The 57,671-nt window shown below is 58.4% G+C and carries 45 protein-coding genes, 1 other RNA gene and 2 pseudogenes; 27 read left to right on the top strand and 21 right to left on the bottom strand.

Features of this window, described 5'->3' with window-relative positions:
• Positions 1 to 530: 530 nt before the first annotated feature.
• The 19 genes from F8N62_RS26120 (at position 531) to recD (ending at position 31,430) form a co-directional block, all read left to right on the top strand.
• Complete coding sequence (locus F8N62_RS26120; protein ID WP_150713372.1) at positions 531 to 1,463, top strand: NAD-dependent epimerase/dehydratase family protein; 933 nt, start codon at positions 531 to 533, stop codon at positions 1,461 to 1,463.
• 62 nt (positions 1,464 to 1,525) lie between these two features.
• Positions 1,526 to 4,336 carry a bifunctional glycoside hydrolase 114/ polysaccharide deacetylase family protein gene (locus F8N62_RS26115; protein WP_150713371.1) on the top strand — a complete coding sequence of 937 codons (2,811 nt, stop codon included), beginning with the start codon at positions 1,526 to 1,528 and terminating at the stop codon, positions 4,334 to 4,336.
• Positions 4,314 to 7,955, top strand: a complete 3,642-nt coding sequence (locus F8N62_RS26110; RefSeq protein ID WP_150713370.1) for a tetratricopeptide repeat protein — start codon at positions 4,314 to 4,316, stop codon at positions 7,953 to 7,955. Before F8N62_RS26115 ends, F8N62_RS26110 begins: the two co-directional genes overlap by 23 nt.
• Positions 7,956 to 7,981: 26 nt before the next feature.
• Positions 7,982 to 8,500 carry a penicillin-binding protein activator LpoB gene (locus F8N62_RS26105; RefSeq protein ID WP_150713369.1) on the top strand — a complete coding sequence of 173 codons (519 nt, stop codon included), beginning with the start codon at positions 7,982 to 7,984 and terminating at the stop codon, positions 8,498 to 8,500.
• A gap of 5 nt (positions 8,501 to 8,505) precedes the next feature.
• Positions 8,506 to 9,873 carry a PelD GGDEF domain-containing protein gene (locus tag F8N62_RS26100; RefSeq protein WP_224791416.1) on the top strand — a complete coding sequence of 456 codons (1,368 nt, stop codon included), beginning with the start codon at positions 8,506 to 8,508 and terminating at the stop codon, positions 9,871 to 9,873.
• Entirely contained in the window at positions 9,851 to 10,840 is a 990-nt protein-coding gene (locus F8N62_RS26095) for a HEAT repeat domain-containing protein (protein WP_150713368.1), read from the top strand. The genes F8N62_RS26100 and F8N62_RS26095 overlap by 23 nt, the downstream gene beginning before the upstream one ends.
• A complete protein-coding gene (gene pelF, locus F8N62_RS26090) occupies positions 10,837 to 12,351 on the top strand; it encodes a GT4 family glycosyltransferase PelF (RefSeq protein WP_150713367.1) in 1,515 nt (504 codons plus the stop codon). Before F8N62_RS26095 ends, pelF begins: the two co-directional genes overlap by 4 nt.
• Positions 12,352 to 13,725 carry an exopolysaccharide Pel transporter PelG gene (gene pelG, locus F8N62_RS26085; protein ID WP_150713366.1) on the top strand — a complete coding sequence of 458 codons (1,374 nt, stop codon included), beginning with the start codon at positions 12,352 to 12,354 and terminating at the stop codon, positions 13,723 to 13,725.
• A gap of 266 nt (positions 13,726 to 13,991) precedes the next feature.
• Positions 13,992 to 14,930 (top strand): enoyl-CoA hydratase/isomerase family protein, encoded by a 939-nt coding sequence (locus F8N62_RS26080; protein WP_191632445.1) that lies wholly within the window; start codon positions 13,992 to 13,994, stop codon positions 14,928 to 14,930.
• A 33-nt stretch (positions 14,931 to 14,963) separates the two neighbouring features.
• Entirely contained in the window at positions 14,964 to 15,386 is a 423-nt protein-coding gene (locus tag F8N62_RS26075) for an organic hydroperoxide resistance protein (RefSeq protein ID WP_150713365.1), read from the top strand.
• 191 nt (positions 15,387 to 15,577) lie between these two features.
• Positions 15,578 to 16,195, top strand: coding sequence for a tetratricopeptide repeat protein (locus F8N62_RS26070; RefSeq protein ID WP_150713364.1), 618 nt, complete (start codon positions 15,578 to 15,580; stop codon positions 16,193 to 16,195).
• Positions 16,185 to 16,442, top strand: a complete 258-nt coding sequence (locus tag F8N62_RS26065; protein ID WP_150713363.1) for a hypothetical protein — start codon at positions 16,185 to 16,187, stop codon at positions 16,440 to 16,442. Before F8N62_RS26070 ends, F8N62_RS26065 begins: the two co-directional genes overlap by 11 nt.
• Positions 16,443 to 16,541: 99 nt before the next feature.
• On the top strand, positions 16,542 to 16,742 hold the full coding sequence (locus F8N62_RS26060; RefSeq protein WP_150713362.1) for a hypothetical protein: 201 nt from the start codon (positions 16,542 to 16,544) through the stop codon (positions 16,740 to 16,742).
• A gap of 266 nt (positions 16,743 to 17,008) precedes the next feature.
• Positions 17,009 to 17,278: a hypothetical protein gene (locus F8N62_RS26055; protein ID WP_150713361.1), complete on the top strand. Its 270-nt coding sequence runs from the start codon at positions 17,009 to 17,011 to the stop codon at positions 17,276 to 17,278.
• Positions 17,279 to 17,300: 22 nt separating this feature from the next.
• Entirely contained in the window at positions 17,301 to 20,336 is a 3,036-nt protein-coding gene (locus tag F8N62_RS26050) for a DUF726 domain-containing protein (RefSeq protein WP_150713360.1), read from the top strand.
• Positions 20,336 to 22,039: a LeoA/HP0731 family dynamin-like GTPase gene (locus tag F8N62_RS26045; RefSeq protein WP_150713359.1), complete on the top strand. Its 1,704-nt coding sequence runs from the start codon at positions 20,336 to 20,338 to the stop codon at positions 22,037 to 22,039. The genes F8N62_RS26050 and F8N62_RS26045 overlap by 1 nt, the downstream gene beginning before the upstream one ends.
• Before the next feature lie 147 nt (positions 22,040 to 22,186).
• Entirely contained in the window at positions 22,187 to 25,672 is a 3,486-nt protein-coding gene (recC, locus tag F8N62_RS26040) for an exodeoxyribonuclease V subunit gamma (RefSeq protein WP_150713358.1), read from the top strand.
• Positions 25,660 to 29,340 carry an exodeoxyribonuclease V subunit beta gene (gene recB, locus F8N62_RS26035; RefSeq protein WP_150713357.1) on the top strand — a complete coding sequence of 1,227 codons (3,681 nt, stop codon included), beginning with the start codon at positions 25,660 to 25,662 and terminating at the stop codon, positions 29,338 to 29,340. Before recC ends, recB begins: the two co-directional genes overlap by 13 nt.
• Positions 29,337 to 31,430, top strand: a complete 2,094-nt coding sequence (gene recD / locus F8N62_RS26030) for an exodeoxyribonuclease V subunit alpha (protein ID WP_150713356.1) — start codon at positions 29,337 to 29,339, stop codon at positions 31,428 to 31,430. Before recB ends, recD begins: the two co-directional genes overlap by 4 nt.
• Here recD and F8N62_RS31595 read toward each other — a convergent pair.
• The 3 genes from F8N62_RS31595 to F8N62_RS26020 all read right to left on the bottom strand — a co-directional run bounded on the left by F8N62_RS31595 (position 31,418) and on the right by F8N62_RS26020 (position 33,308).
• Positions 31,418 to 31,582, bottom strand: coding sequence for a hypothetical protein (locus tag F8N62_RS31595; protein ID WP_191632444.1), 165 nt, complete (start codon positions 31,580 to 31,582; stop codon positions 31,418 to 31,420). The two genes, recD and F8N62_RS31595, sit on opposite strands and share 13 nt — an antisense overlap.
• 25 nt (positions 31,583 to 31,607) lie before the next feature.
• Positions 31,608 to 32,285 (bottom strand): hypothetical protein, encoded by a 678-nt coding sequence (locus F8N62_RS26025; protein WP_150713355.1) that lies wholly within the window; start codon positions 32,283 to 32,285, stop codon positions 31,608 to 31,610.
• Positions 32,286 to 32,432: 147 nt separating this feature from the next.
• Positions 32,433 to 33,308 (bottom strand): helix-turn-helix transcriptional regulator, encoded by an 876-nt coding sequence (locus F8N62_RS26020; protein ID WP_150713354.1) that lies wholly within the window; start codon positions 33,306 to 33,308, stop codon positions 32,433 to 32,435.
• Between the two features lie 102 nt (positions 33,309 to 33,410).
• Here F8N62_RS26020 and F8N62_RS26015 point away from each other — a divergent pair, with 102 nt between their 5' ends.
• Positions 33,411 to 33,686, top strand: coding sequence for a hypothetical protein (locus F8N62_RS26015; RefSeq protein WP_150713353.1), 276 nt, complete (start codon positions 33,411 to 33,413; stop codon positions 33,684 to 33,686).
• 194 nt (positions 33,687 to 33,880) lie between these two features.
• On the opposite strand, the gene F8N62_RS31590 is transcribed toward F8N62_RS26015, so the two are convergent.
• The 3 genes from F8N62_RS31590 to F8N62_RS26000 form a co-directional block, all read right to left on the bottom strand.
• Positions 33,881 to 34,081: a hypothetical protein gene (locus F8N62_RS31590; protein ID WP_191632443.1), complete on the bottom strand. Its 201-nt coding sequence runs from the start codon at positions 34,079 to 34,081 to the stop codon at positions 33,881 to 33,883.
• Between the two features lie 86 nt (positions 34,082 to 34,167).
• Positions 34,168 to 34,818 carry a HEPN domain-containing protein gene (locus F8N62_RS26005; RefSeq protein ID WP_150713352.1) on the bottom strand — a complete coding sequence of 217 codons (651 nt, stop codon included), beginning with the start codon at positions 34,816 to 34,818 and terminating at the stop codon, positions 34,168 to 34,170.
• Positions 34,819 to 34,855: 37 nt separating this feature from the next.
• Positions 34,856 to 35,869: a helix-turn-helix transcriptional regulator gene (locus tag F8N62_RS26000; RefSeq protein ID WP_150713351.1), complete on the bottom strand. Its 1,014-nt coding sequence runs from the start codon at positions 35,867 to 35,869 to the stop codon at positions 34,856 to 34,858.
• 301 nt (positions 35,870 to 36,170) lie between these two features.
• On the opposite strand from F8N62_RS26000, the gene F8N62_RS32195 reads away from it, so the two are divergent.
• The gene (locus tag F8N62_RS32195) at positions 36,171 to 36,695 is read left to right on the top strand and encodes a dynamin family protein (protein ID WP_150713350.1); all 525 of its coding nucleotides are present in this window, start codon (positions 36,171 to 36,173) and stop codon (positions 36,693 to 36,695) included.
• On the opposite strand, the pseudogene F8N62_RS31985 reads toward F8N62_RS32195, so the two are convergent.
• The 12 genes and pseudogenes from F8N62_RS31985 to F8N62_RS25930 all read right to left on the bottom strand — a co-directional run.
• A pseudogene (locus F8N62_RS31985) lies at positions 36,648 to 36,854 on the bottom strand (integrase); the annotation flags it as partial. The gene F8N62_RS32195 and the pseudogene F8N62_RS31985 overlap by 48 nt on opposite strands.
• A gap of 257 nt (positions 36,855 to 37,111) precedes the next feature.
• A complete protein-coding gene (locus F8N62_RS25980) occupies positions 37,112 to 37,651 on the bottom strand; it encodes a hypothetical protein (protein WP_150713349.1) in 540 nt (179 codons plus the stop codon).
• A 122-nt stretch (positions 37,652 to 37,773) separates the two neighbouring features.
• The gene (locus tag F8N62_RS25975) at positions 37,774 to 39,468 is read right to left on the bottom strand and encodes a DUF262 domain-containing protein (protein ID WP_224791415.1); all 1,695 of its coding nucleotides are present in this window, start codon (positions 39,466 to 39,468) and stop codon (positions 37,774 to 37,776) included.
• 122 nt (positions 39,469 to 39,590) lie between these two features.
• Positions 39,591 to 40,088 (bottom strand): nucleotidyl transferase AbiEii/AbiGii toxin family protein, encoded by a 498-nt coding sequence (locus tag F8N62_RS25970; protein ID WP_224791417.1) that lies wholly within the window; start codon positions 40,086 to 40,088, stop codon positions 39,591 to 39,593.
• A gap of 41 nt (positions 40,089 to 40,129) precedes the next feature.
• Positions 40,130 to 41,383 (bottom strand): annotated as a pseudogene (locus F8N62_RS25965) (integrase domain-containing protein).
• 186 nt (positions 41,384 to 41,569) lie between these two features.
• Positions 41,570 to 41,967, bottom strand: a transfer-messenger RNA (tmRNA) gene (gene ssrA, locus F8N62_RS25960).
• A gap of 98 nt (positions 41,968 to 42,065) precedes the next feature.
• Positions 42,066 to 42,353 (bottom strand): hypothetical protein, encoded by a 288-nt coding sequence (locus F8N62_RS25955; protein WP_150713347.1) that lies wholly within the window; start codon positions 42,351 to 42,353, stop codon positions 42,066 to 42,068.
• 130 nt (positions 42,354 to 42,483) lie between these two features.
• Positions 42,484 to 45,294 carry an FAD-binding and (Fe-S)-binding domain-containing protein gene (locus F8N62_RS25950; RefSeq protein WP_150713346.1) on the bottom strand — a complete coding sequence of 937 codons (2,811 nt, stop codon included), beginning with the start codon at positions 45,292 to 45,294 and terminating at the stop codon, positions 42,484 to 42,486.
• Positions 45,291 to 45,962, bottom strand: coding sequence for a LutC/YkgG family protein (locus tag F8N62_RS25945; protein ID WP_150713345.1), 672 nt, complete (start codon positions 45,960 to 45,962; stop codon positions 45,291 to 45,293). The genes F8N62_RS25950 and F8N62_RS25945 overlap by 4 nt, the downstream gene beginning before the upstream one ends.
• Positions 45,962 to 47,416 carry a LutB/LldF family L-lactate oxidation iron-sulfur protein gene (locus F8N62_RS25940; RefSeq protein ID WP_150713344.1) on the bottom strand — a complete coding sequence of 485 codons (1,455 nt, stop codon included), beginning with the start codon at positions 47,414 to 47,416 and terminating at the stop codon, positions 45,962 to 45,964. The genes F8N62_RS25945 and F8N62_RS25940 overlap by 1 nt, the downstream gene beginning before the upstream one ends.
• Positions 47,413 to 48,237 (bottom strand): (Fe-S)-binding protein, encoded by an 825-nt coding sequence (locus F8N62_RS25935; RefSeq protein ID WP_150713343.1) that lies wholly within the window; start codon positions 48,235 to 48,237, stop codon positions 47,413 to 47,415. Before F8N62_RS25935 ends, F8N62_RS25940 begins: the two co-directional genes overlap by 4 nt.
• A 146-nt stretch (positions 48,238 to 48,383) precedes the next feature.
• Positions 48,384 to 50,078 carry a lactate permease LctP family transporter gene (locus F8N62_RS25930; RefSeq protein ID WP_150713342.1) on the bottom strand — a complete coding sequence of 565 codons (1,695 nt, stop codon included), beginning with the start codon at positions 50,076 to 50,078 and terminating at the stop codon, positions 48,384 to 48,386.
• Positions 50,079 to 50,339: 261 nt separating this feature from the next.
• On the opposite strand from F8N62_RS25930, the gene F8N62_RS25925 reads away from it, so the two are divergent.
• A complete protein-coding gene (locus F8N62_RS25925; protein ID WP_150713341.1) occupies positions 50,340 to 51,107 on the top strand; it encodes a GntR family transcriptional regulator in 768 nt (255 codons plus the stop codon).
• Positions 51,108 to 51,225: 118 nt separating this feature from the next.
• Here F8N62_RS25925 and smpB read toward each other — a convergent pair whose 3' ends face one another.
• Entirely contained in the window at positions 51,226 to 51,708 is a 483-nt protein-coding gene (gene smpB, locus F8N62_RS25920; RefSeq protein WP_131060797.1) for an SsrA-binding protein SmpB, read from the bottom strand.
• Between the two features lie 118 nt (positions 51,709 to 51,826).
• On the opposite strand from smpB, the gene F8N62_RS25915 reads away from it, so the two are divergent.
• Genes F8N62_RS25915 through F8N62_RS25905 form a run of 3 tightly spaced genes read left to right on the top strand, consistent with a single transcriptional unit; the run spans position 51,827 to position 53,967 of the window.
• Positions 51,827 to 53,230, top strand: a complete 1,404-nt coding sequence (locus F8N62_RS25915) for a sodium-dependent transporter (protein ID WP_150713340.1) — start codon at positions 51,827 to 51,829, stop codon at positions 53,228 to 53,230.
• Positions 53,231 to 53,237: 7 nt separating this feature from the next.
• On the top strand, positions 53,238 to 53,672 hold the full coding sequence (locus tag F8N62_RS25910) for a type II toxin-antitoxin system RatA family toxin (RefSeq protein ID WP_150713339.1): 435 nt from the start codon (positions 53,238 to 53,240) through the stop codon (positions 53,670 to 53,672).
• Complete coding sequence (locus F8N62_RS25905; protein ID WP_150713338.1) at positions 53,665 to 53,967, top strand: RnfH family protein; 303 nt, start codon at positions 53,665 to 53,667, stop codon at positions 53,965 to 53,967. Before F8N62_RS25910 ends, F8N62_RS25905 begins: the two co-directional genes overlap by 8 nt.
• 60 nt (positions 53,968 to 54,027) lie before the next feature.
• Here F8N62_RS25905 and F8N62_RS25900 read toward each other — a convergent pair whose 3' ends face one another.
• The gene (locus F8N62_RS25900; RefSeq protein ID WP_150713337.1) at positions 54,028 to 54,555 is read right to left on the bottom strand and encodes an outer membrane protein assembly factor BamE; all 528 of its coding nucleotides are present in this window, start codon (positions 54,553 to 54,555) and stop codon (positions 54,028 to 54,030) included.
• Between the two features lie 97 nt (positions 54,556 to 54,652).
• On the opposite strand from F8N62_RS25900, the gene fur reads away from it, so the two are divergent.
• Positions 54,653 to 55,057 carry a ferric iron uptake transcriptional regulator gene (fur, locus tag F8N62_RS25895; protein WP_003197684.1) on the top strand — a complete coding sequence of 135 codons (405 nt, stop codon included), beginning with the start codon at positions 54,653 to 54,655 and terminating at the stop codon, positions 55,055 to 55,057.
• A 76-nt stretch (positions 55,058 to 55,133) separates the two neighbouring features.
• On the opposite strand, the gene recN is transcribed toward fur, so the two are convergent.
• Complete coding sequence (recN, locus tag F8N62_RS25890; RefSeq protein ID WP_150713336.1) at positions 55,134 to 56,807, bottom strand: DNA repair protein RecN; 1,674 nt, start codon at positions 56,805 to 56,807, stop codon at positions 55,134 to 55,136.
• Positions 56,808 to 57,048: 241 nt separating this feature from the next.
• Between recN and grpE the strand changes: the two genes are divergently transcribed.
• Positions 57,049 to 57,606: a nucleotide exchange factor GrpE gene (gene grpE / locus F8N62_RS25880; protein WP_150713334.1), complete on the top strand. Its 558-nt coding sequence runs from the start codon at positions 57,049 to 57,051 to the stop codon at positions 57,604 to 57,606.
• The last annotated feature ends 65 nt before the right edge of the window (positions 57,607 to 57,671 follow it).

Genomic DNA, 57,671 nt, shown 5'->3' with positions numbered 1-57,671 from the left:
CTGACTTTTGGATAGTGCCAGTAGAAAGGTCCTAAATTTTCTGATTGGCTCAACAGTAAGTTACACAAAGCGAAACTTTCTGTAGAGCTGTGTGCACCTGAAGTCTCAAGCTGTCCTTCCCGAATCGGTCCAACCAAGACCTCATTCCACCCCGCTATCAACGTCTGATTGCCATCGTTGGACCTTTTTCGGTGGTCCGCAGATGAACAAAATTCGATCGATTGCTGATATCGGTCGTCAAATAAATGGCGATTTTGTATCCGCGACCGATCAGTCGCGACAATCAAGACAAACTATTGACAGTTTCCCATCGATCTCCCATCATCGCCGCCGCTCTGATGGCTTACCGCCATAAAAACGACATATCGATAGCGTGAGTTCGGCCCGTCATTTTCAACCTTCGGGGATTTGGGGCGATGTCGTGCCCTCGGCTCGTGGCATGAACCTCCAATCAGGTTCATGTCTGCAGAGCCACTGTTTAGCGGATTTCCACACGCAGTATCCGCATGAATCTTCAGGAAGAATCTTCAATGTTTGATGGGCGAATACTGGTTACCGGCGGGGCAGGTTTCATTGGTTCACACCTTGTAGAAGCGCTGTTGGGCAAAGGCTACAAAGTGCGTGTGCTGGACAATTTGTCGACCGGTAAGGTCGGTAATCTGCCGGTTGCAAATGCCAACCTGAACCTGGTGGTTGGCGATGTCGCCGACAGTGCTGTCGTCGAGCAGGCCATGCGTGATTGCAGCGCGGTTGTGCATTTGGCGGCCGTGGCATCGGTGCAAGCGTCGGTGGATGATCCGGTCGGCACCCATCAAAGTAATTTCGTCGGCACGCTCAACGTGTGCGAGCAAATGTTGAAGGCCGGGATCAAGCGTGTGGTTTTTGCTTCCAGCGCGGCCATCTACGGTAACAACGGCGAAGGTTCGGCAATCGATGAGGACACCCCCAAGTCGCCCTTGACGCCGTATGCCAGCGACAAGTTGTCCAGTGAGCATTACCTGGATTTCTATCGCCGCGAGCACGCTCTGGAACCGGTGATCCTGCGCTTTTTCAATATCTTCGGCCCGCGTCAGGATCCGTCCTCGCCGTACTCCGGCGTGATCAGCATCTTCACCGAACGGGCGATGGCGCAACAGCCGGTGGCGATTTTCGGCGACGGCGAACAGACCCGCGACTTCGTTTACGTGCAAGACCTGGTGAGCATTCTGGTCCAGGCCGTGGAAGCGCGTGAGCCCACACCCGGTGCGGTGAATGTCGGGCTCAGTCGTTCCACCAGCCTCAACGACCTGATCACTGAACTGGGGAACGCCACCGGCAGCCCTTTGACGGTGACTTATCAGGCGCAGCGCCAGGGCGATATTCGCCATTCGCGCGCCAACAATACTCGCCTGCTCGAGCGTTTCACGCTCCCGGCACCGACCTCCATTGGCGACGGTCTCGCAGCGCTTTTGCGCAGTTTGTAATCCGCCGGTTTCACCCTTCGGTGTTCAGGCAGCTCCGGTTCAGTTCCTTTCAAGAGTGAGTTATGGAAATTGTTTTTCGCAGGACGCGTGTCCGCTCGGTCGCCAAGCGACTGATTGCTGCGTTGGCGCTGTGTGTCAGCGGGCCAGCCGTGCAGGCAGCCGCATTGCCAGCCCCTACCAGCGTGACCTTTTGGTATGCCGACGAGCCACCTCTTTCCGAACTGTCGCAGTTCGACTGGGCCGTGGTCGAGCCCGGCCACATGACACCCGGCGATGTCAAAACCCTGCGCAAGCTGGGCAGCCAGCCGTTTGCGTATGTGTCGGTGGGGGAGTTCGACGGCAACAAGGCTGACATCGCCAAGGCCGGGCTGAGTAAAGCGGTTTCTCCGGTGCGAAACGACTCGTGGAACAGCCAGGTGATGGACCTCACGGCACCGGCCTGGCGCGAACATCTGCTCGAGCGCGCCAAGGCGTTGCAGGCCGAAGGGTATGCCGGTCTGTTTCTCGACACCCTCGACAGTTTTCAGCTGTTGCCGGAAGGCGCGCAGGAGGCTCAGCGCGTGGCCCTCGCCAGTTTCCTGCGCGAACTGCACAGTCGCCAGCCAACGCTGAAACTGTTTTTCAATCGTGGTTTTGAAGTGTTGCCCGAACTGGAGGGCGTGGCGGCCGCGGTGGCTTTCGAATCCCTTTACGCCGGCTGGGACCCAGCCTCCAAGCGTTATCGGCCGGTCCCGGAAACGGATCGCCAGTGGTTGCTGGGCGAGCTGCAACCGGTGCGTGCCAAAGGCATTCCGTTGGTGGCCATCGACTACCTGCCGCCAGAGCGCCGTGAAGAAGCGCGGACGCTGGCCAAGCGTCTGCGCGATGAAGGTTTCATTCCCTTCATTGGCACGCCGGAACTGGACTCGATGGGTATCAGCAACGTCGAAATCCAGCCGCGCCGCATCGCGATGATCTACGACCCGCGTGAAGATGAACTGACCAGCAACGCCGGTCACACCATGCTCGGCGGCCTGCTGGAATACCTCGGCTACCGGGTTGATTACCTGGCCGTGGACAGCTTGCCGGAGCATCGTTTCAGCGGTTTGTACGCGGGCATCATTACCTGGATGGCCAGCGGCACTCCGCAGGACAGTGCGCGGTTTAACCGTTGGCTCAACAAGCGCCTCGACGAAAAAGTGCCGCTGGTGTTTTTCGCCAGTTTACCGACTGAAGACAAAGTGTTGCTCAAGCGTTTGGGGCTGAATCTGTCTACGGCTTCGGGCACTCAAGCCTTGACCATCACTCACCAGGACAAGGCGTTGATCGGCGCGTTTGAAGCGCCGGTGCAGCCGCGGTCCCGTGACCTGAGCGCGATTTCCGTGCTGCCCGAAGGCCCTAAGGCCGCACTGTTGTTGACCGGCAAAAACGGCCAGACCTTCGCCCCGGTAGCGGTTGGCGAGTGGGGCGGCCTGGCCCTTTCGCCTTACGTGCTCGAGACCAACAGCGAGCGCAGCCGCTGGATCATCGACCCGTTCGCGTTCCTTCAAGCGGCCTTGCACTTGCCGGCGCAGCCACGTCCGGACACCACCACCGAAAACGGTCGGCGAATCGCGACGGTGCATATCGACGGCGATGGTTTCCCTTCGCGCGCCGAAGTGCGGGGTTCGCCGTACGCCGGCAAGCAGGTGCTCGACGACTTCATTCGGCCCAACCCGTTTCTGACCTCGGTATCGGTGATCGAGGGGGAGATTTCGCCGCGTGGCATGTTCCCGCACCTGGCTCGCGAACTGGAGCCTATCGCCCGTGATTTGTTCGCCAACCCTAAAGTCGAAGTCGCCACGCACACCTTCAGCCATCCGTTTTTCATGCAGCCGGAACAAGCGCAGAAAAGGGAAGACTTCAACCCGGAGTACGGCTTGAAAATGGCTATTCCGGGTTACGACACCATTGATTTTCGCCGCGAGATCTTCGGCTCGCGCGACTACATCAACCAACGTCTGACCACCCCGGAAAAACCGGTGAAGATGGTCTTCTGGCCGGGTGATGCCTTGCCGTCGGCGGCCACGATCAAACTGGCCTACGACGCGGGCCTGAAAAACGTCAACGGCGCGTCGACCATGCTGACCAAGGCCAAGCCATCGCTGACCGGGCTGTATCCATTGTTGCGTCCCACTGAAGGTGGCTTGCAGTACTACGCGCCGATCATCAACGAGAACGTCTACACCAATCTCTGGAAAGGCCCGTACTACGGTTTTCGCGAAGTGATCGAAACCTTTGAACTGACCGACAGCCCGCGTCGCCTGCGCGGTTTGCACCTCTACTACCACTTCTATTCGGGAACCAAGCAGGCCTCGATCAAAGCCATGAACGACATCTACGCGTTCATGAAAGATCAGCAGCCGATGTCGTTGTGGATGAGCGATTACCTCGACCGTTTGCACGGGCTGTATCAATCAAGTCTGGCGCGCACCGCCGACGGCAACTGGCAGGTTCGCGGCATGGATGCGTTGCGCACCGTGCGGCTTGACCCACAAATGGGCTGGCCGGACCTGCGGCGTTCGCAAGGTGTCGCCGGGGTGCGTGACTTGCCCCAGGGACGCTATGTGCATCTGAGCAGTGACCGTGCGCTGCTGGTGTTGCGTGCGGACCGCGATGACCGCCCTGCGCTGGAAGAGGCCAATCTGCCGTTGGTGGACTGGCAGTATCTGGATGATCGGCGCGTGAGTTTTTCGTTTGCCGGCGAGTTCGACCTGAGCTTCTCGGTTCGTTCCTCGAGCGCTTGTCGCGTGGAAGTGGACGGGCAGCGTTTTGCCGGCAAAGCCTCCGCCGGTTTGTGGACTTTTCAATTGCCAATGAAGCAGGTGAGTAATGCCCAACTCCTCTGCAACTAAATCCCCTGCTGCCAAAAACAGCCGGTTGCTCAATCCCTGGGCTTTAGCGGCGGTCGCGGTCGCGGTCGGCGGGCTGCTCTGGGCCACTTTCCAGCGTGAAGAAGTGTTCCAGCCTGATGGTCGCGAGCCGGATGCCGTGTCGGCCAACTATGCCGAGTTGTTGCTGGCGGCGCATCCGGCTGACGATCACTTGCGTCTGCAATTGGTCGATCTGTTGATTCGTCTCGGCGACTACACCAAGGCGCGTCAGTATCTGGAGAGCTGGCCCGATCCGGCGCTGGCCGTGCAGGCGTATTACCGGCTTGAGCTGGATGCATTAGCGGCGATCAACAACGAAGATCCTGCCGTGCGACTGGCCTTGGTGGCACGTCTGAACAGCTTCGATCACCGCCAATTGACGCTGCCGCAGTTGCAGAATCTGGCACGCCTTGCGCTGTCGTTGCAGGCCCCGGCGATTGCGGCCAGCGTTTACGAAGAAATCGCTGACCGTGACCCGAAGCTGCGCACCGAGGCGCTGAAGTCTGCCGCTCAATGGCATCTGGCGGCCGAGCAGCCGGGGCAGGCGGCGGATATCTATCTGCGCCTGAAAAGAGAGAGCGTGCAACCGGCTGAACGTCGCGAGTTCGCCCAGTTGGCCTTCAACAGCCTGCTGGCTGACGGGCGCGGAGAACAGGCGACGCAAGTGCTGGTCGATGAACTGGATCAGCTCAACAATCCAGAAGCCGACTCGGCCTGGCTGGAGCAAGGCGTTGACGTCGCGGTCGGGAACAAACGCTTCGACCTCGCTGAGTTGTTCCTCAAGCAGTGGCGCGTTTTGCAGCCGGACAACACGCAACTCCTGAGGAAGGAATTGAGCCTGCGTCTGGCGTTGAGCGACCTCAACGGTGCCTGGGAGAGCGGTCAACAATTGCTCGTCAGTTTCCCTGAAGAGCAGCCGTTGCTGGAACAAATGGCCCACTTGGGCGAATGGCGGGGCGACAACCGCGCGGCACTGGACTACTGGATTCGTTTGCTCAAACTCAACGAAACCGCCCCAGTCCGTGAGCACGCCTGGCGGCTGGCGAGCCAGGAATTCGATTTTGATCGCTCGATTCCCTTGCTCGAAGAAATCATGGATCAGCGGGCGCTGACCGACATCGAGCTTGATGCGCTGATCTATGGCCATGAGTCACGGGGCACTCCGCAGCAGGCCGAAACCTGGTTGCGCACGTACTTGCGCAAATACCCGGCCCATCATCTGGCGTGGACGCGGTTGCTGCAAAACCTGGAGAACACCGGGCAGTTTGCAAAAAAGACCGAGGTTTACCAGGACATGTCGAAGCGTTTTACGCTGACCAGCGCGGAACGGGTCGAGTGGGCGCATACCTACCTGTTGCTGTTTGAGAATCAGGCGGCGTGGGACGTGGTGAAGGTCAATGACCCGGGCATTTCCGATGAGGGTTACTGGCGTGTGCGCGCGTTTCTGGCCTGGGAGTTGGAGCTCGACGAAGAGCTGCAAGTTTCCATGGAAAAACTGCTGACCCTCAAAGGGGCGCTGGACAGTAACGAAGAGACGCAGTTGATCTCCAGTTATCGCCTCGGCAATCCGCGGCGTGCCATGCAGTTGACCATCGCCAGTTGGGAACGCACCCGCAGTCCGCTGCGTCTGGTCGACGCACTGTTGATGGCTCAGGAACTGGAAGACTGGCCACAAGTGGAGGCGCTGCTCAAGGACGCCGGGCAAAACCCGGAGATCGACGAGCAGGCCCAGGTGCTGGCAGTCCGTGCCGCGTTGGCGGTGCAGCAGGGGCAATACGCCGAGGCCGAGCGCTTGTATTTGTTGGGGCTGTCGCACTACCCCAATGACAATCTGTTCCGCGAGCGCCTGATGTGGCTTTACGTCGATCAAGGCAACACGGCGGCCCTCAAACCACTGCTGACCCAGTGGCGTGGTCAGGCGCGCAACGATCAGGTGTTGTGGCTGCCGTTCGCCAGTGCCAGCCAGCTGTTCGGTCGCGACACCGAAGCGTTGGCCTGGTATCGCCTGTACCTCAAGAACAACCCGCAGGATTGGCTGGTACAGGCCGCTTACGCCGATGCGCTGTACAGCGCCGGCTATCAGGACGCGGCCCAGCGCCTGCGATTGAAACTGTTGCGCAGCCCTGAGGGTGAAAACTTGCAGCCCTCGTCACAGCGCTACGCGACCTGGTTGCGCCTGATGGCCAGCAGTTACTCGCCACGTGCAGCGCAGCGTGAAGTGTTGAAGTGGAAGGACGGCTCGCCGGCCATGTTGCAGTTGTGGTTCGAACGGTTGCTGGCGCGTCTCGACGCGACCAACCAGGAATCGCAGAAAGACGAGTGGCTGGCGTGGGCGCGCAGTCAGGGCCTGAAGGTCGAGCGTTACGAGCAGATTCAGCAGGCCTTGCGCAGCCGTAATAAAGCCCAGGTCGAAACGCTTTTGGCGAGTAGCGACCTGAACCCGGCGCAACGTGCGCAAGCGCTGAATCGACTGGGCCGCATCGGTGAAGCGCTCGACGTCAGCCTGTCGGCGCTGGGTGACGATCAGCCCTCGGAGGTGCGCGAACAGCTGCGCACCCAAGCGGTAGAAATCCACGAACGCACGCCGCAAGGTGCGCAGTTGTCCTGGCAGGAGCAGGGCTTCGGCGGAGTTGATTTCAATGCCCCGCGGTTGCAGATCGCGCACAACCTGGGCGATCACTGGTACGCCGACCTTGAGCTGGAACAGGGCTCGTACAGCGGCGACGAAATCGTCTCATCGAAACTCGGCGAGGAGCGTAACGCGGCCCTGACTTTGCAACGGTCGGTAGAAAACGGCAGCTACAAATTGTTTGCCGACACCAGTCAGCGCAAGGACGACAACCGCAACGGCCTGGGCCTTTCGCGCACCTGGCAACTGGGCGTCAGTGATGAACTGGAAACCGGCGTCGACTGGCATCGCAAGAGCGAAGACAGCGGCTTGATGCGCGCCTTCGGTCAGCAGGACAGCGTCTGGCTGGGTGGCCGTCACAGCCTGACCGCCCGTGATCAGTTCAGCTGGGAAGTCGCGCAACGGTCATTCTCTACGCGCGGTGGCGACAGCCTCGGCGATGGTCACGCGCTGAAAATGGAGCTTAACCACACCCTGGAATTCGCCGGTCCCAACTGGACCGTGCGCAGCGGTGTCGATTACCAGAAAAACCAGGTGAAGAATCGGACGCTGGATTCCTTGTCCAGCAACAACGGTGGCGCAATTAAACGGTTGGCCCCGCCTGAGCCGGAGATAGACGAAGACACTGGTCTGCCTCTGCCGATTGACCCTCTGGACATCGAGACGGTCACGGCCGCTGACCTGCTGCAAAGCCGCTACGGCCAACTGTATGTCGGCAGTTCCTGGCGGCGTGGCCTGCCGGGCGCACTGGTGCGCACGCACCCGCAATACACCTGGCTGGTGGACGTGACGGCGGGCTGGCAGTGGACCGATCAAACGTTCAACTACGGCATCAACACCGGGATCGGTATTGAACTGCTGGGTGACGACGAACTGGCCCTGACTCTCGGCTACCAATCTGCGCCACAAGGCGGGGACGGTAAGTCCGGCGGAACACTGGGTGTGAGCTACGGCGTGCGGTTTGGGCGCTGATCATGGAATGTCTACGGAGAAAAACTATGCAAGCAATTCGTAATCTGGGCCTGGCGCTCACCGTCCTGTTCGTCGCCGGGTGCGCCAGCTTCACCGATGAAACCAGCCCGAACCTGCCGCGCAATGCGCAGTGGGGCATCGTGCCGATGGTCAACTATTCGCAAACCCCGCAGGCCGGTGAACGCAGCGAGCAGATTCTGCTCAGCGTCCTCAGCAGCCACGGTCTGCAACCTCAGGTTTACCCGGCCAGCATGCAGGGCGAGCAAGCGCTGATGGATGACAACGAGCGTCTGGCCGGTGCCCTCGATTGGGCGCGCGCGCAAAAACTCGATTACGTGATTTCCGGCAGCGTCGAAGAGTGGCAGTACAAGAACGGTCTGGACGGCGAACCCGCTGTCGGCATCAGCCTGCGTGTACTGGAAGCCAACAGCGGTCGTGTGCTCTGGAGCAAAAGTGGCGCGCGCGCCGGCTGGTCCCGTGAAAGCCTGGCGGGCACTGCGCAAACGGTGCTCGACAAACTTGTTGGCGCCCTTCGGTTCGAGTGATCGCGATGAATTCTCCCCACATGGATTACAGCCTGGCGCCACGCGCCAGCGGCCCGGTGTCTTGGCTGGAAACCTTACTGGTGACGGGCTTGGCCATCGGCCTCGGCTTGTGGCTGACCCCCGAAGACCCGTTGCAGATGCACGGGGGTTTCCCGTGGCCGATTCTGGCGCCGTTGCTGTTGGGCGTGCGTTACGGTTTTGTTCGCGGCCTGGCCAGTGCCGCGTTGCTGGTGCTGGCGCTGTTTGCCCTGCGTCAGAGCGGCCTTGAAAGTTATGCCGAGCTTGAGCCGTCGTTCATCGTCGGCGTGTTGGTGTGCGGGATGCTGGTGGGCGAGGTTCGCGATCTGTGGGTGCGGCGCCTGGAGCGTCTGCAAATGGCCAACGAGTATCGCCAGTACCGTCTCGACGAGTTCACGCGCGCGCACCAGATCCTGCGGGTTTCCCATGATCTGCTGGAACAGCGTGTGGCCGGCAGCGACCAGAGCCTGCGCAGTTCCTTGCTGGGTCTGCGGGAAAAACTGCGGGTGATGCCAGACGCTGGCGATGCGCTGAGCGCATTGGCCGAGCCGATCGTGGCGATGCTCGGCCAGTACGGCGCCTTGCGCGTGGCCGGGTTGTACCGCGTCGACGCACGTGAAGAAAACGTGCTGCCCGAGGCCTTGTCGATGATCGGCGTGATGGGGCCACTGGACACCGAGGACGGACTGATCAAGCTGTGCCTGGAGCGTGGCGAACTGGTCAGTGTGCGTCAGGAGTTGATTGATGCCGGCACCTCGGCACAGTTTTCGTCGTTGCAGGCGTGCATTCCGCTGATCGATGCCGAGGGTCGTCTGCTGGCGATTCTGGCCGTGCGGCAGATGCCTTTCTTCGCTTTTCAGGATCGCACCCTGAGCCTGTTGGCGTTGCTCGCCGGACACATCGCCGACCTGTTGCGCCGCGATCCGCAAGTGCTGCAACTGCCGGACGCCGATGCCCAGCAGTTCACCCTGCAACTCAAGCGTTCGCTGCTGGATGTCGAGCAGCACACGCTGCCGGCCGGGTTGTTCGCGTTTGAAATGACCCGCCCCAACGAAGAGCTGACGCGCCTGCTGGAACGCAGCCAGCGCGGTCTCGATTTGCACTTGCCGCTGCGCAACAACCGCGATCATCGTTTGTTGCTGGTGCTGTTGCCGTTGACCAGCCCGCAAGGCACTGAAGGTTATCTGGCGCGCATCAGCCTGTTGTTGCATGAGCACTTTGGCCATGAAAGCGACTTGGCGAGTCTGGGCGTGCGGGTCATGCCTTTCAATCTGGAGCCTGGCTGTGACCGCAACGGGCTGCGTAACTTCCTGTTCAACGAGTGTGGCCTGAATGATCAGCAAGTGGCTGTTTAGCGGAGCCTTGTTGTTAGAGGCGGGCAGCTGGGCCAGCTTGTGGCTCCCTGCACCCGAGTTACAACAATTGCTGGTGTTCACCCTCAGCCATTTCCTCGCGTGCGCGCTGCTCTGCGCCGCTGTGTGGCTGTTGCTGCCAGCGCGCTACCGTGCGCCGTTGCCGTGGAGCCCGCTGTTCATTTTCAGCCTGGCGTTCTTTGTGCCGGTGATCGGCACGGTCGGTGTGGTGGCGGCGATTTTCCCGGCGCTGTACCTGCCGCGCAAACGCGACAAGCAGGCGTGGAAAGCCGTCGGTATTCCGGGCCTGCCGTACCGTGCGCAAACGCAGCATCATTCACCGATTTTCGCCGACGGCGGTTTGCAGGACGTGTTGCGTCATGCGCCCGATCCGGATCAGCGTCTGGCCGCCTTGCTGGCGACGCGGCGCATGCGCGGCAAGGAAGCGGTGCCGATCCTCAAACTGGCGCTGGGTGATCCCAGCGATGACGTGCGCCTGCTGGCGTACTCGATGCTCGACAAGCAGGAAAGCGACATCAACCTGCACATTCAGATCGCCCTTGGGCAACTGGTCGGCGCCGATGCGAAAACCGCGGGTGCGCTGCACGCCACGCTGGCGCGTTGGTATTGGGAGCTGGCGTACCTCGGCCTGGCGCAAGGCAGTGTGCTTGAGCACGTGCTGGATCAGGCCAGTGAACATGCCGCGCAGGGGCTTGAAGCGGGCGAGGGTGGCGAGCTGTTTTTGCTGGCCGGGCGCATCGCCCTGGAGCGCGGCGATATCGAACGCGCCGAAGTGCTCTTGCATCAGGCCGAGGACAACGGCATGGGTGCCGCTCAGGTCTTGCCGTTTCACGCGGAACTGGCGTTCGAAGCCGGCCGTTATCATGAAATTCCCGAGCTACTGGCAAAACTTCCCGAGAAAACCCGTCAGCGCCCGCCGTTTGCTGAACTGGTGAGGAGCTGGACATGAATCACAAGGAAACCGCACCGGTCGCCGACATCTGCCTGCTGCTCGAAGGCACCTGGCCTTACGTGCGCGGCGGTGTGTCGAGCTGGATCCACCAGATGATCCTTGGATTGCCGGAATTGAGCTTCTCGGTGATGTTCATCGGCGGCCAGCGTTCGGCGTATGCGGCGCGGCGCTATGAAGTGCCGTCGAACGTGGTGCACATCGAAGAGGTGTTCCTCGAAGATGCAATCCATCCGACCCACACCTTGGGTGCACCGCGCGAGGCCGATCATCAGCAGTTGGCGGATTTGTATCGCTTCCTGCATCACCCGGAGGCGCCCGAGCCCGAACTCGGCGAGCGCTTGCTCGACTGCATCGCCCAAGGCCGCATGACCCTCGACGACGTGTTGCGCAGCCGCGCCAGTTGGGAGGCGTTGAGCGAAGGGTATCGACTGCATTGCGCCGACCCCTCGTTCGTCAATTATTTCTGGACCCTGCGCTCGATGCAGTCGCCGTTGCTGATGCTCGCCGAAGCGGCTCGCAAAATGCCGCGAGCGCGGGTGCTGCATTCGATTTCCACCGGTTATGCCGGGCTGTTGGGGTGCATCCTCAAACAGCGCTGGAACTGCACCTACCTGCTCAGCGAGCACGGGATTTACACCAAGGAACGCAAGATCGACCTGGCCCAGGCTTCGTGGATCGCCGAGAGTTCCGGGCAGGCGCTTAACCGCAGCCTCGACGCCGGCTCGGGTTACATCCGCACCTTGTGGGTACGCTTCTTCGAACGCATCGGCCAGCTCACCTACAACAGCGCCGACAACATCATCGCGCTGTATGACGGCAACCGTCAGCGGCAGATCAAGGATGGCGCCGACGCCGCCCGCACGCAGGTGATTCCCAACGGCATCGACCTGCCGCAATGGACCGCAGCCCTGCAATCGCGTGCGCCGGGCATCGCGCCGGTGGTGGGGTTGATCGGGCGTGTGGTGCCGATCAAGGACGTGAAGACGTTCCTGCGAGCCATGCGCGGAGTAATCAGCGCCATGCCGGAGGCCGAAGGCTGGATCGTCGGCCCCGAAGAAGAAGACCCGGAATACGTCAGCGAATGCCGCAGCCTGATGGCCAGTCTGGGGCTGGAGGGCAAGGTGCATTTCCTTGGTTTCCAGCGCATCCAGGACATCTTGCCGAAACTCGGCTTGATGGTGCTGACCTCGATCAGTGAAGCGCAGCCGCTGGTGATTCTCGAAGCCTGGGCCGCCGGTACGCCGGTGGTGTCCAGCGACGTTGGTTCGTGCCGTGAATTGATCGAAGGCGGCAGCGCCGAAGACCGCGACCTCGGTCTTGCCGGCAAAGTGGTAGCGATTGCCGATCCGCAGGCCACCAGTGCGGCGATCCTCGAACTGCTGCGCAACCCGCAACGCTGGCAAGCCGCACAGGCCAGTGGCTTGCTGCGGGTCACCCGTTACTACACCGAAGCCTTGATGCTGCAGCGTTATCGCGACTTGTATAAAGCCGCCATGGAGAACAGTTAAATGGCCGGTATTGGCTTCGAACTGCGAAAAATTCTTTCCCGCGACTCCTACACCGCGACCTTGCACGCCTATGTGTATGCCGGTCTGATCAGCTCCGGGCCCTGGGTGTTGTCGATCATCAGCGTGATGCTGGTGGGGATCATCAGCCTCGGCTTGCTGTTGCCCAACGCACTGGTCGGGCAGTTTCTGGTGACCGTGACCTACCTGATGGCCACCTCGCTGATCCTCACGGGTGGCCTGCAACTGTTCTTCACCCGGTTCGTCTCCGACCGTTTGTTCGAGCACAAGTACGAGCAGATCCTGCCCAACCTGCTGGGCATCCTGTTGCTGGTGACCCTCGCTGCCGGCGTGCTGGGCATCGTCGTGCTCGGGTTGCTGTTCGACCAGCCGCTGATCTACCGGGTGCTGGTGCTGGCGAATTTCGTGGTGCTGTGCAACCTGTGGCTGGTGATCATTTTCCTGTCGGGGATGAAGGCCTATAACCGCATTCTGCTGGTGATGCTGGTGGGCTACACGCTGATGGTGGCGAGCGCTTACGTGCTCAGCTTTCTGCAGATGCCGGGCCTGCTGCTGGCGTTGTTGATCGGGCACAGCACGCTGCTGTTCCTGTTCCTCTACGACATCCTGCGCGAGTACCGGGCGGAGAAACTGATCGCCTTCGACTTCCTCGATCGTCGTCAGGTGTTTGTCAGCCTGCTCGCCACCGGTTTCTTCTACAACTTCGGCATCTGGATCGACAAGTTCCTGTTCTGGTTCAACCCCGGCACCTCCAATGCGGTCGTCGGTCCGTTGCGCGCCTCGATCCTTTACGACCTGCCGATTTTCCTCGCGTACCTGGCGATCATTCCGGGCATGGCGGTGTTTCTGGTGCGCATCGAAACCGATTTCGCCGAATGGTACGACCGCCTGTTCCGGGCGATCCGCGATGGCGAAACCTTGCAGCACATCGGTCAGCTGAAAACCGAGATGACGTTGTCGATCCGCCAGGGCCTGCTGGAAATCTGCAAAGTGCAGGGGCTGACAGTCGTCCTGTTGTTCCTGTTCGCTCCGCAATTATTGAATTGGCTGGGCATCTCCAGTTACTACCTGCCGCTGTTCTACATCGACCTGATCGGCGTCAGTATCCAGGTGGTATTCATGGCGCTGCTCAACGTGTTTTTCTACCTCGACAAACGCACTGTTGTGCTCGAACTGTGTGTGCTGTTTGCGGTGTTGAACGGCTTGCTGACGCTGCTGAGCATGCACCTGGGCCCAAGCTTCTTCGGTTACGGCTTCACCTTGTCGTTGCTGATTTGCGTGTTGCTGGGGTTGCATCGGCTGAGCACCGCGCTGGAAGACCTGGAGTACGACACCTTCATGTTGTCCTCGCGCTAACGGTTCTTGCGGGCAGAAAAAAAGGCACTGGCGATCATCGTCCAGTGCCTTTTTTTTGTTCGAAGACTTCCGACTGACGTCACTTGAAAGGCCAAGGGTCGCTGCTAACCTTCATGACTCGGAGCTGCCGACGAAAGACGATTCGTTCCGGGCCACCTCTTGACGCGAGTGACTCTCGACCGATCAAGCCGTCCCCGCCCCCATAGCCAGTCGACTCTGGCGATATCTCCGAGCTGTGTCTTTCTATAGCGCTCTGGAGGTTTCACATGAAACTACAGTTGTTGAGTGCTGCGCTCATGATCGCCGCGATGGCGACAGCCAGTCCGGCATTCGCCGGTGAGGCCGCGACAGCCGCCACCCCGAAATCCGCCACCCAAGCCGTCAAGCAGGAGATCAAACTCACCCGCGTCACGCCCGAATACTGGCGTGTCACCTTCCACAATCCGCCGTTCAACATCTACGGCCCGGAGACCATGCCGCAATTGAACGAGGTCATCACGGCGCTCGAGACCGATCCCAAGGTCAAAGTCGTGGTGTTCGACAGCGACGTTCCGGATTTCTTTCTGACCCACTACGACTTTGTGCCGCCGCTGACTGACACCACCAACCTGGCCAACGGCCCCACCGGACTACCGCCGCTGCCGGACATGCTGGTTCGCCTGAGCAAGGCGCCGGTGGTCTCGATTGTGTCGATTCGCGGTCGCGCCACCGGTGTCGGCAGTGAGCTGTCACTGGCCAGCGACATGCGTTTTGCCAGTCGCGAGAAGGCCATTCTCTCGCAATGGGAAATCGGCGCCGCACTCGTCCCCGGTGGCGGCCCGATGGCCCGCCTGCCACGGCTGATGGGGCGTGGTCGCGCACTGGAAGTGCTGCTCACCGGCAACGACATCGATGGCGAACTCGCCGAACGCTATGGCTACGTCAACCGGGCGTTGCCGGACGCCGAACTCGACGCGTTTGTCGACACCATGGCCCGGCGCATCGCCCGGTTCGACAAACAATCGATTGCCGACATCAAGCGTCTCGTCGACGCCTCAAGCCTGCCACCGAACGACGCCATCGCTGCCGAATGGGACGGCTTCATCGGCTCGGTGAAACGCCCGGCGGCGCAGCAACGAATCAAAGAGTTGATGGAGCTTGGCTTGCAGAAGAATGCGGACGTGGAAAAACGCCTGGCGCATCACACCGGCACCCTTGGCGACTGATCAAAAAACCCCCACCTATCAGGAGTTACTGTCATGCGCACCCACATTGAAACCGTTCTCTACACCGCAAAAACCCACACCGTCGGCGGCCGCACCGGCACCGGCAAATCCAGCGACGGCGAGCTGGACGTGAAATTCAGCTCCCCGGGCTCGGGCAAGCCGGGGACCAATCCGGAGCAACTGTTCGCGTTGGGTTATTCCGCCTGCTTCATCGGCGCGATACAGGTCGCCGCCGGACAATTGAAAGTCAAATTACCGGAAGATACCTCGGTGGATGCGGAGGTGGATCTGGGTAAAACCGGCGGCGGCGAGTTTCAGTTGGCGGTCAGGTTGAACGTCAACATTCCCGGGCTGGAAGACAGCGTGAAACGCCAGTTGGCCGAGAAGGCGCATCAACTGTGCCCGTACTCGCGGATGACGCGTGACGGTGTAGAGGTTGAGTTGAACGTCGTCTAAACACCCCGGCCCGCGCAGGCGCGAAGCTTGCGCGCCTGCGCGGGTGGGCTCGTTCGGACTCGGGTGCAGGGTGCGCCTTCACTGCAGTGATCAGCCAAGACATTTTTGTGCCGGGATTCGTCCACGACACAACATGTCGCGGGTATTTCGATAATGGGACCTATCGAATGATCAACCAGAAGGCTGTCCGAATGAGCCCAGACGAAAAAGTATTCCAGTTGCTGGATGCGCTGTTGCCTGCTGCCGAGCATTTGCAGATTGTCGAATCCCGGGCGCCCTGTGCGGCGGATGCAGACATCGGCATGCCGTCCCTGAGAGTGTTGAAAGCGCCCGTCGACGGGAAACTGGCCGACATCACCCTCAAAGCCGCCAACCCTCTGGCCACGATGGCCGATCCCGCTCTGCTGCGCTTCCTGTATCGATCGCTACGCGATGACGCCCTCGCGGCGGACCCCGATGCACTCAATGATCTCGGCTGGTTATGGATCAATGGCAGCCGCGTCCCTTTCGACAGCGTGCTGGCTCGTCGGTTGTTCAAACTCGCGTACGCGCTGGGTTCGGGCGAGGCGGCATTCAACCTGGCCGAACAAGCCTGGTACGGCCGCGGCATGTGCGTTAACCACGATCTCGCGGCCTGCTACTACGAGCAGGCCTATGAACGCGGTATCACGGTTGCGGCGGGGGCGCTGGGGCTGTTGCATGAGAAAGGCGTGGGCGGTCAGGGGCCGGACTTTGGCATGGCGACGCACTGGTATCGGCTGGCTTTCGGCGCGGCGTCTGCCTCGGGAGAAAAATCCTATGGCCGCTGAGAGCCTGGTGTCGATGGTGATGCTGATGCTGATCCTTTCAGTGTTGGCTGCGCTGTATGTGCGCTGCACTAAAACCTGGCGCTTGCTCAGTCAATGGCACCTCACTACGCGCGAGCGTCAGCAGCGCGCAAGTGGGCAGGCCGAGGAAAATCGCGAGCTCCGGTCGGCGCTGCGAGCGGAAAAGGCCCATGTGCAACAGTTGCAGCGCAAACTGGAAATTCTCCAGGCCTTGTTGCCTGTGGTGTAAAGGCGTTCGGTCGAATTCAGGTTTATAGCGATAGATCGCACCGGCGTTCGTCAGGGCGGCAGATCGAATTTAGCGAAAGCGCAACACAGGAGTCATGACATGCCAGTAAGACCAAGACCCTTCACCTTTGCCTGTGGCAAATGTGGCTGGAAGAAGACGGTGGCGCCGCTCAGCGATGCCCTTGGGCCGGGGGATTGGTGTGATCGGTGCGAGCGCTGTGGCAGCGAAGCGTTGACCTGGCAACCGGCCACGATGATCGACCGTACGCTGGCAGAGTGGTTTGCCCGGTTACGCAGATAGCCGTCTTGCTCGAACGCCAGGAGCAACGCCTGCCTGATGCGCGCTGTGGGTGCTGGCGTGGAATCGCCTTGCTCAGTGGGAAAGGTATCGGCGCCCACCTGCCGGCTTTATCCCTCAAGATTGCCGGGGGGCCGTCGATAAGCCTTAATCAGGGAGGGCATGACGTGTCTAGCACGTGCTATGCATGCCTATTTTCATTAAGTCAGGGCGGTGACTGAACGCGCTGCTGATTAGAAGTGAGTGCGTTGTATGGCAGGGGGTGATTTATGGGCGTTCTAGTGGGCGTTGTGGTGTTTTTTATCGTGCTTGGAGCGCTCTCCAGTCTGATTGAGCGCGGTGGCACTTCGCGGCTGCTGCGTCCCTATATAGGCCTGTTGCTTATCACGGCACTGATTGCTGGCATGGGGCTGTTACTGGGCTTTTTGTCCAGGGACGTGCAGGAGTTTTTCTTCATGGCAGCCAAAGTGGTGGCGGTGTTAGTCGGTGTAGCGCTGTGCCTGCACTTGATCGTCACCATCGCCAGGCGTTGGCTGTAATAACAGGGATACACATAATTCCATGAGCAAATTGTTTACATTCAGCAGCCTTCCAAACGAAAGTCGCGGATCGAACGAAGCGAACATCTTCATCCACGGTTACAGCGCCGGCCACAACGTTGAAGACCGGCAAACTTTACTGGCGAGCATTCCTGAATCTATCCGCCACCATACGAATATTTTCGCCTTCTGGCCGTCTAGCCACTTTGCCCGTTTCAATCAAACGTCAAAAACCCTACTCAAAGCGTCAAGTGGCGTGTCCTTGCCGATCACTGCCGCAGTGGCTGCTGTGGATCGTGGCGCGCATTTCTGGCAAATACGCTCGCGCGCCGAAGAGATGGGCGAATCGCTGCTCGAACAACTCAGCGAACACCTGCGCAATAATCACCTGGGCATCAATACCATCAACCTGATCGGCCACTCGCTCGGTGGGCGTCTTGTTATCAGCTGCCTGAAAAAATTGTGCGCCGGGCCGGGTCATCGGCTTGTGGTCAACGATGTGTTGCTGATGGCGGCTGCAGCAACGGTCGAGCCGCAGGAGGCGCAACGCCTGCGCAGTGTGCTCAAAGGTCGGCTGATCAACGCCTACTCCAAATCAGATTGGACCCTGCTGATGAATGCCGGCGAGACTTGCCTGGGTCGCAATCAGGTCGAGCACTTCGAGAACATCGAAATCACCGACTTCGGCCACGGGGATTACTGGAAAAAGCTACCCCAGGTGCTGACCCATGTGCGGTTCCAGGCGGCCCGGCAAGAAAAGGATGTCGAGGTTCTGGAGGAGGTGTTCGACACTTCCGCCCCTGAGCCTTCACCGACACCGCTCCAGGAAGTAGACACCGTGACGCTCGAACTCAGAACGCCAGACGACATTTACCAACGAATCAATGATGAGCTGGCGCGTATCGCCCTGTCACTGAACACCCCGTCGACCGACCCTGCACTGGATCTGGCGCAACAAGACGCGCGTGGGCTGCTGAACGAACAGCAAGCAACGTTGCGGACGCAACTTAAGGAACTGCAAGAAAACGCCGAGTGGAAAACTTTCACCATTGCGGTGTATGGCGAAACCGGTGCCGGCAAGTCGACGCTGATTGAAACTCTGCGCATTCTGTTGCAAGAGCCCACCAAGATGGCGCATCAACAGGCGTTCCGCGACTTGCACAACAAATACGGGCTTGGCGAAGCGAATCTGCAGCGCCTGCAACAGGCCATTGAACAGACCGACGTCAAGCTTGGCGAACTTGCGCAACAGCTCCATGCCACGACTGAGCACCATGACCAATTGCACAGCGATGCCTTGAACGCCATTACCGGCCTCAGAGCCTTGATTGCCGAGCGCAAAGAAACCGCCTCGCTGTGGCAGAAGCTGATCCGTGTATTCAAAAAGATGCCAGAGGAAGCGCAACTGGTCCTCGCCGAGCAGCAGTTGCCCCACGTTGTTACTGCGCGCGATAGCGCCATCGGACCCTTGCGCGTGCAACACAGCGAGGCGGAGCAGGGCAGGCACGCGCTTGCGCAACAACAGGCAGACCAACTGCTTGTTAGTGACAGTGACCTTGAGAAGCTGCAATCCCTGGCCGATGGGGAAATCATTGGCGATGGTCGTCCCGATTTCACCCGCAAAACCCAGCGCTACGACCTCACACTGAACGGCCAGCCGTTCGCCTTGCTGGATGTACCCGGTATCGAAGGTAGCGAAGGGTTAGTCGTCAGCCAGATCGAGAGAGCCGTGCAAACCGCTCATGCTGTGCTTTACGTAACCAACCAGGCGGCACCCCCGCAAACAGGTGACGAGCAACGTAAGGGCACGCTGGAAAAAATCAAGGAACACTTGGGCGCGCAAACCGAGGTCTGGACGATTTTCAACAAGAAAATCCAAAACCCAAAACACTCGCTTATAGACCGTCCATTAATTTCCGAAGATGAAGCCCTGAGCCTGGAAGGGCTGAACGAGAAGATGCGCATGCAGCTTGGAGACCACTACCGCAACGTGTTCTCGCTCTCAGCGCTACCTGCGTTTTTGGCCGCCACCGAACACTTTGCGCCGAACTCGCAGAACGCCACCAAGCGCAGCAAAATACTTGCAGACTTCCAACCCGAAGAACTGCTGGAAAAAACCCGGTTGCGCGGATTCTTGTACCTGCTCAACGCCAATCTGCTCGCTGGCAGCGAAGCCAAGATCACCCGGGCCAACTTCCATAAGGCCAAGGATGCGCTGGACCACACGGTCAGCGCTCTGGACGCTCTGAAAGCGAGGTTCAGCCAGTTGCTGGAAAATCTGCGCCTGGACGGCCAGAGTGCCCAGGTGCAACTGAAGGGTAGTTTCACATCCTTGAAAAAACGTGTGGAAACAGCCGGTGAAACCGAGATCGATCAGTTTGTCAGTGACGTGCGAAGCGTCATGTACGAACGCATTGATGCCGACATCAGCAACGATGAATTCAAGCAAGCGTTCAGGAATGCCATCGAGGCCCAGCAAAAGCAATTGAGCGATCAGCTACCGGTCGCCATTGCCAAAGAAGTCGAGCGCTTCCAGAAGGAAGCCGAAGATATTCTTATCCGCTTTGAGGCGCAGGCCCGCGAACTGACTGGCATCTACGCCACACTCGGCAAAACCAGTCTGCACACCAGGTTTGATCTCAAGATAGAAATCGACAACGGTATCAAGGTCGGCAGTTTGCTGCTTGGCGTGGCCGGCACTATTGCCGCCGCGATTTTTACTGGCGGAGCCACCTTATTGGTACTTGCCCCCGCACTCGCCGGGCTTGTTATATCCACGTACAAGGCCGTAAGAGGCGCGTTCAGTTCCGACTACAAGAAGTCCCAGCAACGCGAGGCCGTCGATAGCAACCTGCGCGAAGTCACCGGTCAATTACGCACCTTGCTGCACGATGGTTTGAAAACGGCCTTGGCGGACATGGAGAAAAAAATCCGTGTGCTGGACCAGGCACTCGAGGCCCCGATCAAACAGACTGCCGGCCTGGTACAACTGCTGGGCCAGTCGACCGATCAGCTTAGTACCCTCTCCCGCCAAATCGACAATGCAGGAACCCTTTGATGGAACATACCCTCGATACATTCAAGGCTCAGCAAGCGCGCTCGGTAGAGCTGCTCGGCAAACTGCTCAGGTTTCTTGATCAAGGCGAAGCAGCCGGGGTACTGGTAGACCCTGCGTTGAAAAGCAAACTGCAAACCGCTATCGATAGCGTGGCCGGCGAAAAACTCAAAGTGGCGCTGATTGGCGGGTTCTCCGAAGGCAAGACGTCTATCGCTGCAGCCTGGATGGAAAAGCTGGATACATCCAGCATGAAAATCAGCCACCAGGAGTCGTCTAATGAGGTGAAGGTGTACGAAGTGGGTGACGACTTTGTATTGATCGACACCCCGGGGTTGTTCGGCTTCAAGGAACAGGTGAATGCCGAAACCAACGCCGTCGAAAAGTACAAAGACATCACCAGGAAATACGTCAGCGAAGCCCATCTGGTGCTCTACGTAATGAACTCCACCAACCCGATCAAGGAGAGCCACCAAGGTGATCTGGTGTGGTTGTTCCGTACTTTGGACCTGCTGCCGCGCACGGTATTCGTCCTCAGCCGTTTCGATGAAGTGGCCGACGTCGAAGACGAGCAGGACTACCAGACCAACCTGGCGGTGAAATGTACTAACGTCACTGGTCGCCTGCGCGAGTTGGTCGGGCTGAGCGAAGCGGAAGTTGCCCAGCTGTCCATCGTGGCTGTGGCGGCCAATCCATTTGATCTGGGTTTTGATCATTGGCTGGCCAATATCGGCCAGTTCAAAACGCTATCCCATATCGCCAGCCTGCAATCGGCAACCACCAGCAAAATCCAGAACAACGGCGGAAGTGCCGCGCTGGCAGGCGAAGTGCACAATAGCGTGATTCGTGATGTGCTAAATAAACAGCTGCCGGTGGCCATCGAAAACGATCAGAAAATCTCGCAGGAAGTGAGCAAATTGCGCGAGCTGAAAAGCCGCTCTGAAGGCCAGTTGGAAAAGACCGGACTTGAAATTGAAGCGGTGCGCAGAAGTTTGAGTTCCTTCGTAGTGCGCTATTTCACTGATCTGATCATGCAAGCCAAGGGCAGCAGCCTGGAGACGTTCGGCGACTTTTTCGAGCGCGAAATCGGCGCCGAAGGCATCGTTCTGACCAGGCGTTTACAGAACGAGTTCAGCCGCCAGACCGAGTCCATCACCCTTGACGTGGCGAAGATGCAGCTTGGCTTCGATACCGAAATCAACCATTTCAACACCAACGTCCGTGCATTCGGCAAGCAGGGTGTCAATCACCTGCTTAAAGGCAACGTGATCAACAACACCACCGTATTGGCCGCCCGCGACACCCTCGTCAGCGCTGGCAAGATGGTAGGCATGGAGCTTGGCTCACTGCTGAAATTCAAACCCTGGGGCGCGGTGAATTTCGCCAAAGGTGCCAACGGTGCGCTGGCCTTCGTTGGCGTCGCCATTGAAGCCTGGGACAGCTGGGAGCAATACAAGCGGGAAGAGGCGTTCCGTCTCTCAATCGCGAAGATGGTTGAAGATTTCGAGAAGCAGCGTAAGGAGCTAATCGGTTTGATCGACGCCGAAGAATTCAAAGAGCAGTTCTTCGGCAAGTATCTGGAACTGAAAGACAGCGTCGCCACGCTCCAGAACAGCCTGAAAGAGAGCAACGAACGCCAGCAACGTTTTCAGGCGTGGCGTATTGAGGCAGAAACCATCGATGCGGAATTCAAGGTGCTGAATTGAATGCCGTGAGGCTCTGAAACAGGTGCTGGGAAGGGGGGGCGCCGAAGGTGCTTCGTGCTGGCGGCGCATATCCCTATCGTTTTAAAGTGATGGCCTTTTGCTGCTCTGTACCGCGGAGCTGCCCGTTCAAACCTGAGGGAAGCGTTTATGCAGGATGCGGATTCGTTGAAGCCTGGCTTCATGATCATTCATGGCAATCGTCTGGATGATTTGCGTGAGCTGGCGGTGAACTGGATGCAGCGCTACCCGTTGGCCCCGCTGGAAAATGAAGTGGTGCTGGTGCACAGCAACGGCATTGCTCAATGGTTGAAGCTGGCGCTGGCCGAAGATCCTCATAACGGTGGCTGCGGAATTGCAGCAGCGTTGGATGTGCAACTACCTGCGCGGTTTCTGTGGCAGGCGTATCGGTCTGTATTGGGGGCTGAGACGACACCTGAGTCCTCGCCACTGGACAAGACCGCACTGAGCTGGCGCCTCATGCGCTTGCTGCCTCAATTGCTGGGCAAACCCGATTTCAGCAGCTTGCAGCGTTTCCTTCAGGACGACGATGATCAGCGCAAGCTCTACCAGCTTTGTGAGCGGCTGGCGGACCTGTTCGATCAATACCAGGTCTATCGTGCCGATTGGCTGGAAGACTGGGCGGCCGGGCGGGATCAGCTCAAACACATCAAGGGCGGTGTGAAGCCACTCGAGCCCGACAACCTCTGGCAGGCGCAGCTATGGCGTGAAGTGTTGGCGGACGTTGGCGAGGGTGCGCTTGAACAGAGTCGCGCCGGTGTTCACAAGCGCTTTGTCGCACACCTGCGTGAAGCAGGGCAGGCCCCGGCCGGGTTGCCTCGGCGTGTGGTGGTATTTGGCATTTCATCCATGCCGGCACAGGTTTTGGAAGCTTTGGCCATACTCTCGCGCTACAGTCAGGTGTTGCTGTGCGTGCACAACCCTTGTCGTCACCATTGGGGCGATATCGTCGCTGACAAGGACTTGCTCGGCCATGCCTATCGCCGTCAGCCAAACAGAAGTGCTTCGATGACGGCGAGCCAACATGGCCAGCCGTTACTCGCCGCGTGGGGCAAGCAAGGTCGCGACTACATCAATCTGCTCGACCACTATGACGAGCCGGCGAGTTATCGACACCTGTTCGAAGGCCTGAACGGCGGGCGTATCGATCTGTTCAATGACGAGCCACCTTCAAGCCTGCTGGGCCAATTGCAAAGCGACATTCTTGAATTGCGTCCTTTGGCTGAAACCCGCGAGGTATGGGCCCCTGTCGATGTGGCACAGGATCGTTCGGTACGGTTTCACGTGGTCCACAGTGCGCAGCGTGAAGTGGAAGTGCTGCACGACCAGTTGCTCGCTCGCTTCAGTGCCAATCCGCAGCTAAGCCCGCGTGATGTGATTGTGATGGTGCCGGACATCAATGCCTACGCACCCCACATCGAAGCCGTGTTCGGTCAGGTGCCGCGTCATGATCCCCGTTATCTTCCCTTTACCCTGGCCGACCAGGGGCAGCGCGGGCGCCAGCCATTGCTGATCGCGCTCGAACACCTGCTCAAACTGCCCCATAGCCGCTTCGCCGTCAGCGACATTCTCGACCTGCTGGATGTACCGGCGCTGCGTGCGCGCTTCGGTATCGCCGAAGCCGATGTGCCGATCTTGCAGCGCTGGATTGATGGTGCCGGTGTGCGGTGGGGGCTCGATGCCGGGCAGCGCGAGAGCCTGGATATGCCCGCGGGCCTGGAGCAAAACACCTGGCGCTTCGGTATGCGCCGCATGCTGCTGGGCTACGCTGCCGGCCAGGGTCCTGAGTTCAATGGCATCGAGCCCTACGATGAGGTGTCCGGACTGGAAGCGGCACTGGCAGGGCCTTTGTTGACCTTGCTTGACCACCTGGACATTGCCCGCAGGGACCTGCAACAACCGGCCACACCTGTGCTGTGGGCCGAGCGCCTGCAATCGCTGTTGAAGGTGTTCTTCCGCCCGGTGGGTGATGCCGAAGAATTGCTGGTCAACCAATTACTCAAGCTGCTCGATGACTGGTTGCGCACCTGCGAGGCCGCACAGTTCAGTGAACCACTGCCGTTGAGCGTGATGCATGAAGCCTGGCTTTCGGGGATTGAAGAGGGCGGGTTGTCGCAGCGGTTTCTGGCGGGGGCGGTGAACTTCTGCACGCTGATGCCGATGCGGGCGATTCCATTCAAGGTGGTGTGCCTGCTGGGGATGAACGATGGCGACTATCCACGCCAACAATCGCCTGTCGATTTTGACCTGATGCGCAACGATTATCGTCCGGGCGATCGCTCGCGACGCGAAGATGACCGCTACTTGTTGCTTGAGGCGCTGTTGTCTGCCCGGGAACAGCTGTACGTCAGCTGGGTGGGCCGCAACATCCGCGACAACAGTGAGCGAGTGCCTTCTGTTCTGATCGGCCAACTGCGTGATCACCTGGCCAGTGGCTGGCAGTTGGCGCAGTCAACGGCGACGCCCGAGTCGCTGCTGCATGCCCTGACTCAGGAGCATCCGCTACAGCCTTTCAGCCCTGCCTACTTTGCCGACCAGCCCGGGCCCGACGGGCTGTTCACCTACTCACATGAGTGGCGCGAGGTGCATGAGTCCCGGACCGAACAACCAGCGGCCAGCCTGCTGCCTGAGTGGGTTCAAGACACGCCATTGACCCTGCGGCAACTGGACGGGTTTGTCCGTGATCCCGTCGGAGCATTCTTCCAGCAACGGCTCAAGGTCAAATTCGACAATAACGAATTGATCAGCCGCGACGACGAAACCTTTCAGCTCGACAACCTTGAGAATTGGCAGCACCAGGACAGGCTCAGCCAGGCGCTCAAGCGTTGGGTTGAGGAGGACTATCAGCCTGAAGGCGCAATGGCTGAGCTTGATCTGCACGTTCAGCGCTTGCAGCGCGAAGGCAAGTTGCCGATGGGCGGGTTCGGGGCGTTGAGCGCAGCGTCACTGGCTGAACCGCTGCCCGATATGCTGGCGCGTTACCACGCGCAGTTGCAGGCGTGGCCCGAGATCGAGGAGGGCCAGACCGCGGCAACGATCGCTGCAAACACATCGACCCCGGGGTTGCATGACTGGCTGGGCGGCATTCGTCGTAATTCGCAAGGTGAGCGAGCGTACTTGCAACTGGACAGCAAGAAGCTGATCCGAAAGGACCGTTTCGAGTGGCATAACCTGGTCCGACCTTGGGTGCGGCATCTGGCGTTGCAGTTGAACGATCAGCGCTGCACCACGGTTCTGGTCAGTTTGAACGGCGATGTGGTGTTTCGGCCATTGTCTGCAAAACAGGCGCAGGAGCAGTTGCAGTCGCTACTCAACGCTTGGGTGGCGGGTATGCGCGAACCATTGCCGGTCGCCTGTAAAAGTGCATTTGCCTGGCTGGAAGGCGGTGGGCAAGCGTCGGACACTGCACTCGACAAGGCTCGTGAAAAGTATGAAGGCAACAATTATCAGGACCCCGGAGAGGCGAAGCGATCATTTCCGCTACGACGGGCTTATCCCGATTTTGACTCGCTGTGCGCCGCCAAGGTATTCCCGAAATGGGCTGAAGTTTTGTACGGCGGGTTGTTCAACCACCTTTCTCCGAGCCGCGCAGGGAGCGACCAATGCAGCCAGTAAATCTCAACCCCCTCGACTTTCCCTTGCATGGCAGCCGATTGATCGAGGCGAGTGCGGGTACGGGCAAAACCTTCACCATCGCTTTGTTGTATGTGCGCCTGGTGTTGGGACACGGTGGCGAAAACGCTTTCAAGACGCCGCTGACACCGCCGCAAATACTGGTAGTAACCTTTACAGACGCGGCCACTCAGGAGCTGCGCGACCGAATCCGTGCGCGCTTGACCGAAGCGGCGCAGTGCTTCCAGGAGCCTGATCGCAAGCATGACAAGTTGCTTGAGGAACTGCGTGCCGAGTACCCCACCGAGCAATGGCCTGATTGCGCGCGCCGGCTGCAATTGGCGGGTGAGTGGATGGATGAGGCGGCGGTCTCGACGATCCATGGCTGGTGCTATCGGATGTTGCGTGAGCACGCGTTCGACAGTGGCAGCCTGTTTACTCAAACACTGGAAACCGACCAGAGCGAGCTGCTGGCGGAGGTGATCAGGGATTACTGGCGCAGGCACTTTTACGCGGTGCCAGCCGAACGGGCCAAGGTTGTCGCTGGCTGCTTCAAAAGTCCTGCGGAGCTGCAAAAGGCGTTGAGCCCGCTGCTTTCACGTTCAAACGCCAAGTTCCAGCAGGCGGGAGCACTGATCGCCGCTCCGGCGCGACTGGATGCTCTGTTGCAAGCCCCCATTGATTGGAAGGCCGAATGTGTTGCCCTGGAAAGTCGCGCAAGAGCCGCGTGGTCGGATGATCTGGCTGGCGTGCAGGCGGCGCTGCAAGAAATGCGAAAGGCATTGGACGGAGGTTCGTACGGGAAAAAAACCGATGAATTGTTCGACCAGATGCTTTCCGGGCTTGCCGCCTGGAGCCAGGGAGCGCCGGCAACCGTTCATGTACGCAAATGTGGGCAGACCCGGTTCAGCTTGAACAAAGGCGGGGTGGTGACGCCGCACCCGGCTTTTCAAGCCATTGATGCCTGGGTCGATCATGAGAACACGCGCCTTGATGTTCGGGCACAGTTGCTCTTGCATGCGCTTCGGGAAGTGCAGCTCACCTTCGACGCAGAGAAGGTGCGTCGCGCGCAGATCGGCTTCGATGATTTGCTCAATCGTCTCGACCGAGCGCTGCAAGGCCCGTCCGGACCTCGTCTGGCGCAGACCATCCGCACCCAGTACCCGGTCGCCTTGATCGATGAGTTCCAGGACACCGACCCGGTTCAATATCGGATTTTCGAAACCATTTATCGCATTCCCGACAATCTGGATGACTGCGGCCTGTTCATGATCGGCGACCCGAAACAGGCGATCTATTCCTTTCGCGGTGCGGACATTTACACCTATCTGCAGGCGCGTGAGGCCACGGCAGGCCGTCATTACACGCTGGGTACCAACTATCGCTCCACCAAGGCGATGGTCGCCGCGGCCAACCACTGTTTCGGGTTCGCTGAAGCCCTGCCGCGTGGCGCGTTTCGGTTTGCCCAAGAAGGCCTGGGCAATCCGGTGCCGTTTATCGGCGTCAATGCCAAAGGGCGCGACGATGTGCTCCAGATCAGTGGTGAAGACCAACCGGCCTTGACGTTCTGGCATCTGGAAACCGATGGCGTGATCAATAACGCCACGTACTTGCGTAAAGCCGCAGAAGCGTCGGCCTCGGCGATTCAGGCCTGGCTGGATCCCACCGCAACTGCCCGTTCCGGTTTGCGCAATAGCAATGGCGATCTCGTTCCTTTGCGGCCTGCCGATATCGCCATTCTGGTGCGCAACCGCAAGGAGGCGGAAGCCATTCGCAAGGCCTTGGCGCGTCGGCAGCTGGCCAGCGTTTATCTTTCCGACAGGGACTCGGTCTTCGAAAGCGAGGAGGCCAAAGACCTGCTGTATATCCTGCGGGCGTGCGCTCAACCGACCAGCGATCGGCTGGTTCGAGCGGCAATGGCGACCCGCAGCATGGGGTTGGCATGGCAGACGCTGGAGCAGTTGAACCAGGATGAGTTGTTTTGGGAACAGCAGGTATTGCTGTTCCGGGACATGCGCACGCTGTGGCAGCAACAGGGTGTTTTGCCCATGCTTCGAAAGCTACTGGCCACGTTCAAAGTGCCGGCGCGTTTGCTCCTTGAAAATCAGGGCGAGCGTCGCTTGACCAACTTGCTGCATCTGGCCGAATGGTTGCAACGCAGCGCCGCCGAACTCGATGGCGAGCATGCGTTGATCCGCCACTTGGCCGAGCAGGTTGACGGTCAGAGCGAGGAAGAAATACTGCGGCTGGAAAGCGATTCGGACCTGATCAAAGTCGTCACCGTGCACAAGTCCAAGGGGCTGGAATACCCGTTGGTGCTGCTGCCGTTTGCGTGCAGTGCCAGGGAGATCGATGGCAACAGCAAAACCCCGCCGATGTTCCACGACGACCAGCAAGCATTGGTGATTGAACTGGTCAAGGGCGACGAGGCCAAGCCGGCGCGAGGCCTGGCCAACGTTGAGCGTTTGGGCGAAGAGATGCGTTTGCTCTATGTGGCATTGACTCGAGCCCGTTATGCCACCTGGATTTGCATGGCTGCGCAGGCAAAAATCGGCAATGCCAAGGGCAAGTCGACTGATTTGCACAAGGCAGGCCTGGGTTACCTGTTGGCCGGTGAAAAGCAGGTAGCGCCGGATCAACTGCCGGCATTGGTCGAGGCGTTGGCGGAAGGCTGCAAAGACATTTCGGTGAGTCCAGCCCCCGTCTCGTCCGACAAGGTTCATCAGGCGTCAGCTCTGCCGCCGGTTGGCCCGGCATTGCGGCCCTTGCACACGCTCGCGACGAACTGGTGGATTGCCAGCTATTCGGCCTTGGCCATCGCGGATGGCAATGTCCTGGTGGGCGCAGAGCCGGGTGTCGGTCTTGAGCCTGCAACCGCCATTGAAGCCAATCTGCGAGAGGAGGACCAAGCCGAAGTCGTGCCGGCGGGTCCCGGAATCCATGGCTTCCCTCGAGGCGCCGACCCAGGGACATTCCTTCACGGTTTGTTTGAATGGGCCGGGCGCGAAGGGTTCGGCAAAGCGTGCGGTAATCCTGAAAAACTGCAGGAAACCGTGGCGCGACGGTGCAATTTGCGCGACTGGGAATCCTGGATCGAGCCTCTGTCCGACTGGCTGGGCAGCTATCTGAATGCGCCACTGCGATTCAACGGTACCCAGTTCAAACTCTCGACCCTGAGCACCTATCAGGTAGAAATGGAGTTCTGGTTTTCCAGCCGCGCGGTGAATGTTCAGCGCCTTGACGCGCTGGTGCGGCAATACACCTTGGGCGGTGCTCCGCGTCCTGTGCTGGCCGCCAATGAGTTGAACGGCATGTTCAAAGGCTTCATCGACCTGACGTTTGCACATCAAGGCCGCTACTACGTGGCGGACTACAAATCCAACTGGCTGGGCAGCAACGATCAGGCCTACGACGCCGAAGCGATGGCGGTGACAATGCTGCAAAAGCGTTACGACCTGCAGCTATGCCTGTACCTGCTTGCCTTGCATCGCCAGCTCAAGTTGCGCCTTCCCGGTTATGACTACGAACAGCATATGGGCGGGGCGTTGTATCTGTTCGTCCGTGGCCATCAGGCACCGACACAAGGCGTTCATTTCGAAAGGCCGCCGCGGCAGTTGATCGAACAGCTGGACCAACTCTTCATGGGCCAACACGCGGAGGCCAGCGCATGAGCCAGACCCTTAAGCAACTGAGCAACAGTCAGCGCATTGTCGATCACCCGGCGTTGTCCGTTGGTGATGCCAGCGGCGCCGAACTCGTGCATCAATTGGATAACTGGGTGAGCCGTGGCTGGTTGCGCGCGCTGGATCGCTCATTCGCCTCCTTCATTCTTGAGCAGGACCCTCAGGCCCGGGCCAGTGTGTTGTTGGCCGCCGCTATGACCAGCCACCAATTGGGCCGTGGGCATTCGTGCCTGGACCTGGCCGCCACGCTGCAAGCCCCTGACTTTGTATTGTCGTTGCCGCCTGACGGCGAGGAGGGCAGCCAGCTTCCGTCACATTGGCTGGTGGGCCTGGACGTCGGGCAATGGCGCCAGGTGCTGAGCCAGAGTCCGATGGTGGAAGACCGGGACGGGCAACAGCGCTTCCCTGAGCGGCCATTGGTGTTGGCGGGGCAGCGTCTGTACTTGCGTCGATACTGGAACTACGAGCGCAGCGTGGCCGAGTCATTGGGTCGTCGCTTGAGTGTGGATGCGGTGACTCCGGTCAGTCTGTCCAGTCGGCTTGATGCGATGTTCCCGGAAGTCTTCAAGGTCAACGGTGAACGCTGCAGCGACTGGCAAAAAATTGCCTGCGCGCTGGCGGCACGAGGCAATTTCAGTGTCATCACCGGCGGCCCGGGAACCGGCAAGACAACCTCTGTCGTGCGTTTGCTGGGGCTGCTGCAGACGCCCGCCGTAGAGCAGGGAAAACCTTTGCGCATCCGGCTTGCCGCGCCCACTGGCAAGGCGGCTGCACGCTTGTCCGAATCGATTGGCAAGGCCGTCAGAGCGTTGCCTGTCAGCGCCCACGTGCGCGAAGAGATCCCGACCGATGTGTCTACATTGCACCGCCTGCTGGGCAGCCGACCGGATTCGCGCAACTTCATTCACCACCGCAATAAACCGCTGGAGCTGGATGTGCTGGTGGTCGACGAAGCGTCGATGATCGACCTGGAAATGATGGCTTGCCTGCTCGATGCATTGCCCCCGCAAGCCCGCTTGATTCTGTTGGGTGACAAGGATCAGCTGGCGTCGGTGGATGCCGGTTCTGTGTTGGGTGACCTCTGTCGGAACGCCGAAATCGGCGGCTATAGCGAGCAAACCACGGCCTGGTTGAAAGTCCACAGTGGCGAAACGATCAGCGCACCAGGATTGCAAATGGCCGTCGGCCCGGGCGATCCACTGGCCCAGCAAACCGTCATGCTGCGTTACTCCAGACGCTTCGACGCCGAGCAAGGGATCGGGCGCCTGGCGAAGCTGGTCAATGAGAAAAACGCCCCTGAAGCACGAGCGCTGCTCGGCCAGCAATTACCGCAACTGTTCAACCTCAAGGTGCGCGGCGAGCATGAGGCGGCGCTGACTCATTTGATTATCAACGGCAAAGGCGATGCCCCGGGTTATCGTCATTACCTTGAGCAGCTACGAGACCAGCGGCCTGCGCGCGATAGTGCGTGGGACAGCGACGTCTGGGGCGTTTGGGCTGGCAAGGTATTGACTGCATTCGATGAATTCCGCCTGCTCTGTGCGCTGCGTCGCGGCCCGTGGGGTGTCGAGGGGCTGAACCAGCGAGTGGCCGCCGAGCTGCGCCGCTGTGAGTTGTTGTCGGGGGATCAGGGTTGGTACGAAGGGCGACCGGTACTGGTCACGCGCAATGATTACAGCCTTAGCTTGATGAATGGTGACATCGGCATTGCCCTCTGGGTACCAGGTCCCTGCGCAGAGCGGGTTCTACGTGTCGCCTTCCCGCGAAACGATGGCAGTGGTGGCGTACGTTTCGTGCTGCCGAGTCGACTGGTGGAGGTCGAGACAGTCTTCGCCATGACGGTGCACAAGTCCCAGGGGTCGGAGTTCAACCATACGACCCTGGTGTTGCCCGATGCGTTGAACCCTGTATTGACCAAGGAGCTGTTGTACACCGCCATCACCCGCGCCAGGCATTGGTTCAGCCTGGTCGAAACCAGCCCGGGTGTGTTTGAAGGGGCGGTGAGTCGCAATGTGCAGCGCACCAGCGGCCTGGCACTGCAACTGCAAGACGAACTGACCGAACTTCAACGCACCTGAGTCGGTGCGTTCAGGCATTTGTAGCCTGGATACTGCGCTTCAGCGGTGACCTTTGCCATTGAGGAGGTCACCGCCTGAACCGTGATGGTGAAGTTGGCTTGAGGTCCGGCAGTCGCGACCACACGTTGCATGAAGGCTCGGTAGGTTTTCATGGCGTTTTTCTCAATGACTGTGGGATTAATCGTCTTCGCCGTTACCACGGGTGCGGGTGGTCTTTACCGCTCGGCCGAGCGCAAAGAGCACCATGTCGATGTTCACCACGAATCCCGGTTCCGAATCCTGACGCCCTTTAAAGTGCTTCGAGAGCCAGCCTTTATAGCGTTCGATGCAGGCGACATCTTTGTCCCAGTTGATCTTCTTGCGTTTGGCTTTGACCGTGGCAGAGTCCGGGGTATCGATCTGTTCATACAGTTCGAAGGCGCGAAGAACGTGCTGATCGACAATGGATTCCGAGCGATCAGCCAGATGCCGACCGAATTGTCTGAATACCTGGCCAGGGCCGTTAATCAGCGATGTTGGTCTGACATCTGCGGCACCCTTGATGATGTGCGCCACTTTCTGCAGGTCGCCGTTTTTCCAGACCAGGGCGTAAAGGAGTTTTTCCAAGGGCGTTTCAAGTCGGGCGCTAAGGTCGGCATGCAGGCGCAGATCCTTGTCGACCTTACCGGCCATGAGGGAACTGATGTCCTGGGCCGTCAACTCAAGCTGCAGTTCTGGATACTTGGTACGGTCCATTTGCCATTTTTCCAGCAAGGGATCGGAGTTCAGTATCTGTTTCAGGTCGGACACGTTCTTGGCCTTCAGGATTTCGCTGAACGTGGTTTCCACCAGCTTCAGGGCTTGCGAGTTATTCAATGTCGAGTTCTCTCGTGGGGAATGCTGCAGAGCTTAATCGCCGGGCGCGACAGATCATGTCGCAACGCGTCAGCGCCCGGTCTTTTTTTTGAGGGCGATCGCCCGTGGCAAGGTTGGCGTGGGCGAGGCAGTCGAAAGGGGCCGGTATCAGTCATATAACCAGGGTTTCAACTCCTTCAGGTTCTCCACCACGATCTGCTGCGCCTCGGGTTTGGGGTCCATGTTCTTTGGATCAATCTGATAGCGCTGCAACACATACTTGACCAGCGCCTGACGACTGAGAATGTGCAGCCGCCCATCGGCCATCCCGAAATCCCCCTCGATAATCGCTTTCTGCAATAGTGTCAGACGTTCATCGGGCTTGATGATGACGTTGACTTCACTGTTCCATTGATCGTCGCCCGAGATGCCATTCTCGGTTTCGCCATCCATCAAATCAGGTACACCACGCAGTCGACTCAGCACAAAGTCTCGGTACTCGCGGTTTTTTTCGCAGTAAGCGCGCACATGCCAGCGCATGCCTGTGTAAACCAGAGTATGCGGCGCGATGGTTCGCCCTTCAGGCTCCGGGCTGTTTAGCGAAACGTAGTCGATGTCCAGGCGTAGATGCTCCCGGCAAGCCTTGAGCAGTGGTCGCAGTATCTCAGCCTTGATTGAGCGATCAGGCACTTCCAGTACTTTGGTATGGGCGTAGGCTAACGCCAGCCCCTCAACGTGCGGCGCTCGAGCATTGTTCTGGTAAAGCAGGTGCAGGTAGGCGCTGGCGCTGTCATCGATGAACAGTGGCTTAAACTGTTTGCTCGGCACGTACCCCTTGATCTGTCGATCATATGTAAGGTTTTTAGGCGCATGCTCGGTGATGTAGGTGTTGATGTCCTTTGATGCTTGCTGGCGGCTGATGCCGAAGCTCTGCGTCAAGTGCACCGTGGTCAGCCGGCCTTCCCACCATGCGACAGTTTCGATCAATCGGTAGCGAAGGGCGAGGTCCCAACGGACCTGCTCGATGGTTTGCTTGCGTTTCATGTCGCCTCCATGTGATTGAATACTTTACCTGTATAAGTCTACATTCTAGACGTGTCGCTAAACACTACATATCGTGACTCTGGCAAGTTTGGAGTTGACGACATGAGGGACATGTTTATGGATGGTTGGGATTGGACAGCGTCGGTAGCGATGCTGATGCTGTTGATGATCCTGCTGATGCTTTTTGTGCAGTATCTGCAGACTAACAAAGCCTGGAAATTGCTCGAACATTGGCGTGCAACCACAAAGGAGCGCCAGCAGCGGTTGAGCGGGCAAGCCGAGGAGATTCGTGAGTTGAAATCGGCACTTCGGGCGCAGAAGGCCCATGTGGAGCAGTTGCAGCGCAAGGTGGAGATTCTGCAGGCTTTGTTGCCTTAGGTGTGAGGGCACGAGGGCCTTGAGTGCCCAGTACGGCGTTCACTATTCCGTTTTATTTACGACTAACAGGTATTTCCATGCCCTGGCTGCCGCACCCCTTTACATTCAACTGCCCCCAATGCCACTGGCATAAAACAACGGTGCCAACCAGCGATGCGCTGGGTGAGGGCAAAGATTGTTTTTCGGCTTGCCCTTCATGCCAGCACGTCGACCTGGATGTCCGGCCTGCGACGGCGCTGGGTGAGGCAGAGGCCGTGGTCGAGTACAGCGAAGAATTTGCCGCCATGATCCTCGAACAGGAGGCGAATGGCTGTTTCCAGGAAATTGATGTTGACGACATGCTCGCAATGCTCGACCGCATGATCCTTGAGGCCCAAGGCTTGGGCAGTGTGCATTAGCTCTCCAGGCAGAGCGTCAACAACTGATCCAGCTTGCAGGCCGATATAGCCAGATGCAGCAATCGCGATACTGACTGCAGAAGTCAGAGCTGGACCACCGGGTAGCAGGCATCTCCCCAGAGCGTGTCGGGATTATTCAGCATCAACTCAATGATCAACGGGACCAACTTGCCGAGCAGGCTGCTGCAGTCACGTAATTGGGGTCGGTTGATGCTGCTGTTCCAGGTGGCGCCGCCGTGCATGATCTGATTGCGCAGGGTGTAGATTCGATTGAACAGCACGGCAAGCACTTCAGCGGTATCACGTTGCGCCAGAGCCGACTGTGCTCTACGTCGGCCTGCTGCGAAGCGTTCGGTCCATTGCGCTTGGGTGATCTTGCCATTCTGGTAATCCCAGAAGCTCTGAAAAACGTACTGATTGTCCAGCAGCACCCGAATGCTTCCAGAAAACTCCGACCACACCAGCTTCTCGATCTGCCGTTCGCGATCCAGATCGCAAAGCTTGCTCAGGAACGCACGGAAGGTTTCCTGCTCGGACAGCCGATAGTTCTCGTCGATGTCAGTGGCATAGGCCGCGTTGAAGGCGATCCACAGGAAAACGAAACGGCCGTCGGCGTCGTCCGCCTGCTCGGCCCGCTGCAACCAACTCAAGGAGCGGTGTACACGCAGGGTTAGATTGACGTGGTGATTGTCGCGTTCAAGACGGTGGCGTGCCTTAAGGGTCTGGTAATTCATGAGGGCTGGCTCGTTAAGACAGGGGGAGAAATAGTGGTCAGATCGCGGTGTCATGCAGGGACAGGCTTTGGCGCTGACAGTCAATCAAGGCCTGGCGCAAAGACGTCGGCTCATCGACACGGATGGCGCCGGCCTGTGACAGCAACCACCATTTCAGCTCCCAGCTATCGTTGACCGTCGCGGTCAAGCGAGCGCCGTCTGGTTCGACCACCAGAGTCATATCCTCTGATAACGGCGTCTCACGCAGGCGTTTGGCGAGGGCAGGGTCGACCCAGGCACGCAATTCGATTGCCTGGGAAATACCGAACTGCATGGCACCACTCTGGATGTAATTTCGCAGGTCAAAGTCCACAGGACGACGGCTAGGTTGACCCTGAATCGTGACTGCTTCGAAGCGATGAGCGGCATAAAGTCGGACATCGTCAAATGTGTCGGCGCAGGCCACCAGATAGGTGATTTGCCCGCGTTGGACCAATCCCAGTGGGTTGAGCGTCAGCTCATGAACGCGGTTTTTATTCGCCGATTGATAGAGGCAGAGCAACTGAAAGTCTTCGAGCAACGCTCGCTGAAGCAGGTCTAGATGCTCTGCCTTGATGTCGGGGGCAATCAGATTAAGCGTCGGTTGTACGCTCGCTACCTTATCGATCCAGCGCGCCGAAGCACTTTCCTCGCTCAGTACCTTGAGTTTCTGTCGCGCTTGGTTGAACCGAGGCTCCAGGCTTTTGAGCATCAGTCCGGGTACCAAGGGACGAATGCTGTCTTCCACCAGACGCAGAGTTAATGCCTCTCCCACCGTAATGCCAGGCAGGTCAATGGATCGACCGGGTTGCCAATACCAACCATAGGGTGTGCCTTTATCGTTGCAGTGCAGTGGAAACAGGCTCGATAGCTCGTTGAGGTCTCGCTCAACTGTTCGTTTTGTCGTGCGGTGGCCGGCTTCTTCCAATTGCTGGTGAAGTTCGGCGGCGGTCAGGCCGGGGGCACGATTGGGTAGCAGTTTGAGCATTTCCCATTGGCGGGAGATGGTTCTGCGGGTCGAGTGCGTGGGCAACGCTCGCTTCCTTACTATGGCTCACGGAGAGAGGAGCATGGCGCGAAGCTCGGGTAATATCAACTGGCCATAAGTGTTAGGGCGTAAGGCCAGGTTCCAGTGCATCCGGCTGCGCGAGCATAGAGGGACAGGTGTAGGGGCTGGAGACATGCAACAACAATTGAATAGCCTGTAGTTTTTCTGGCTATATGCCACTACGATGACTTTTTTTTACTGCGCAACAGAGCCTGGGCGCCATTAGACCGTCTGGCTTCACCGAACGAATGATCAGAGGCAGGATGGCCTCTTTCAAGGAGATGGAATGCACGAGAATACTATCCAACTGCTGCGCGAAGAGTCTTGCCGGCTGCTACAGGTAGAAATCGAACTGCTACAGAGAATGAAGACTGCCAAAGGTGTGGTTGTCGATGAAAAAGCCGATGAGCACCAGACCTTTTCCTCCGCCAGCATCGACAAGGATCTAAAGATGCTGCAGGGCGAGGCCAGGAAGCTGGAGCGCCTTGAGATGGTTCTGGCAGTGGTGGGTACCATGAAGGCCGGAAAATCTACGACCATCAACGCCATTGTCGGTACGGAAGTCCTGCCCAATCGCAACCGCCCGATGACAGCGTTGCCGACCCGTATTCGTCACACACCCGGAAAAAAAGAGCCGGCCCTGAGTCTGGACAACAACCAGTCGATCAACGATCTGATTGTGCAATTAAAGCAGGCCTTGGAGAACACCCCTGCTGGAAATCAATTGCTCACGGCGACTGATCACGACAAGGACATGAGCGAACTGTTGGTCGATCTGGCGCGCATCGTTGTAACCAGGACCGTCCTCTGACCGACACCAACGCACGAACGCTTGCCAACGATTGCTATACGCTTTGACCGTAGCGAAGTGGCCACCGGCAAACAGATCCTTTAGCGCTTGTGGGCCGGCGTAACTTAGTTGGCGACCGTAGCCGAAGTTGCGACCATCACGCCGACCGACCAAGGCCATAATCATCACCGTCTTCGTTTTTTTGCAGAAAGAGCAGTAAGGCTTTCCAGTGGAGGCTGGGCCTGTCTACCTGCTGCCAGTGTTGGGTGCATCAGGAGGGTGTTCTCGTGGTATTGCAGCAGTGCCCCTTCTCACGCAGTTGCTCAATCAGCAGGGCGAGGTAGGCAGGCTCAATTGGTGGCGCTCTAGCGCGTGGCAAAGGCGCCGGCACCAGTCCAGAATGAGTGGCCACGCGAATTAGTAGCGAATATCAGTAATTAGCTATTTTTCCATTTGTTCCTGAGGCTTTTTATCGAGGAACGCAAATTGGCCTTTTTGGCTTCAGGAGTTAGTAAACAAACGGATCCACGAGGTAGGCCAAAGACCTTCTCAATGTTTGATTGAATTGTTTTAACGGATGCATCACTTCGAGCTACCTTAAATCTAGTGCCAATAGGTTTTTTATCCAGTCCAAGCTCTGTATCGTCGTAGTCAGCACTAATCTCAAGTTTCCACTTGAAAGGTTTGCTGCACAACGTTCTACTCGGCTTGCTGATACGGTCGATTTTTACCTTGTAACCGTCAAACTCAAGGTCATAGGCAATGTGGTCTTCAATCCTTTTTACGTTGATTGAATTCCAGGTTGTCCAGTCTGCCGACTTGGTTAAAACCTCAATTAGACAAGATAATGGCTTTTTCTCGTCACGGTTCAGCATTAGAGAGTCCGACAAGTCCAGCCTGCTGCGTGCAGATACGGCAATGATTTTATCGTTTGAATCTAAGCAGATTATCTTTGAGTGTGCTGGCCATTGAATCATTGTTCACAACTCCATGTCTTTTTTGTTGGCTTTCAAAAATATGACGCTGCACATTTTAGACGCGGCATCATTAGACGGCCCTCAGCCCCAGTTTTTTAGACCAGGGCCGGAGCGCAATTAACTTAAAGTTCAGCCATCAGCGCGGCGACGATTTTATCGTGACGAACCTGGATTGCATCTTGATCCCAAACGCTACCAGCGTTGGCAAACTTCGCTATTTCCCGTTGTTGAGCGTTGTGCTGGTAGGTTGCCAGTTTCTCGGCGAACGGGATGTTTCCCACTGCACAGTTGTGGGATTTGGACACCAGCAGGTAATTGCCGAGGCAGTTCAAGTATTCGCCTTTGAAGATTTCGTCGTAGGTACCGTAGCCATGTGGGCGGGTTGTGGGCTCGGTGGAAGGAGCGATATGTTCCAGCTCTGGACGCTTGATGTCGCTATAGCGCTGCGGCTCGTAGCCGCGTTGACCCTGACCTTTCAGGTGCACTTCATATTTCCATAGCAGGTGCTTGGCGGTCGGGTGACCGATTTCAACTTCCAGCGCCTCCGCCAGCTTTTCGTTGTTCCAATAGGCCCACCACCAATTTTTTGTAGTCTTGAGGTAGTCGATGAGTTCAAGGACCGGATCTATCGACGGCGTGTCGCTTGTAAACGCCTCGTACGCATCATTGATGCGGGAAGTGATATCCGCACGGGTGCCAATCAAGCGATGGCGGATGATCAGGCTCTCAAAGGCGACGCAAAGCTGGTTCTTGTCCGATAGGGGAAGTCCAAAGCGGTAGGCCTTGAGAATAAATGGCAATACAACCGCGATACCGCCCAAAGTCACCAGTGAGTGGATCGGAAAACTGTTTCGCTCGTCATCACCGAAAAAAACCGACAAATGCTCGAAACTGATAGCCAGTGAATTGGTGAAATCTTTCACAAATTCAAGAGGCGCCTCTGCTGCTAGCATCTTGTCAATCCGGTCCAGCGCGCCGCTTTCCCATAGGGAATTGAAGTGAACGCGCAAGGTGTACTGCAGCACGTCGTCTTCATTGATCCGGTATTCAATCCCCGAGATCGACTTGTAGATGGTCTCGAAGCGATTCTGGATCTCTTCGATAAGGCTGTCTTTCGCTTGTTGGTCTTCGCCATGAAGATGGATGGCATACATGAATTGCGCCTTCACCACCTCCAGGTTGGACGGGCGCTTGCCGCGGTTGTTCTGGAAGATGAACATCTGGATGGCTTCAGCCTCGTCTCGCACCGGGTGCGTACTGCACGATGCATGGGACACAATCCGCAGCATGTCGGTCAAGTAGGCTTCAGGCTGAGCGCCCAGCTTCTTTTTGAAGAAGTCGAACGCATTGATGAGTCGTTGGGCGGATGTGGTGAGCGAAGCAGGGGCGGCCGTTCTGGACTGGTTGATCACATAATCGACAAAGGTCTGGTTGTCGTAGTCGACCGTCTTGAAGCGGATCTGACTTTCCCGTTTGATCATGTCTTTGTAGCGGTCCTGCTCGTCTTCGGTCAGGGCGCGCTTTGCTTGCAGGCATGCGAACAAAGCCGCCAGAAACAGCGTGATCGTGGTCAGGCGCTGCTGGCCGTCAATAACCCGATACTCTCCCTGCGTCTGTTCAAACAGGAAATGGCCGAAGTAATAAGGGCTGCGGGAATTACTGCTGCGGTAGGCTTCCAGGTCGGAGAGAAACACCTGTGTCTGGCTGGCGCGGCTCGAACCTTCGGCTGGCGTGTCCCAGGCATAGGCGCGTTGGTACGCGGGCACTACGATGCGGTTGTTGGCCAGCATGCTGCGAATGGTTGACGAGGCTTCCACGGGGTATGTCCTTATGAGCGATGGCGTTTTGCCTCATGATCGCTTGAGTTGAGATTTTTTGCATGCTTGAGCACTACATTTCGCTCGGCTCCGTCAACATCCTCCCACGCAGCCCTCGACGGCTAACCTTTGCCTAGCGCCAGCTGGTTGACGTGCTCTTGAAGTGCGGTGAGGTCTTCCATGATGCGCCCCAGTGGGTAGACATGCCCGTTCAGCATGCCTGAGCGCTCCATGGCGTAGTAGTCGTCCTCCAGTCGAGGAGAATTGTCCTGGTCTGGAATCAGATTCAGCTCACCACTGACACATCGGCCGTAGTGCACCGTGGCACTGTTGTAGAAGACCGACTTGAGCGCTATCACGTCATCGAGCAATTCAAGGTCGTTCTTGGCAGTTGCGCCCACGTCATGCTGTAGGAGCATTGCTAGGTCGTACCAATGCCGCGAGATTCGGTCCTTGTCCTCAGAGATGAGCTTGTTGCACTGCGCATTAATCAGAGTGACCTTCTCCCAGAAGGTCCTGGCCGGCGAGAGAACCACTACCTTCTCGGCCTTTGGGAAGGCAATGCCTTCGAATAGCTCAGCAATGTCTGGCTGAATGGAGTGGACCGCATTCGGATTGATGATGTTTCAACTGCAAACGACTGGTCAGGTGTCCGGTGAGCTCACCGTATAGGCACGACGTTGTGATCCCTGGTTTGATTGATTGCAGATGCCGACAGGTTGCCAGTGGCCGCTTTCTGGAGGTGCTCACTCCACCAAGCCATCATCGGACGCCGGCTCGATGTAGTCAGCTCGGTTGTAAGCGCTTCGGACTTCGTCCTTGTCGACATGCGCCAGCGCGACTTCGATTAGCTCCGGATCTCACCCATGCTCGTTCAGGATTGTGCTGGCCATGGAGCGCATTCCGTGGCTGACCAAGCGGTCCTGAAAACCCATTCGCTTCAAGGCCATGTTGGCTGTTTGGCTATTCGCGTGGGTGCGCGGGTTTCTATCTGACGGAACACATATTCCCTGTGGTCGCTATGGTTCTTAAGCGTCTCCAATAACGAGAGTGTATGTTCGGTCAGCGGGATTGTGTGCGGACGACGCTTTTTCATTCGCTCCGGAGGAATGGTCCAGATGCGTTTGTCGAAGTCGATGTCCGCCCATCGAGTGGTGGCAGCCTCGGCAGGGCGTGTCATTGTATGAAGTTGCCATTCGATCAGGCAGCGGGTCGTCCGCTTGATGTTGGCGTTCGCGATTTCCATCATGAGCTTGGGAAGCTCATCAGTTGGTAGCGCGGCCATGTTCTCTTTTTTGGGTTTCTTGAAGACCGCTCGAATGCCGCTGAGAGGGTTGGCAAAGATCATTCCGGAATTGACCCCGTAGGTCATGATCTCGTTAAGGCGCTGGCTTACCCGCTTCACGGTCTCGAGGCTACCTTTGGCCTCAATCGGCCGAAGGAGCTTGATGACCATCGGGGCATTCACTTCTGATAGCGGTGTTGATTTCATGCTCGGAAATACATGCAGCGTGAGTGAGCGCCAGATGTCTTCGGCATACGCCGGGGTGACGGAATTCTTCTTCAATTCGAACCACGCGGTGGCTACGTTCTCGAACGTATGTTCCGTTTCCGCTCGTTTGGCTTCCTGCAGTTCATTACGCTGAGCTTTGGGGTCAATGCCCTGCGCCAGCAGCTCTCTAGCCTCAAGTGTTTTCTTCCTGCCTTGCGCAAGAGAAACCTCGGAATAAGAGCCGAGTGTCATGTTGATTCGATTCTTGGTGACGGGATGCCGGTAGTTGAAATTCCACTGCATCGAGCGATTGACTCTGACACGGAGCTGAAGCCCGTCGGCATCGGTGAGGACGTAATCCTTGTCTCTCGGTTTGATCGACTTGAGCTTGCGGTCGGAGAGGCGGGTGGTTTGAGCGCACATGAGAAGCACTTCATGACACTTTTTGGTATTCCCAGGATTAGCCCTGGGTAGCCGGGAATACCATTGGGAGTACCAAATCGCTTGGAACTCTAAAACCTCGAAACCACCCAATAGCCCTAAAATTCCCGTATTTACTGGATTTCAGGCACAAAAAAAGACGTCCGTGGACGTCTTTTTTTGTTGAAGTGGTGGAGCCGGGGGGATTTGAACCCCCGTCCGCCAGTACTCCGCTGTCGGTACTACATGCGTAGCCGTGTCTATTAAGTTAACCCTCAGCGACCCGACGGGCAGGGTGCTTTGGGCGAGTTGTGTAAGTTTTAGCCGATTCGTCCACAACGTACTGCACGGCGATTCTGTTCTATATGACAATCACTTCGAGTTTACAGACATCCTCTAGTGATTGCTGGACCCGAAGGTACCAGAAGCTCAGGGTCTAAGGCTGCTTACGCAGCGATGGACATTTCCTGGCCGTAGTTTTCGTCATTGGCAACTATAAGTAGTTGCAACAGTGGATTTACGAGTTCTGTTACCAACTCGGCATGCACCTAAAGTTTCGCAACCGGCGTCGAATCCTAAACGGCCCCGAGCCTGTTGCTCGGTGAATCTTGATGAGCAACAAGCCTGCGCAGTGTACGCCAACGCGGCTCAGAAGGCCAACCCGAAGGTTGGCCTTGAGCGGCTATCAGCTTTTACCGTCTTTGTTCGCGTTCTTGATTTCCTGGATGGTCTGGGTGGTCTCGGAAATGCATTTCTCGGTGCCTTCCTTGGTGTTCATCGCCTGGTGAGCTTTGGCTTGCTGCACGCTGGCTTCAACGCGGGCACTGATTTCCGGAGCCTGAATCTGTGCCTTGGCATTGGCGATGGTCTGCAGATTGGTTTCGCAGAGATCCTCAGAACCACCGGCCGCAAACGAAGTGGACGCCATCATGGAAGCAGTAACGAACAGACCTAACAGTACAGAACGTTTCATGTGTATCTCCTTGAGCTGAGGGTCCAGACTTTTACTGGCCATCAGGACGGGCTGCCAAGTTTGGGTAGGGCCCGGCAATGTCCGGGCTTAATCTGTGGACTACGACGGCGCGTCAGGGTTCTATTTTTCTTCAGCGCGCCCTTGCCCGCGTGACCCGGTCCACCAGATAAACCAGCCCGTGGTAGTCAATGCCACCGTGTTGCGTCAGACCGATCTCACAGGTACGGCTGGTAGAAATCCCTTCACTGCATTGCTGCACCGCGTCCTTGAGCGTTCTCAAGGAATGAGCATTCAACTCCGGGGTGGTGAAGCCTTTGTCGCCGGCAAAACCACAGCAACGGATGCCTTCAGGGATGACGACATGGTTGCTGCATTTACGCGCAAGATCGATCAACGCCTGGCTTTCCCCGAGGTGCTGAGTGCTACAGGTGACGTGCACGGCGATGGGCGCCTCTTGTGGTGTGAAGTCGAGTCGATCCATCAAGTGCGTACGGATGAAACGTACCGGGTCGTACAGGTCCAGTCGAACTTCACCGAGGTCCTCGACCAGGCGCAAGGTGCAAGGGCTGGTGTCGCAGTAGATCGGGTCGAGTCCGCCACGGCTGGCGTGCAGCAGTGCGCCGATCAGTTCCTGGCGTTTGTGTTCGGCCTGCTCGGCGTAGCCTTTGGAGGCGAACGGCTGGCCGCAGCAAAGACTGTCCTGATTGTCCGGAAAGACCACTTGATAACCGGCTTTTTCCAGCAGTCCACGGGTTTTGTCGTACAGCGACATTTGTTCTTTGTCACCGTATGCCGGGCCCATCACACGGGAGACGCAAGCCGCCAGGTACACCACTCGCGGGCGCTCATCCGTTACGGTGGGGCTGAAGCGAATGGCTTTTTCCGGCTGCGGCATGGCGTTGGTCCATTGCGGGACCTGACCTTTGGCGAGCTTCGTCAACGTTGCCGAAAGCTTCGCCAGACGTGGCGCCCCCAACAGCATTCGCGCACCGTTGGCAACGTGGAGGGTGAAGCGCGCACCTTGCAGCGCCGTGGCGAAATGGCCTTCGAGCCAGTTGGCGGTTTTCGTATGCGTCGCCTTGCGAGCACGAAGCTTTTTCACCAGCTCGCCGGTGTTGATTCCTACAGGACAACGTTGTGCGCACAAGCCGGTGGCGGCGCAGGTATCGATGCCCTGGTATTCGTACGCAGCCTCCAGTTCCGAGGTGTCGACGCCGGCACGTTTCTTCGCCTGAATGTCTCGCCAGATCACGATGCGCTGACGCGGGCTCAGCGTCAGTCCCTTCGACGGGCACACCGGCTCGCAAAAACCACACTCGATGCACTTATCCACAATCTCATCGGCGGCCGGCAGCGGCTTCAGGTGTTTGAGGTGGATCTGCGGATCCTCGCTGAGCACCACGTCCGGATTGAGAATGCCATTAGGGTCGAGCAGGCGTTTGAGCTGCCACATCAATTGGTAGGCATCGCTGCCCCATTCGAGCTCGACGAAGGGCGCCATGTTGCGGCCGGTGCCGTGTTCAGCCTTTAGCGAACCGCCGAATTCCACCGCAACCAACTGCGCGACGTCGTCCATGAACGCCTGGTAGCGGGCGACTTCTTCCGGGTTGTTGAAGCCTTGGGTGAAGACAAAGTGCAGATTGCCTTCCAGCGCGTGTCCGAAAAGGATCGCTTCGTCGTAGTGATGTTTGTCGAACAACTCGATCAGCCGGTTCACGCCGATCGCCAGTTGTTCCACCGGAAACGTCACGTCTTCGATGATCACCGTGGTGCCGGTTTTGCGCACCGCGCCGACGGCGGGGAAGGTGTCTTTGCGGATGGCCCAGAGTCGGGCGTTTTCCACCGGGTCTTCGGTGAAGTCGACCTGTTTTTCCACCGGGAACGAAGTGAGCGAGGCCATGATTTGCGCCAGTTGCTCGTGCAGCAGCGTCGACGATGCGGCGCGGGATTCGATCAACAGCGCGCAGGCATTGTTCGACAGGTGTTGTACGAAAGCCGGCATGCCGGGTTTGTCCTGCACTGAACGCAGGCTACGGCGGTCGAGCAGTTCCACGGCCGACACCGGTTGGCTTTTCAGCACGGTGACGGCGTTGCAGCAAGTCTCCACATCCCGGAACACGATCAGCGCCGACGCCTTGTTCGGGTGGTCGATCACAGTGTCGTAGGTCACGGCGCTGATGAACCCGAGGGTGCCTTCGGAACCCACCAGCAAGTGGCTCAAGATATCCACAGGCTCATCGAAATCCACCAGGGCGTTAAGTGACAGGCCGGTGGTATTTTTCAGACGGTATTTGTGGCGAATTCTTGCGGCTAATTCGGAATTGGCGCGGGTCTCGCGGCCCAGCGTCGCCAGCCGTTCAAGCAGCGCGGCATGGCTCTGACGAAACGCGGCGACACTTGCCGCGTCCTCGGTATCGAGGCGGCTGCCGTCGGCGAGCACCAAGCGAATGCCGGCCAGCGTGTGATAGGTGTTTTGCGCGGTGCCGCAGCACATGCCGCTGGCGTTGTTGGCGACGATGCCGCCGATTTTGCAGGCGTTGATCGAGGCCGGGTCCGGACCGATCTTGCGTCCGAACGGCGCCAGCCATGCATTCGCCTGCGCGCCGATGACGCCCGGTTGCAGGCGGATTTGCGTGCCTTGGCCGCGGATCTCGCGGCCGTTCCAGTTGTCCCCAAGCACGATCAGCACCGAATCGCTGATCGCCTGGCCGGACAGGCTGGTGCCGGCGGCGCGGAAGGTCACCGCAACCTGATCCCGTTGCGCCAGTTTCAGCAGCGCGACCACTTCGTCTTCAGACTCGACGCGGATCACCAGTTTCGGAATCAACCGGTAGAAACTCGCGTCGGTGCCGAAGGCCAGCGTCGACAAGGGGTCGTCGAAGCGTCGCTCTGCGGGGATCAGTTGCTGCGCATCACGCAGGAAAGCCGCCGGTAGAGTCATTGGTCCTCCAGAATCAAAACCACCAGGTCTTTCGGGCCGTGGGCACCGTAAGCCAGGATTTGCTCGATGTCGGCAGTCTTCGATGGGCCGGATACCAGCAGCGCGTTGGTCGGCATGCCTTGGGCCCAGTTGAATTCCTGCTGCACCTGATAGAAGTTGTCACGAATGTCACTGACCTTGAGCAGGGCGAAATGCACCGGCGGCACCAGGCTCATCAAACGCGGTTCTTCCCGCGTCGGCCAGAGAATCAGACTACCTGTCGCGGCGATTGCGCCGAGGGTGGTGGTCAGGCTGGCCGGCGTATCGTCGAACAACTCGGTTTTCCATTCCTCTACCGGGCGGTCGTAGGCTTTGAGTCTAGGCAGGCCGGGATTATTCGCCCAATGCTGAGTGACGCGTTCACCGTGAGGCGTAGTCGGCGCGATCAACAGGCTTGGCAATTGCCGATCCCGCAGCAATTGCGCGAGCAGTAGCGGCCAACCCTCACCTGAGGTCAGATGGATTTCCGTGTGCACGGCTTCCATCAACTTCCGCAGCTGAGTAATACGCTGCTCGGGCGCATAAGTGTAAGGCGCTGTCACCAGTTCGACGTCGAAGTCGTCAGGCACGGGTGTGGTGCCGGTCAGACTTTTGCGCAATTTGGCGAGGATATTTTGCCTGGCGCTCATCAGCGATCTCCCTGTTTGGCCAAATGCTCGCGGGCCATGTCGTGCAGTGAGCGGGCAGCCGGTTTCGGGGCGCTGTGATTTTGCGTCCATGGGCCGACGTTGTCGGGTGCGAGGGCACGCAGTCGCGTGGCGCAGAAAGCGAACAGGCGATAGAGCGTCGGCGAGCTATTGAGTTTCGCCCAGGCGTTCCAGATAAAACGTTCCTTGCGCGAATACTTGCTGCCCTGGCCGCGCATCACGGGATGCGGGCTGTCCGGTGCCTTGACGTTCTCTTCGCGCAGGCGCCGCAGCAGTGCAGGGATAGGAATTTTTACCGGGCAGACTTCACCGCAGGCACCGCATAACGATGATGCGCTGGGATGGTCCGGGACTTTCGCCAGGCCGACCATGTGCGGCGTGATGATTTTTCCGATAGGCCCCGGGTAAACCTCCCCATAGGCGTGGCCGCCGATTCGGGTGTAGACCGGGCAATGATTCATACAGGCGCCGCAGCGGATGCAGTTCAGGGTCTGGCGCAATTCGCTGTCGGCAAAAGCCTGGCTGCGACCGTTGTCGAGCAATACCAGATGCACTTCCTGCGGGCCGTCGAGTTCGTGTTCCTTGCGCGGGCCGGAGATCATGTTCACGTAGGTGGTGATTGGCTGGCCGAGGGCCGAGCGGGTTAGCAGCGATAACAGCGGCACAACGTCGCGCAGGTTCTCCACGACTTTTTCAATGCCGGTGACGGCGATGTGCACCGGCGGCACCGTGGTGGTCATGCGGCCGTTGCCTTCGTTTTCCACCAGCAGCAGGGTGCCGGTTTCGGCCACGGCGAAGTTGACGCCGGAGACGCCGATGTCCGCTTCGAAGAATTTCTGTCGCAAGACTTTGCGACCGATCTGAATGAGTTGGTCAACGTCCTTGGTGTATTCCACGCCAAGTTTGTCGTGGAACAAGGACGCGACCTGACCGGCATTCTTGTGGATCGCCGGCATAATAATGTGTGAAGGCTTCTCGTGGTCGAGCTGGACGATGTACTCGCCCATGTCCGATTCCAGGCATTCAATGCCCCGTTCAGCGAGGAAATGATTCATTTCCATCTCTTCGCTGACCATCGATTTGCCCTTGATCACTTGCCGCCCCTCGTGAGCGCGGATGATCGAGAGGACGATGCCATTGGCCTCGTCCACCGTTTCCGCCCAGTGCACTGTCACACCGTTGCGGGTCAGGTTCTGTTCAAGCTGCTCGAGCAGGTCGGGCAACTTCGATAACGCACGGGCGCGGACAGCATTGCCCAGCACTCGCAAATGTTCTCTTTCGTGGGCATCGCTGAAGGACGCTGCCCGTTTTGTCATCAGTGAATCCATCGCAGTGCGAAAGTTGTTTCGCAGCTGCTTGTCAGCCAACGCCTCGTGGGCGCGGTGACGGAAATCTTCTTCTACGGCAACCGTAGGAATAATCGCGGAAGCGTTCATTGAACTCCTCCGGTTCGCTGCCAGAGGAAACTGGCCAGGTGTTGGCCGCGCAATGCTTCCTTTTGTTTCTCCAGCGAGCCGTTGATGTTCATCAGGCAACCGCAGTCGGCACTGAGTACCTGATGCGCGCCGGATTCCTTCAGCGACCGGGTCTTGTCAGCCACCATCGCGCCGGAAATGTCTGGCATACGGACGCTGAAAGTCCCACCGAAGCCACAGCATTCACTTTCGTGGCTGTGGTCAACTCGCTCCACGTTGCCCAGCTGCGACAGCAACTCACGGCCATGCAAGTGGGTATTCATTTCCCGGCGCGCCGAGCACGAGGTGTGCAGCGCCACTTTCACCGGTTTGCCGCCGTCCTTGAGCTGCACCTTGCAGACAAACAGCAGAAATTCGGCCAACTCATACGTCCGGGCCGCAAGGTCCTGAACCTGTTTCAACGTTTGCGGCTCGTCCTTGAACAAGTCGGCGTAGTGTTCGCGCAACATGCCGGCACAGGATCCCGACGGCACCACCACCGGATAATCGCCGGCAAACAGCGCCAATTGCGAGCGCGCCACGGTCCTGGCCTGTTCGGTATAACCGGAGGTGTAGGCCGGTTGTCCACAGCAGCTCTGCCCTTGCGGATACTCGACACGAATGCCTTCGCGTTCCAGCAAGTGAATCGCGTCCATCCCGGCTTCCGGGTAGAACAGATCCACCACGCAGGTTCCGAACAGATAAACCCGTGACGGTTTTTCGCTGGGGTATTGCCGAGGCTCGGGCAGTGGCGGTGCGACGCGTGTCGCGTTTGGCACGGCGTTGTAAAAAAGCTCGCTCATCAGGCGTGTCTCTCGGCCGGTTACCCGTCCGCTGAGGCTGCTGAATATAAAGAGGGAAGCTTTCAGCAGCCTTACAGACCGGGTAGTGAATAGCTGACGCCGGAATCGTGGTCCGGCGTCGGTTTTTGCTTCCTAGCCCGTAGTACTTAGTGCACCAGCATGCCGGTGAACCAGTAGGCCTGGGCCAGGGTGATCAGGCCGACGATGGTTGCGAAGAACAGACTGTGCTTGAGGGTGAAGCGGAACAGGTCCGATTCCTTGCCCACCAGGCCGGTCGCGGCGCACGCCACGGCGATCGATTGCGGCGAGATCATCTTGCCGGTTACGCCACCGCTGGTGTTTGCCGCTACCAGCAAGGTGTCGCTGACGCCGATCTGGTGCGCGGTCGTCGCTTGCAACGAACCGAACAGCGCGTTGGACGAGGTATCGGAACCGGTCAGGAATACGCCCAGCCAGCCGAGGAACGGCGAGAAGAACGGGAACGCGGCGCCAGTGCCTGCCAGTACCAGGGCCATAGTCGATGACATGCCCGAGTAGTTAGTGACGAAGGCGAAAGCCAGCACCATGCCGATGGACAGGATCGGCCAGCGCAGCTCGTAGAAAGTCTCTCTCAAAGTGGTCAGACCAGTTCTGAGGTTGATCTTCAGTACCAGCATCGAGATCAGCGCGGAGAAGAAAATCGCCGTGCCGGTCGCCGAGATCGGATCGAGTTTGAACACTGCCGGAATGGCCGTCGGTGCGTTCACGATCGGTGCAACCTTGATCACCATCTGATCCAGGTGCGGGATGGCAAAGTTGAACACCCAGCTGTACATCGACCCGCCGGCGGCGAACATTGCCTTGAACGGTTTCAGAGTCCAGATGGTGACCAGTACGGTCAGGATCAGGAACGGCGACCATGCCTTGAAGATTTCACCCAGGCTGTACGGAGACGCCACGGTGCTGCGCGGCTGGCCGAAACCACCGGCGCTGGCGGTGACCACCGAGGCCGAAACCGCGCCGACAATGTGTTGGCCTGCAGCACGTTTCGGCTGCCAGACTTTCAGGAACAGCGTCAGCGAAATCAGGCTGGCCAAGGCCGAGGTGATGTCCGGCAGTTCCGGGCCGATGAAGTTCGAGGTGAAATATTGCGTGATGGCAAAGCTCAGGCCAGCCACCAGCGCTGCCGGCCAGGTTTCCCGCACGCCGCGCAGGCCGTCCATCATGAACACCAGCCAGAACGGCACGAACAGCGACAGCAGTGGCAATTGGCGGCCGGTCATGGCGCCAATTTTAAACGCGTCGATACCGGTCACTTGCCCGGCGACGATGATCGGAATTCCCAAGGCACCGAACGCTACTGGCGCGGTGTTGGCGATCAGGCACAGGCCGGCGGCATACAGCGGATTGAAGCCCAGCCCGACCAGCAGTGCGGCGGTAATCGCTACCGGCGCGCCGAAACCGGCTGCGCCTTCGAGGAAGGCACCGAAGCAAAAGCCGATCAGCAGCACCTGCAAACGTTGGTCATCGGTAATCGACAGTACGGAGCTGCGGATGACTTCGAACTGACCACTTTTTACCGTCAGTTTGTAGAGGAACACCGCGGCGACGATGATCCACGCAATCGGCCACAGGCCGTAAGCGAAGCCATACCCGGCGGCGGCGAATGCCATGTCGACCGGCATCTGGAAAGCGAAGATCGCGACGGCGATGGACAGCGCCAGCGTGATACTGCCTGCCACATGCCCTTTGAGGCGGAAAACGGCCAGCGCCAGAAAGAAAAACACGATGGGGATAACGGCCGCGAGCGCGGAAAGGCCGAGGCTGCCGAGCGGGGTATAGAGCTGTTGCCAGGTTTGCATATGGGGTGGCCCCTAATTGTTGTTGGTCAGGCACTGATCAGCGTTCTTGGATAATTGGTAATACCAATTTACAATCGCTGTTCGCTAGGGTAAAAGCCTTGTAGCCGATGTGTCAATTTGCCGGCCTACAACTTTTGTCGAATAAGTGCTGGAGCGTTTGTCTGATCTGCTCCAGGAAATACCGTCTGCCAGGTGCCCGCGCGGCGCCGATGCGCCAGAATAGAGAGCCCGGCGACCGTCGGGACCGTGGAGATTTGATTTATGGGTTTTGATCAAATTCGTCAGCGCCGTTTGTCTGACGATATTGTCGAGCAACTCGAGGGGATGATCCTCGAAGGTACGCTGAAGGCGGGTGAGCGCTTGCCGGCGGAGCGCGCACTGGCCGAGCAGTTCGGCGTGTCACGCCCTTCGTTGCGCGAAGCGATTCAGAAACTGGCGGCCAAGGGCTTGCTCGTCAGTCGTCAGGGCGGCGGCAATTATGTGGTGGAATCGCTGGGCACAACGTTCAGTGATCCGCTACTTCATCTGCTTGAAAGCAATCCCGAGGCACAGCGCGATCTGCTGGAGTTCCGCCATACCCTGGAAGCGTCTTGCGCTTATTACGCCGCGTTGCGCGCCACGGATGTCGACCGCGAGCGGCTGACCGCCGCCTTCAATGAGTTGCAGGACTGCTATACGCGTCACGATGAAGTGAGTCGGGCGGAAGAGGGCGCGGCGGATGCGAAATTTCACCTGGCCATCGCCGAAGCCAGCCATAACGCGGTGTTGCTGCACACCATTCGCGGACTGTTCGATTTGCTCAAGCGCAACGTCGTGACCAACATTGGCGGCATGTACAAACAGCGCACGGAAACCCGCGACATGCTGATCACCCAGCACCGGGAGTTGTACATGGCGATTATCGAAGGCAGGGCAGAGCAAGCGCGGGAAGTCTCAAGCCGACACATTCTGTATGTGCAGGAAGTGCTGGAGGAGGTGCGTCAGGAAGTGCAGCGTATGGCCCGGGCGGAGCGGCGCAAGGGGATTTGATCGCGCTAAAACGCAAAGATCGCAGCCTTCGGCAGCTCCTACGAGGCAACACAGAACCTGTAGGAGCTGCCGAAGGCTGCGATCTTTTCGCTAGCGCCTCAACAATCGGCCAGAAAAATTACTCTTCCTTGCCCTTGTTGCGCACCGCACGCTGCAACTCGCGACCGGCGTCGCGTTCGCGTTCGGTATCACGCTTGTCGTATTCCTTTTTGCCCTTACCCAGAGCGATCTCGCACTTGACCATGTGCTTGCTCCAGTACCAGGACAGGCATACGCATGCGTAACCCTTTTGCTGCACGGCGGCGGCGAGCTTTTCCAGCTCGCGGCGGTTGAGCAGCAGTTTGCGGGTGCGGGTCGGATCAGCGATGACGTGGGTGCTGGCGGTCATCAGCGGCGTGATGTGGCTACCGAGCAACCAGGCTTCGCCATCTTTGAGCAGCACATAACTGTCTACCAGTTGCAGCTTGCTTGCCCGCAGACTTTTTACTTCCCAGCCGGCCAGGACCAGACCAGCCTCGAACCGATGTTCGATGAAGTAATCGTGTCGCGCCTTTTTATTTTGCGCGATGGTCCCTGTAGGGTGTTTCTTCTGTTTAGCCATAGGGGCGGCATTATAGGGAGTTGCACGCCAGTCGGCTACGGTGAAGCTACATGCTTGAGCAGGTTGATTGAATCCCGGACAATGCGCCCTCTTTTTGCAATGCATGGACGTGGTAACGATGTCGACAGACAAGGTTTCTGTCCACGGCAGTTGGGCTAGCCGCTGGGTCTTCATACTCGCCGCGACCGGTTCGGCCGTGGGCCTGGGCAGCATCTGGAAGTTCCCGTACATGGTCGGGATCTACGGCGGCGGTGCGTTTGTGTTGATGTTTCTGGCGTGTATCGCACTGATCGGTGTGCCGGTCATGCTGGCGGAAACACTGATCGGCCGTCGAGCCCGACAAAGTCCGGCCAACGCCTTGAAGGTGCTCGCGCAGGAAGCAGGGCATTCCGGCAAGTGGTCCTGGGGCGCTTTCGCCGGGATGATCACGGCGTTGCTGATCCTGTCTTTCTATAGCGTTGTCGGCGGTTGGTCGCTGGATTACATCATCGACATGGGGCGTGGCGACTTCCAGGGGGTAACGCCTGATCAGGTCGGTGCGTACTTTGGCAAGGTCATCGCTGACCCGTGGCGCCTGACACTTTGGCACACGATTTTTATGTTGCTGTCCGCCATTGTGATCGCCAAAGGCGTCGTCGCCGGGCTGGAGCGCAGCCTGCGCATCATGATGCCGTTGCTCTTCATGATGATTCTGGTGTTGCTGGGTTACAGCATGACCACCGGCCATTTCATGGAAGGCGTGCATTTCATGTTCGACTTCCAACCGGAAAAAGTACTCGACGGCCTGCTGCCCGCCATGGGGCACGCGTTTTTCTCTTTGAGTGTGGGCGTAGGCTCGATCATGATCTACGGCGCTTACATGCCGAAGGATTCATCGATTTCCGGCACTGTCGTGGGTGTCGCGTTGCTCGATACCTTTGTCTCGCTGGTGGCCGGTCTGGCCTTGTTTCCAATCGTGTTCGCTGCAGGCCTGAACCCGAGCGAAGGCCCAGGCCTGATGTTCGTCAGCCTGCCATTTGCCTTTGGCAACGTAGCGTTCGGCCAGTTGATGGGCGTGGTGTTCTTCGTGCTGGTTGCTATCGCAGCCTGGAGTTCGGCCATTTCGCTGCTCGAGCCGATGGTGGCTTATCTGGTGGAGCGCACCAAAGTCCGCCGCGCCTGGGTGACATTCTGGTTGGCATTCACCTGCTGGTTCGTGGGGTTGGGCACGGTTTTTTCCTTCAATATCTGGAAGGAAGCCAAATTTTTCGTGAACGAAGGCGGGATGTTCCATCTCTATCAATGGGGTGCGGCCGGCGGCCTGGATTTCTTTGGCGTGATCGATTTCTTTACCTCGCGGATCATGTTGCCACTCGGTGGTTTGTGTTTCGTGGTGTTTGCAGGCTGGGTGATGGGGCGTGAAGCGGTGCGCGACGAGTTGTCGATCCGCAACCCTGTGTTGTTCACTCTGTCCTTGTTTTTGATGCGCTATGTGGCGCCCATCGGCATTCTTGTAGTGTTTGCCGCCCAGCTGTGGAAGTGACGCTGACATGACGACACACATTCAACGATCGGCTTTGCTGCCATACCCGGCACAAGCGCTGTATGACCTGGTTAATGACGTGGCGCGGTACCCGGAGTTTTTGCCATGGTGTTCGTCGGCCGAAGTACTGGAGAGTTCTCCCGAACACATGCGCGCCAGCGTTGGCGTGGCCAAGGGCGGGCTGAGTCAGCACTTCGTGACGCGTAATACGCTGGTCCCGGGGCAATCGATCGAGATGAATCTCGAGGAAGGCCCTTTCACTCAGCTGCACGGCATCTGGGTGTTCAAGGCGTTGACCGATAAAGCCTGCAAAATCAGCCTCGACCTTTCCTTTGATTACGCCGGGCCGATCGTTCGTGCGACGTTGGGGCCATTGTTCAATCAGGCAGCCAATACGCTGGTCGATGCGTTCTGCCAACGCGCCAAACAGATTCATGGTTGAGTTTGAGGTGGTGTATGCCGCCGTAGACCGTCAAGTGCTTGTCAGTGCGACGGTGCCGGCGGGTACGACAGTGCGCGCAGCGTTGCTGGCATCGGGAGTGGGGCAAGCCTTTGCGGAGCTGGATCTGGCCAATTGTCCGGTGGGGGTATTCGGCAAGGTGATCGCAGATCCGGATACCCACCAGATTCAAGCGGGAGACCGCATCGAAATCTACCGGCCATTGCTGGCGGATCCGAAAGAAATTCGACGGCTGCGCGCTGCCAAGGCTGCCGAGGCCAAGGCGCGAAATCAGTGATCCGCTCAAACCGCGAGCAATAAAAAACCCGGATTTCCGGGTTTTTTATTGCGTCGCAAATTATTGCGGCGAGGTGTCGAGCGGTTCCGGCGTCGGGACTGGAACGGTTTCTACACCGTCGACGTCCTTCTGGATCTGGTCCAGCAACGAACCTGGCTTGACCGGTTTCTCCGGTTTCGGCTGCTCGGCATTTTCAGCAGGCGCGGTCACGTTTGTGCCACTGTCCTTGCCAAGAATCGCCTCGTCTCGGCTCACGCCCGGCATGAAATCGCCAGAGAGGCTGACAAGTTGGTCATTTGGGTTGAAGATAACGCTAATGCGTTCCTGTTGGCGTTCACCGCCACCCGGTTGCAGGCTGTACAGATAATCCCAGCGATCGGCATGGAACGTGTCGGTCAGCAGAGGGTTACCCATGATAAACCGTACTTGCCGACGGGTCATTCCCGGGCGTAACTGGTCTATCATGTCCTGCGTGACGACATTGCCCTGCTGGATGTCGATTTTGTAAACCCCGGGGAATGAACAACCGGCGAGTGCGAGCAGTCCCACAAAGGTGAAACTGGTTAGCAAGAGCTTGGTGTTTTGCATCGGTGGGCGACTTCCACTATCTTGGCTGGGACAACGTAAACGCCGATCATACCCGCATTAAGAGAAGCTGCGAAGCAGCATCGCGAGAAAGCTGACCATGGTTGAAAATAGCGAACTACGCAAAGCCGGCCTCAAAGTGACCCTTCCACGGGTCAAAATTCTGCAAATGCTCGATTCCGCCGAGCAACGCCACATGAGTGCCGAGGATGTTTACAAGGCGCTGATGGAGGCTGGCGAGGACGTCGGTCTGGCCACGGTTTACCGTGTACTGACTCAGTTCGAGGCAGCTGGGCTTGTGGTGCGGCACAACTTCGACGGAGGCCATGCGGTCTTCGAGCTGGACGACGGTAAGCATCACGACCACATGGTCAACGTCGAAACCAGTGAAGTGATCGAATTCTTCGACGAAGAAATCGAGCGTCTGCAGAAAGCCATCGTCGACAAGTATGGCTTCGAGATGGTTGATCACAACCTAGTGCTGTACGTACGCAAGAAAAAGTAAGCATGTCGCGCGAATCTACAGGTTCGCGAAACGAGCGAAGGCGACCCCAGGGTCGCCTTCGTGCTTTCTGCCGTTGCTAGATTTTTGCAGTGACGACCATTTTCTTCGCGTGAGCCAGTGATTCCTTGGTCAGGTCGATGCCCCCCAGCATCCGCGCAACTTCTTCGACGCGATCGTTCTTGCTCAGCTTGGAAACGGCCGTGCGGGTCGCGTCCTCGCCGCGCACCTTGTGCACGAATAGATGTTGATGACCCTGCGCTGCCACTTGCGGCAGGTGAGTGACTGTCAGCACTTGCCCGCGCTCACCCAGGCGGCGCAGCAACTGGCCGACAATCTCCGCAGTCGGCCCGCCAATGCCCACGTCCACTTCATCGAACACCAGGGTCGGTACGCGGGAGGTTTGTGCAGTGATCACCTGAATCGCGAGGCTGATCCGCGACAGCTCACCCCCCGAGGCTACCTTGGCCAAGGCTTTCAATGGCTGGCCGGGGTTGGCGCTGACCAGTAGCTCAACCTGCTCCAGGCCGTTCGGCAGCAGCTCATCGCTTGCGTTGGGTCGCAGTTCAATGGTGAAACGACCGCCCGGCATGCCCAATCGCTGGATTTCCTGCTCCACGGCGCTGGCGAGACTGTTTGCAGCCTGATGGCGCAGATCGCTCAGCTCTCGAGCCTTTTCCTGATAATGGCGTGCATAGGAGGCCAGTTCATCGCTGAGCCGTTCGATCGATTCATCGTTGGCATTCAGGGTTTCGATTTCGTCCAGCAGGCGTTGCTGCATCTCCGCGACTTCAGTCGGCTGGATGCGGTGCTTGCGCGCCATGGTGTAGATCGCATCGAGGCGCTCCTCCAGGTACTGAAGGCGTGCAGGGTCGGCGTCGAAGTTGTCGAGGAAGCGATTGAGCTCGCCGACGGCTTCTTCTACCTGGATCTGAGCGCTGGTCAGCAAGCTGCTGGCTTCTCCCAGCGCACCAATCGAATTATTCACGCTCGACAGGCGATTCAGGCTGGCGGTCAGGGCATTCAGCACATTTCCGGAATCACTCTCGCTGCATTGCTCGACCACTTGTCGGCAGATACCGAGCAAGGTTTCTGCATTGGTCAGGTTCTTGTGTTCCTGTTCCAGCTGCTCCAGTTCGTTGTCGCCAAGGCCGAGGTTTTCCAGCTCTTCGAGTTGATAGCTGAGCAATTGATGACGAGCGCGCTGCTCATCGCCGGAGTTGGACAGGCGCTCCAGCTCCTGTCGGGTCTGGCGCCAGCGTTGGGCGGCCAGTTGCACCTGGCGTGCGAGGTCTGTGGCGCCGGCATATTCGTCGAGCAGGCGGCGGTGGGTGTCGGTCTTGAGTAGCGATTGGTGCTCGTGCTGGCTGTGGATATCGATCAACAGTTCGCCCAAAGCCTTGAGATCGCCGAGCGGGCAGGGCGTGCCATTGATGTAGCCGCGCGAGCGCCCCTCGGCGGTAATCACCCGGCGCAGAATGCACGGGCCGTCACTCTCGAGGTCGCGCTCGGCGAGCCAGGTACTGGCTTCTGGAATGTCGGCCAGGTCGAAGGTCGCCAGGATGTCGGCCTTGTCGGCACCGGGACGGACAACGCCACTGTCGGCGCGATCCCCGAGGGTCAGGCCCAGGGCGTCGAGCATGATCGACTTGCCGGCGCCGGTTTCCCCTGTGATCACGCTCATTCCGCGATCGAGTTCGAGATCGAGATGTTCAACGATGGCGTAGTTATGTACGGACAGGTGCACCAGCATAAAGGCCGCTCCCAGGCTTTAGGTCTGGTTATTTATACAGTGTTTTGTTTCTGGCTGACAATGCCCTCACTTAGCTCGATTCGTTTGGTCTGACGAAATGCTTAGTACTTTGGGCAATCCGAATGCAGCTGTTTTTTGTAGGGTTAATCGCATCAAGCCCCTTGAAGCTGATTTTCGCGGCCCCATATACCGGGACAGAAGCGCGAGTTGAGCTCGCGGACGATATTGAAAGGAGAAATCTATGGCTGACGAACAGACAGTGGATACGCCAAATCAAGACGCCACCACGGCTTCCGGTGAAGACCTGACGGCTCGTGTACAAGTGCTCGAAGAGCAACTGGCCGCCGCGCAGGATCAGGCTTTGCGTGTGGCCGCCGATCTGCAGAACGTCCGCCGTCGCGCCGAGCAGGATGTAGAAAAAGCACACAAATTCGCTCTGGAAAAATTTGCCAGCGATTTGTTGCCGATCATCGACAGCCTTGAGCGTGGTCTGGAGTTGTCCAGCCCGGACGATGAAAGCATCCGCCCAATGCGCGAAGGCATCGAGCTGACCCTGAAAATGTTCCAGGACACCCTGAAGCGTTATCAGATGGAAGCGATCGATCCGCATGGCGAACCGTTCAACGCCGTTCAGCATCAGGCCATGGCCATGCAGGAAAGCGCCGACGTCGAGCCGAACAGCGTGCTCAAGGTGTTCCAGAAGGGCTATCAGCTCAATGGTCGCTTGCTGCGCCCGGCTATGGTCGTGGTCAGCAAGGCTCCAGCGCCAGTTTCGCCTTCGATTGACGAGCAGGCTTGAAATTGGCCGCGAGGCCCCCATTTATAAGTCAAGCGTTTAAGTGCTACCGCAGTTAGCCACCACTG

It is taken from the genome of Pseudomonas fluorescens (genome assembly GCF_902497785.1).
Lineage (GTDB): Bacteria > Pseudomonadota > Gammaproteobacteria > Pseudomonadales > Pseudomonadaceae > Aquipseudomonas > Aquipseudomonas fluorescens_BO.
The sequence above is the reverse complement of the archived record's forward strand: the minus strand, read 5'-3'. Positions and strand labels throughout refer to the sequence as shown.

Coding starts and splice junctions, on each gene's coding strand:
- F8N62_RS26120 (WP_150713372.1), top strand. CDS start 531: ATGTTTGATGGGCGAATACTGGTTACCGGCGGGGCAGGTTTCATTGGT.
- F8N62_RS26115 (WP_150713371.1), top strand. CDS start 1,526: ATGGAAATTGTTTTTCGCAGGACGCGTGTCCGCTCGGTCGCCAAGCGA.
- F8N62_RS26110 (WP_150713370.1), top strand. CDS start 4,314: ATGCCCAACTCCTCTGCAACTAAATCCCCTGCTGCCAAAAACAGCCGG.
- F8N62_RS26105 (WP_150713369.1), top strand. CDS start 7,982: ATGCAAGCAATTCGTAATCTGGGCCTGGCGCTCACCGTCCTGTTCGTC.
- F8N62_RS26100 (WP_224791416.1), top strand. CDS start 8,506: ATGAATTCTCCCCACATGGATTACAGCCTGGCGCCACGCGCCAGCGGC.
- F8N62_RS26095 (WP_150713368.1), top strand. CDS start 9,851: ATGATCAGCAAGTGGCTGTTTAGCGGAGCCTTGTTGTTAGAGGCGGGC.
- pelF (WP_150713367.1), top strand. CDS start 10,837: ATGAATCACAAGGAAACCGCACCGGTCGCCGACATCTGCCTGCTGCTC.
- pelG (WP_150713366.1), top strand. CDS start 12,352: ATGGCCGGTATTGGCTTCGAACTGCGAAAAATTCTTTCCCGCGACTCC.
- F8N62_RS26080 (WP_191632445.1), top strand. CDS start 13,992: ATGAAACTACAGTTGTTGAGTGCTGCGCTCATGATCGCCGCGATGGCG.
- F8N62_RS26075 (WP_150713365.1), top strand. CDS start 14,964: ATGCGCACCCACATTGAAACCGTTCTCTACACCGCAAAAACCCACACC.
- F8N62_RS26070 (WP_150713364.1), top strand. CDS start 15,578: ATGAGCCCAGACGAAAAAGTATTCCAGTTGCTGGATGCGCTGTTGCCT.
- F8N62_RS26065 (WP_150713363.1), top strand. CDS start 16,185: ATGGCCGCTGAGAGCCTGGTGTCGATGGTGATGCTGATGCTGATCCTT.
- F8N62_RS26060 (WP_150713362.1), top strand. CDS start 16,542: ATGCCAGTAAGACCAAGACCCTTCACCTTTGCCTGTGGCAAATGTGGC.
- F8N62_RS26055 (WP_150713361.1), top strand. CDS start 17,009: ATGGGCGTTCTAGTGGGCGTTGTGGTGTTTTTTATCGTGCTTGGAGCG.
- F8N62_RS26050 (WP_150713360.1), top strand. CDS start 17,301: ATGAGCAAATTGTTTACATTCAGCAGCCTTCCAAACGAAAGTCGCGGA.
- F8N62_RS26045 (WP_150713359.1), top strand. CDS start 20,336: ATGGAACATACCCTCGATACATTCAAGGCTCAGCAAGCGCGCTCGGTA.
- recC (WP_150713358.1), top strand. CDS start 22,187: ATGCAGGATGCGGATTCGTTGAAGCCTGGCTTCATGATCATTCATGGC.
- recB (WP_150713357.1), top strand. CDS start 25,660: ATGCAGCCAGTAAATCTCAACCCCCTCGACTTTCCCTTGCATGGCAGC.
- recD (WP_150713356.1), top strand. CDS start 29,337: ATGAGCCAGACCCTTAAGCAACTGAGCAACAGTCAGCGCATTGTCGAT.
- F8N62_RS31595 (WP_191632444.1), bottom strand. CDS start 31,582: ATGAAAACCTACCGAGCCTTCATGCAACGTGTGGTCGCGACTGCCGGA.
- F8N62_RS26020 (WP_150713354.1), bottom strand. CDS start 33,308: ATGAAACGCAAGCAAACCATCGAGCAGGTCCGTTGGGACCTCGCCCTT.
- F8N62_RS26015 (WP_150713353.1), top strand. CDS start 33,411: ATGAGGGACATGTTTATGGATGGTTGGGATTGGACAGCGTCGGTAGCG.
- F8N62_RS31590 (WP_191632443.1), bottom strand. CDS start 34,081: ATGCACACTGCCCAAGCCTTGGGCCTCAAGGATCATGCGGTCGAGCAT.
- F8N62_RS26005 (WP_150713352.1), bottom strand. CDS start 34,818: ATGAATTACCAGACCCTTAAGGCACGCCACCGTCTTGAACGCGACAAT.
- F8N62_RS32195 (WP_150713350.1), top strand. CDS start 36,171: ATGCACGAGAATACTATCCAACTGCTGCGCGAAGAGTCTTGCCGGCTG.
- F8N62_RS25980 (WP_150713349.1), bottom strand. CDS start 37,651: ATGATTCAATGGCCAGCACACTCAAAGATAATCTGCTTAGATTCAAAC.
- F8N62_RS25955 (WP_150713347.1), bottom strand. CDS start 42,353: ATGAAACGTTCTGTACTGTTAGGTCTGTTCGTTACTGCTTCCATGATG.
- F8N62_RS25950 (WP_150713346.1), bottom strand. CDS start 45,294: ATGACTCTACCGGCGGCTTTCCTGCGTGATGCGCAGCAACTGATCCCC.
- F8N62_RS25945 (WP_150713345.1), bottom strand. CDS start 45,962: ATGAGCGCCAGGCAAAATATCCTCGCCAAATTGCGCAAAAGTCTGACC.
- F8N62_RS25940 (WP_150713344.1), bottom strand. CDS start 47,416: ATGAACGCTTCCGCGATTATTCCTACGGTTGCCGTAGAAGAAGATTTC.
- F8N62_RS25935 (WP_150713343.1), bottom strand. CDS start 48,237: ATGAGCGAGCTTTTTTACAACGCCGTGCCAAACGCGACACGCGTCGCA.
- F8N62_RS25930 (WP_150713342.1), bottom strand. CDS start 50,078: ATGCAAACCTGGCAACAGCTCTATACCCCGCTCGGCAGCCTCGGCCTT.
- F8N62_RS25925 (WP_150713341.1), top strand. CDS start 50,340: ATGGGTTTTGATCAAATTCGTCAGCGCCGTTTGTCTGACGATATTGTC.
- smpB (WP_131060797.1), bottom strand. CDS start 51,708: ATGGCTAAACAGAAGAAACACCCTACAGGGACCATCGCGCAAAATAAA.
- F8N62_RS25915 (WP_150713340.1), top strand. CDS start 51,827: ATGTCGACAGACAAGGTTTCTGTCCACGGCAGTTGGGCTAGCCGCTGG.
- F8N62_RS25910 (WP_150713339.1), top strand. CDS start 53,238: ATGACGACACACATTCAACGATCGGCTTTGCTGCCATACCCGGCACAA.
- F8N62_RS25905 (WP_150713338.1), top strand. CDS start 53,665: ATGGTTGAGTTTGAGGTGGTGTATGCCGCCGTAGACCGTCAAGTGCTT.
- F8N62_RS25900 (WP_150713337.1), bottom strand. CDS start 54,555: ATGCAAAACACCAAGCTCTTGCTAACCAGTTTCACCTTTGTGGGACTG.
- fur (WP_003197684.1), top strand. CDS start 54,653: ATGGTTGAAAATAGCGAACTACGCAAAGCCGGCCTCAAAGTGACCCTT.
- recN (WP_150713336.1), bottom strand. CDS start 56,807: ATGCTGGTGCACCTGTCCGTACATAACTACGCCATCGTTGAACATCTC.
- grpE (WP_150713334.1), top strand. CDS start 57,049: ATGGCTGACGAACAGACAGTGGATACGCCAAATCAAGACGCCACCACG.